The sequence below is a fragment of the Thermus sp. genome, from assembly GCF_037444525.1.
Lineage (GTDB): Bacteria > Deinococcota > Deinococci > Deinococcales > Thermaceae > Thermus.
Map to the genome: position 1 here is coordinate 1 of NZ_JBBIMD010000012.1, position 42,402 is coordinate 42,402.

At 68.0% G+C, this 42,402-nt stretch carries 43 protein-coding genes; 29 read left to right on the top strand and 14 right to left on the bottom strand.

Annotation, left to right across the window (positions count from 1 at the left end; all coding sequences use genetic code 11):
- Window positions 1-308: 308 nt before the first annotated feature.
- The 5 genes from WKI94_RS03050 to WKI94_RS03070 form a co-directional block, all read right to left on the bottom strand.
- Window positions 309-941 carry a DsbA family protein gene (locus WKI94_RS03050; protein WP_337844305.1) on the bottom strand — a complete coding sequence of 211 codons (633 nt, stop codon included), beginning with the start codon at window positions 939-941 and terminating at the stop codon, window positions 309-311.
- 33 nt (window positions 942-974) lie between these two features.
- Window positions 975-1,919, bottom strand: coding sequence for a polyamine aminopropyltransferase (gene speE, locus WKI94_RS03055; RefSeq protein ID WP_337844306.1), 945 nt, complete (start codon window positions 1,917-1,919; stop codon window positions 975-977).
- A 2-nt stretch (window positions 1,920-1,921) separates the two neighbouring features.
- A complete protein-coding gene (locus tag WKI94_RS03060) occupies window positions 1,922-2,320 on the bottom strand; it encodes an S-adenosylmethionine decarboxylase (RefSeq protein WP_337844307.1) in 399 nt (132 codons plus the stop codon).
- A 19-nt stretch (window positions 2,321-2,339) separates the two neighbouring features.
- Window positions 2,340-4,940, bottom strand: a complete 2,601-nt coding sequence (locus tag WKI94_RS03065; RefSeq protein WP_337844308.1) for a DNA translocase FtsK — start codon at window positions 4,938-4,940, stop codon at window positions 2,340-2,342.
- Between the two features lie 62 nt (window positions 4,941-5,002).
- Complete coding sequence (locus WKI94_RS03070) at window positions 5,003-5,494, bottom strand: OmpH family outer membrane protein (protein WP_337844309.1); 492 nt, start codon at window positions 5,492-5,494, stop codon at window positions 5,003-5,005.
- Window positions 5,495-5,592: 98 nt separating this feature from the next.
- Between WKI94_RS03070 and WKI94_RS03075 the strand changes: the two genes are divergently transcribed.
- Both WKI94_RS03075 and WKI94_RS03080 read left to right on the top strand, forming a co-directional pair.
- Entirely contained in the window at window positions 5,593-6,033 is a 441-nt protein-coding gene (locus tag WKI94_RS03075) for a hypothetical protein (protein WP_337844310.1), read from the top strand.
- A gap of 97 nt (window positions 6,034-6,130) precedes the next feature.
- Window positions 6,131-6,763, top strand: coding sequence for a CBS and ACT domain-containing protein (locus WKI94_RS03080; protein ID WP_337844311.1), 633 nt, complete (start codon window positions 6,131-6,133; stop codon window positions 6,761-6,763).
- Window positions 6,764-6,767: 4 nt separating this feature from the next.
- Here the strand turns inward: WKI94_RS03080 and pheA are convergent, their stop codons facing one another.
- Complete coding sequence (gene pheA, locus WKI94_RS03085; RefSeq protein ID WP_337844312.1) at window positions 6,768-7,589, bottom strand: prephenate dehydratase; 822 nt, start codon at window positions 7,587-7,589, stop codon at window positions 6,768-6,770.
- Between the two features lie 39 nt (window positions 7,590-7,628).
- Between pheA and WKI94_RS03090 the strand changes: the two genes are divergently transcribed.
- From WKI94_RS03090 to WKI94_RS03110, 5 genes are read left to right on the top strand one after another with little or no spacing between them, the layout of a single operon-like run.
- Window positions 7,629-8,369: a response regulator gene (locus tag WKI94_RS03090; RefSeq protein WP_337844313.1), complete on the top strand. Its 741-nt coding sequence runs from the start codon at window positions 7,629-7,631 to the stop codon at window positions 8,367-8,369.
- 3 nt (window positions 8,370-8,372) lie between these two features.
- Window positions 8,373-9,395, top strand: coding sequence for a peptidoglycan bridge formation glycyltransferase FemA/FemB family protein (locus tag WKI94_RS03095; RefSeq protein WP_337844314.1), 1,023 nt, complete (start codon window positions 8,373-8,375; stop codon window positions 9,393-9,395).
- Window positions 9,396-9,435: 40 nt separating this feature from the next.
- Window positions 9,436-9,987 carry a hypothetical protein gene (locus WKI94_RS03100; RefSeq protein ID WP_337844315.1) on the top strand — a complete coding sequence of 184 codons (552 nt, stop codon included), beginning with the start codon at window positions 9,436-9,438 and terminating at the stop codon, window positions 9,985-9,987.
- On the top strand, window positions 9,984-10,844 hold the full coding sequence (locus WKI94_RS03105) for an LptA/OstA family protein (protein ID WP_337844316.1): 861 nt from the start codon (window positions 9,984-9,986) through the stop codon (window positions 10,842-10,844). The genes WKI94_RS03100 and WKI94_RS03105 overlap by 4 nt, the downstream gene beginning before the upstream one ends.
- Window position 10,845: 1 nt before the next feature.
- Complete coding sequence (locus tag WKI94_RS03110) at window positions 10,846-11,766, top strand: hypothetical protein (protein ID WP_337844317.1); 921 nt, start codon at window positions 10,846-10,848, stop codon at window positions 11,764-11,766.
- On the opposite strand, the gene WKI94_RS03115 is transcribed toward WKI94_RS03110, so the two are convergent.
- Together WKI94_RS03115 and WKI94_RS03120 are read right to left on the bottom strand one after the other, a co-directional pair.
- A complete protein-coding gene (locus WKI94_RS03115; protein ID WP_337844318.1) occupies window positions 11,756-13,246 on the bottom strand; it encodes an ABC transporter ATP-binding protein in 1,491 nt (496 codons plus the stop codon). The genes WKI94_RS03110 and WKI94_RS03115 overlap by 11 nt on opposite strands.
- 126 nt (window positions 13,247-13,372) lie before the next feature.
- On the bottom strand, window positions 13,373-14,497 hold the full coding sequence (locus tag WKI94_RS03120) for a BMP family ABC transporter substrate-binding protein (protein ID WP_337844319.1): 1,125 nt from the start codon (window positions 14,495-14,497) through the stop codon (window positions 13,373-13,375).
- Window positions 14,498-14,556: 59 nt separating this feature from the next.
- Here WKI94_RS03120 and ligA point away from each other — a divergent pair, with 59 nt between their 5' ends.
- On the top strand, window positions 14,557-16,569 hold the full coding sequence (ligA, locus tag WKI94_RS03125) for an NAD-dependent DNA ligase LigA (protein ID WP_337844320.1): 2,013 nt from the start codon (window positions 14,557-14,559) through the stop codon (window positions 16,567-16,569).
- Here the strand turns inward: ligA and thyX are convergent.
- Window positions 16,566-17,363, bottom strand: a complete 798-nt coding sequence (gene thyX / locus WKI94_RS03130) for an FAD-dependent thymidylate synthase (protein ID WP_337844321.1) — start codon at window positions 17,361-17,363, stop codon at window positions 16,566-16,568. The genes ligA and thyX overlap by 4 nt on opposite strands.
- An 84-nt stretch (window positions 17,364-17,447) precedes the next feature.
- Between thyX and trpB the strand changes: the two genes are divergently transcribed.
- Together trpB and trpA are read left to right on the top strand one after the other, a co-directional pair.
- Window positions 17,448-18,665 carry a tryptophan synthase subunit beta gene (gene trpB, locus WKI94_RS03135; RefSeq protein ID WP_337844346.1) on the top strand — a complete coding sequence of 406 codons (1,218 nt, stop codon included), beginning with the start codon at window positions 17,448-17,450 and terminating at the stop codon, window positions 18,663-18,665.
- Window positions 18,662-19,441, top strand: a complete 780-nt coding sequence (gene trpA / locus WKI94_RS03140) for a tryptophan synthase subunit alpha (protein WP_337844322.1) — start codon at window positions 18,662-18,664, stop codon at window positions 19,439-19,441. The genes trpB and trpA overlap by 4 nt, the downstream gene beginning before the upstream one ends.
- Before the next feature lie 38 nt (window positions 19,442-19,479).
- Here the strand turns inward: trpA and WKI94_RS03145 are convergent, their stop codons facing one another.
- On the bottom strand, window positions 19,480-20,622 hold the full coding sequence (locus tag WKI94_RS03145; RefSeq protein WP_337844323.1) for a CofH family radical SAM protein: 1,143 nt from the start codon (window positions 20,620-20,622) through the stop codon (window positions 19,480-19,482).
- Between the two features lie 48 nt (window positions 20,623-20,670).
- On the opposite strand from WKI94_RS03145, the gene WKI94_RS03150 reads away from it, so the two are divergent.
- A complete protein-coding gene (locus tag WKI94_RS03150) occupies window positions 20,671-21,156 on the top strand; it encodes an adenosine-specific kinase (protein WP_337844324.1) in 486 nt (161 codons plus the stop codon).
- Window positions 21,157-21,213: 57 nt separating this feature from the next.
- Here WKI94_RS03150 and WKI94_RS03155 read toward each other — a convergent pair whose 3' ends face one another.
- From WKI94_RS03155 to WKI94_RS03165, 3 genes are all read right to left on the bottom strand, one after another.
- A complete protein-coding gene (locus tag WKI94_RS03155) occupies window positions 21,214-22,512 on the bottom strand; it encodes an acetyl ornithine aminotransferase family protein (protein WP_337844325.1) in 1,299 nt (432 codons plus the stop codon).
- An 86-nt stretch (window positions 22,513-22,598) separates the two neighbouring features.
- Window positions 22,599-23,147 carry an NUDIX hydrolase gene (locus WKI94_RS03160; protein WP_337844326.1) on the bottom strand — a complete coding sequence of 183 codons (549 nt, stop codon included), beginning with the start codon at window positions 23,145-23,147 and terminating at the stop codon, window positions 22,599-22,601.
- Entirely contained in the window at window positions 23,144-23,524 is a 381-nt protein-coding gene (locus tag WKI94_RS03165; RefSeq protein ID WP_337844327.1) for a GatB/YqeY domain-containing protein, read from the bottom strand. The genes WKI94_RS03160 and WKI94_RS03165 overlap by 4 nt, the downstream gene beginning before the upstream one ends.
- Before the next feature lie 77 nt (window positions 23,525-23,601).
- Between WKI94_RS03165 and WKI94_RS03170 the strand changes: the two genes are divergently transcribed.
- From WKI94_RS03170 to WKI94_RS03230, 13 genes are all read left to right on the top strand, one after another.
- Window positions 23,602-25,194 (top strand): aldehyde dehydrogenase family protein, encoded by a 1,593-nt coding sequence (locus WKI94_RS03170; protein WP_337844328.1) that lies wholly within the window; start codon window positions 23,602-23,604, stop codon window positions 25,192-25,194.
- 69 nt (window positions 25,195-25,263) lie between these two features.
- Entirely contained in the window at window positions 25,264-26,523 is a 1,260-nt protein-coding gene (locus WKI94_RS03175) for a Glu/Leu/Phe/Val dehydrogenase (protein WP_337844329.1), read from the top strand.
- Window positions 26,524-26,532: 9 nt separating this feature from the next.
- Window positions 26,533-27,807, top strand: a complete 1,275-nt coding sequence (locus tag WKI94_RS03180) for a Glu/Leu/Phe/Val dehydrogenase (RefSeq protein WP_337844330.1) — start codon at window positions 26,533-26,535, stop codon at window positions 27,805-27,807.
- Between the two features lies 1 nt (window position 27,808).
- The gene (locus WKI94_RS03185) at window positions 27,809-28,339 is read left to right on the top strand and encodes a GNAT family N-acetyltransferase (protein ID WP_337844331.1); all 531 of its coding nucleotides are present in this window, start codon (window positions 27,809-27,811) and stop codon (window positions 28,337-28,339) included.
- Complete coding sequence (locus WKI94_RS03190) at window positions 28,314-29,201, top strand: 2-hydroxyacid dehydrogenase (RefSeq protein ID WP_337844332.1); 888 nt, start codon at window positions 28,314-28,316, stop codon at window positions 29,199-29,201. The genes WKI94_RS03185 and WKI94_RS03190 overlap by 26 nt, the downstream gene beginning before the upstream one ends.
- Window positions 29,202-29,214: 13 nt before the next feature.
- Window positions 29,215-29,436: a hypothetical protein gene (locus tag WKI94_RS03195; protein ID WP_337844333.1), complete on the top strand. Its 222-nt coding sequence runs from the start codon at window positions 29,215-29,217 to the stop codon at window positions 29,434-29,436.
- 57 nt (window positions 29,437-29,493) lie between these two features.
- The gene (locus WKI94_RS03200; RefSeq protein ID WP_337844334.1) at window positions 29,494-30,516 is read left to right on the top strand and encodes a deoxyhypusine synthase; all 1,023 of its coding nucleotides are present in this window, start codon (window positions 29,494-29,496) and stop codon (window positions 30,514-30,516) included.
- Between the two features lie 60 nt (window positions 30,517-30,576).
- Entirely contained in the window at window positions 30,577-33,354 is a 2,778-nt protein-coding gene (locus WKI94_RS03205) for a tetratricopeptide repeat protein (protein ID WP_337844335.1), read from the top strand.
- Between the two features lie 4 nt (window positions 33,355-33,358).
- A complete protein-coding gene (locus tag WKI94_RS03210) occupies window positions 33,359-34,168 on the top strand; it encodes a 1,4-dihydroxy-6-naphthoate synthase (protein ID WP_337844336.1) in 810 nt (269 codons plus the stop codon).
- Between the two features lie 10 nt (window positions 34,169-34,178).
- Window positions 34,179-34,796, top strand: a complete 618-nt coding sequence (locus WKI94_RS03215; RefSeq protein WP_337844337.1) for a Crp/Fnr family transcriptional regulator — start codon at window positions 34,179-34,181, stop codon at window positions 34,794-34,796.
- A gap of 10 nt (window positions 34,797-34,806) precedes the next feature.
- Window positions 34,807-36,252, top strand: coding sequence for a bacillithiol biosynthesis cysteine-adding enzyme BshC (gene bshC, locus WKI94_RS03220; protein WP_337844338.1), 1,446 nt, complete (start codon window positions 34,807-34,809; stop codon window positions 36,250-36,252).
- A gap of 32 nt (window positions 36,253-36,284) precedes the next feature.
- Window positions 36,285-37,313, top strand: coding sequence for a SpoIID/LytB domain-containing protein (locus WKI94_RS03225; protein ID WP_337844339.1), 1,029 nt, complete (start codon window positions 36,285-36,287; stop codon window positions 37,311-37,313).
- Window positions 37,313-37,756, top strand: coding sequence for a methylated-DNA--[protein]-cysteine S-methyltransferase (locus WKI94_RS03230; RefSeq protein WP_337844340.1), 444 nt, complete (start codon window positions 37,313-37,315; stop codon window positions 37,754-37,756). Before WKI94_RS03225 ends, WKI94_RS03230 begins: the two co-directional genes overlap by 1 nt.
- On the opposite strand, the gene WKI94_RS03235 is transcribed toward WKI94_RS03230, so the two are convergent.
- A complete protein-coding gene (locus tag WKI94_RS03235; RefSeq protein ID WP_337844341.1) occupies window positions 37,753-39,180 on the bottom strand; it encodes a glycoside hydrolase family 13 protein in 1,428 nt (475 codons plus the stop codon). The genes WKI94_RS03230 and WKI94_RS03235 overlap by 4 nt on opposite strands.
- Window positions 39,181-39,272: 92 nt before the next feature.
- Between WKI94_RS03235 and gmk the strand changes: the two genes are divergently transcribed.
- The 5 genes from gmk to WKI94_RS03260 all read left to right on the top strand — a co-directional run.
- Window positions 39,273-39,935, top strand: coding sequence for a guanylate kinase (gmk, locus tag WKI94_RS03240; protein ID WP_337844342.1), 663 nt, complete (start codon window positions 39,273-39,275; stop codon window positions 39,933-39,935).
- A complete protein-coding gene (rpoZ, locus tag WKI94_RS03245; protein ID WP_337844343.1) occupies window positions 39,916-40,218 on the top strand; it encodes a DNA-directed RNA polymerase subunit omega in 303 nt (100 codons plus the stop codon). Before gmk ends, rpoZ begins: the two co-directional genes overlap by 20 nt.
- Window position 40,219: 1 nt before the next feature.
- Window positions 40,220-41,425, top strand: coding sequence for a bifunctional phosphopantothenoylcysteine decarboxylase/phosphopantothenate--cysteine ligase CoaBC (gene coaBC, locus WKI94_RS03250; protein ID WP_337844344.1), 1,206 nt, complete (start codon window positions 40,220-40,222; stop codon window positions 41,423-41,425).
- Entirely contained in the window at window positions 41,415-41,873 is a 459-nt protein-coding gene (gene argR / locus WKI94_RS03255; protein WP_337844347.1) for an arginine repressor, read from the top strand. Before coaBC ends, argR begins: the two co-directional genes overlap by 11 nt.
- Window positions 41,874-41,899: 26 nt before the next feature.
- A partial coding sequence (locus tag WKI94_RS03260; protein WP_337844345.1) for a MarC family protein occupies window positions 41,900-42,402 on the top strand: 503 nt, incomplete at its 3' end.

Sequence of the window (42,402 nt, forward strand, 5' to 3'; positions counted from 1 at the left end):
GGAGGTGGGCGGAGCGGAGGTTGAAGGGTTTTGCCGAGGTGCAGGAGGTGTTGGAAGGGATGCTTCGGGAAAGGTATGCCCCCCGTACACAGACGCTTACACATAAATCTTGACACGACCGGGGTGCTCCTCGCCCCCAGGGCGTGGAGGAGAAAGCCCGCCAGGAGGTAGCCCACCAGGGCGGGCAGGCCCAGGCGGTTGGCCAGAAGGCCCGAAAAGAAAGCTGCCCCCACCCAAAGGGCTTCCATGGCCTAAGGGTAGCAAAGCCAAACCCCGGGGGCACCCCCGGGGCCTTGGCCGTTTTTACCCTACTTCCCTTCCAGGGCCTTGTCCAAGAGGGCCTTCCACTCCTCGTAGGGGAGGAAGCCCGTCCTCTTCTCCCCGGCGATGAAGAAGGTAGGGGTGCCGGTGAGGCCCAGGTCCGTGGCCGCCTTCTGGTCCGCCAGGACCCCTTCCCGCTTCTTTCCGGAGGCCAGACAGGCTTGGAAGGCCGCCTGGTCCAGGCCCAACTGGCCCGCCAGGTCCACCAGGTAGCGGTCCAAAGCCTCCCCCTGGAGGGTGCCCCAGGAGGCGGCCGAGCGGAAGAGGACCTCGTGGTACTCGTAGTACCGCCCCTGGTCGGCGGCGCAGGCCGCGGCTTCCCCCGCCCGGATCACGTGGGCCTGGCCGGGGAAGGGGAAGTCGCGGAAGAGGTAGCGGACCTTGCCCGTGTCAATGTACTCCGCCTTGAGGCGGGGCAGGACGTTCAGGGCGTGGTTCTGGCAGTGGGGGCAGAGGTAGTTGGAGAAGTCCACCACCACCACTGGAGCGTCCTCCCGGCCCAGGGCGAACCGGGCCCCTTGGGCGGGGTCCAGCCCCTTTTGCCCCTTGGGGCCGAAGAAGATCCAGCCCAGGGCCAAGAGGGCCAAGAGGGCTACTACAAACGCTATAGCGCGTGGCATGGCCTCACTTTACCACGCCCTCCATGAGAGGGATTAACCCCGGTAAGGGGCCTGGCGGGCTTCACCCTCGGGGGTGAGGTAGAAGGGGTTTTGGTCGGTGGAGACCAGGGTCTCCCCCTGGATGGCCTCCTCGAGGTCCTTGGGCAGGACGAAGAGGGCCTCGATGTAGGGGGCGCTGAGGTGGCGCAGGGCCAGGTTCCGCTCCAGGATGCGGGCCTCGAGGGTGCCTTCGGAAAAGGCCGCGGGGTCAAAGGCATCGGAGGCCAGGAGGAAGCCGAAGTTCAGGAAGAAGCCCGGGATGTGGTTCTTGTAACTCCGCACATAGCGGAAGGCCTCCCGCACGGTGCGGTGCACCACGGGGTGGACCCGGTGATGGGTGAGCATGATCATCCCCGCCTGCATGCCCATGACCCCCCCAGGGTTCAGGTGGGCCTTCACCAGCCGGTAGAACTCCACGGTGTAGAGGAGCCGGGCCGGGTTGTCCTCCCCCACGGGGTCGGTGAGGTCAATGAGGATGACGTCGTACCGCTCCTCCGTGGCCTCCAGGTAGGCCCGGGCATCCCCGATGACCAGCACCGTCCGGGGGTCCTCAAAGGCCCCCTGGTGCCACTCGGGCATGTGGCGCTTGGCCACCTCCACCAGCTCTCCGTCGATGTCCACCATCACCGCCCGTTCCACCGTGGGGTGCTTCAGGACCTCCCTCAAGGTGGCCCCCTCCCCCCCGCCCACGATGAGGACCGTCTTGGGCTCGGGGTGGGCCAGCATGGCGGGGTGGACCAGGGTCTCGTGGTAGATATACTCGTCCCGCTCTGTGCTCTGGACATCCTTGTCCAGGATGAGGACCTTGCCGAAGCCCTTGGTCTCAAAGAGGAAGTAGTCCTGATAGGCGGTGCGGCCGGAGGCGATGACCCTTTCCATCCGCCGCACCAAGGTCTCATAGGGGGTGACGTGTTCAAAGAAGTACATGCCGTAGTCCATGCCTAACCTCCTTGGGTTCCGAAGCTCCTTCGCCGGATGGCGTGGTCCTGGCCGCGCCAGTAGCGGAAGGCCGACTCCTCCTTGGCCCCGAAGGCCCGGGAAAGCCCCTTTAGGACCTCCTCGGGGTCCACCCCGTCCCGGTAGAAGTAGAGGTCCAGGGTGGCGGAGGCGTTGTCCTCGGGCCAGGTGTGGATCATCACCGCGGCCACAGGGCTTACCACCGCCGCGGAAAGCCCCTGGGGGTGGAACTTGTACACCACGCTCTTGGCCGAGCCCTTAGGGGCCCCTAGGCGCAGCACCGCGTCCAAGAGGGCCGCTTCCACCATCTTGGGGTTTCCCAGCACGTCCAGATCGCAGCCGTAGATCTCCGCTACCCAGCGCCCGCCCGGCACCGTTTCCACAAGGCCCCATGTTAGCACACTAGCCGAAGAAGTCCTTCAGCTGGTCCTTGGTGATGAGGACCTCCCGGGGCTTGGACCCCCGGGCGGGCCCCACGATGCCCATGGCCTCGAGGGCATCCATGAGCTTCCCCGCCCGGGCATGGCCGATGGAAAGCCGCCGCTGCAGACGGCTTACGGACCCGTACCCTTCCTCCACCACGATCTCCGCCGCCTTCTTCAGGAGGGGGTCGGAGAAGTCCACCTCCCCCGGCCCCGCCCCCTCGGGGGTCTTTGGGGGTTCAAAATCGCCGGCGTAGGCCTCGGCGAAGCGGTCCTCAAAGCTCTGCCCCCGGAGGAAGCCGGAAAGCCTTGCCACCTCTTCCTCGGAGATGTAGGGCACCTGCAGGCGCACGGGCTTCACCAGCCCCGGCTGGTGGAAGAGGGCATCCCCTTGGCCGATGAGCTTCTCGGCCCCTTGGGTGTCCAGGATGGTGCGGGAGTCAAAGCCGCTGGCCACGGCGAAGGCCAGGCGGGCGGGGATGTTCACCTTGATGAGGGAGGTGAGGATGTCCACGCTGGGGCGCTGGGTGGCCAGGACGAGGTGCATCCCCGTGGCCCGGCTCATCTGGGCCAGGCGCAGGATGGCCCCCTCCACCTCCTTGGGGGCGGTCATCATGAGGTCGGCCAGCTCGTCCACCACGATGACCAGGTAGGGTAGGGCCTCCCCTGGACCCACCTTGGCGTTGTACTGCTCGAGGTTTCTAGCCCCCACCCCGCTCATCATCCGGTAGCGGCGCTCCATATGGGCCACCGCCCCCTGCAGGACCCCGGCCGCCTCCTCGGGGCTGGTGACCACGGGGCGCACCAGGTGAGGGATGCCCTCGTAGGGGGTGAGCTCCACCATCTTGGGGTCTATGAGGAGGAGGCGCAGGGTGGTGGGGAGGTGGCGGTAGAGGAGGCTCGCGATGAGGGTGTTGATGGCCACGCTCTTGCCGCTTCCCGTGGAGCCCGCGATGAGGAGGTGGGGCATCTTGGCCAGGTCCCGCACCCAGATTTCCCCCTCGATGCTCTTTCCCAGAATGAGGGGCAGAAGGGCCTTGGCGTTTTGGAAGGCGGGGGAGAGGACAGCCTCGGAGAAGCGCACCAGCTCCCGTTTGGGGTTGGGCACCTCCAGGCCCACGGTGTGTTTCCCGGGGATGGGGGCTTCAATCCGCACCGCCCCCACCGCCAGGGCCCGGGCCAGGTCGTTTTGGAGGCTTTGGATGCGGCTGATCTTCTCCCCCGGCGCGGGCAAAAGCTCAAACCGGGTCACGGAAGGCCCCCGGGCGTAGCCCACCACCTCCGCCTGAAGCCCAAAGGTCTTGAGGGTTTCCGCGATGGCCCGGGCGGTCCGCTGGGCCTCCTCCTCCAGGGCGCGGTTTTTCTCCTTGGGCTCCGGGGGGTCCAGGAGGTCTGGGGTGGGGAGGGTGAGGGCGGTGCTCTGGGGGTTGGCGGGGGTGGGGGGCTGGGCCGGCGGGGGTGGCTTGGGGATGGGCTCGGGTTCGGGGAAGACCAGATCCAGGTCCAGGGGCGCCTCTTCCGCCCCTTGGGGGCTTTCGGGCAGGGTGGGGGGAGCCTGCCCCGTGAGCAGGGCCTTAAGGCCCTCCCGCTCCGCCTCGGGGTGGGCTTCCAGGAAGCGGAGCCACTCCGAGAGGGTCTGGAAACGCCCCTTGAGGTCCTCCAAAAGCCCTGCCGCCTCCTCCCAGGCCCCCTTCCTTGCCTCCCGGAGCCTCAGGCCCTGGAGGAGGCCCTTCAGGGTGGGGGTGAGCTTGGGGAGCCGGGTTAGGCTTTCCAGCCGGGCCTTCAGGGCGCGGGCCTCGAGGAAAAGGGCTGCCCGCCTTTCCTCCAGGGCATCCCTCAAGGGCCCCTGGCCGGGTAGGGGGGTCTTTAGGCCCTCCAGGAGGGAGAGGAGCTCGGGCAGGAGGGGCCTTTGGTCCTCCTCCAGCCTCTTCCTAAGCTCCGCCACCCGGGCTTCCAAAAACTCCCGCAGGGCCCTTTCCACCTGGGGAAGCTCCGCGGGGCTTAGGCTTTGGGCCAGGGTCTTGAGGGCGGTGTGCTCCGGGTAGAGCCGGGCCAGGCCAAGGAGCGTTCGCCGGAGGAGAAAGGCCTTCAGGCGGTGGCGCAGGGCCCTTACCCCCTCCACCCCCTTCCGCACCCCTTGGCTTAGGAGGAAAAAGGGGGGGTGGCCCAGGAAGAGGTCCAGGAGGAGGCCCGCCAGAAGGAGGGGAAGGAGGAGGCCGAACCCCCCCGCCCAGGCGAAAAGCCAGGCCCTTGCCCCTTCCCCCATTTGGCCCGACCAAGGGGGGGGCAGGAGGGGAAGGAGGGCCAGGGCGAAGAGGAGGAGGAAGCCTGCCCCCCTTAGGAAGGGCCTAAGGGGTTTTTCCAGATAGAGAAGGGCGGCCAGGGCGAAGAGGAGGGGGGGGAGCAGGTAGGCGGAAAGCCCCAAGACTCGGTAGAGGCGTTCGTCCAGGAAGGCCCCGATGGCCCCCGTGGGGACCGGCCAAAGGGGGGCGGTGAGGAAGAACCCCAGGGCCCCCACCCCTAGGGCCAGGGCCTCGAGGTCCCGGTTCTTTTTGGCCTTGGTGGAGCCCCGCTTGGCCATCAGGGGGATTATAAAGGGAAAAGCCCCCGCCCTTAAGCGGGGGCTTGCCCCATGGGGCTGGTTTAGCGCTTCAGTTCCCGGATGACCGCCTGGGTGAGGTCGGTGTCCTCGTCGGCGTAGACCACCAGGCCCGACTGGGCGGCCACCTGCCGGCTCATGACCACGGCGAAGCCCTGGGCCTTGGCCACCTTGGCGATGGCCTGGTCCACGTCCTCCAGGATGGGCTTCAGGACCGCGTCCTGCCGGTCTTGCCACTTCTTCAGGGTGTCCTGGTAGCTCTTGGCCAGGGTCTCGTAGTCCTGCCGCTCCTTGGCCGTGGCCTGGCCCGCGCGCACCTTCTGGTCCAGGGGCTTAAGCTTCTCCTCTAGGGGGGCGAGCTCCTTTTTGGCCTGGGCCTGCACGTCCTGGACCTTCTTGTAGTCCGGGTGGGCCTGGACCAGGGCGTTGGCGTCCACGAAGCCAATGCGGGTGGCCACGGTCTTGTTCTGGGCCAGCTGGGGGGTAAGCAGGGTGAGCCCTGCAGCCAGGAGGGCGAAGAGGGAAAACCGCTTCATGGGAAGGAGGTTACCCCGGAGGCGTGAAGGAGAGGTGAGAGGAGGGCCCCTTGTGGCTTAGGGGTGGGGCGGGTAGGGTGGGAGATGGGAGGTGTGGTATGCGCAAAGCGTGGATTCTTTTCCTGGTATTGGCCTTGGGAAGCGCGGTGCAAGCCCAGCGGGCGGTGTCCTTGCGGCTTTCCTTGCCCCTTGCGGGCTTCGGCCTTGGCCTCGAGGCCCCCTTGGAGCGGAACACGGCTTTTAGGGTCTACGGTGACCTTTTCCCGGGGGGTCCGAGCGTCCTTCTCGCCGGGGACTTCCTCTTCAAGCCCGACCTAGGCCAGGTGGATCGGGACCTTAGGGGCATCCGGCCCTACTTCGGCGGGGGGCTAGGGGTGAGGGTGCCCAGCGGGGGTAGCCCGGATCTGGGCTTGGGCTTGGCCCTAGGGGTGGAGTTCCTCCTGGAGCCCCGCACCGGGGTTTTCCTGGAGGGGGCCTACTTCTACCCCTTTGGGGGCGGGCAGGGGAGCCGCCTGGTCCTGGGGGCGAACCTCCGCTAAGGCTTAGGCCCCTTGGGCCCCGTTCCTTCATGGGGAACGGGGCCAGGACATTTTTCTCTCCCCTTCGGTTTAGACTGGAAGCGGAGGTGAATAAGGCATGCTTGTGCGGGAATGGATGACCCCCAACCCCCTTACCGTGGACCCCGACACCCCTGTATTGGAAGCCATCAACCTGTTGAAGCAAAAGGGGTTCCGCCGCCTCCCCGTGGTGAAGGATGGGAAGCTTCTGGGGTTGGTGACCGACAAGGACCTCAAGGACGCCATGCCCTCCAAGGCCACCACCCTTTCCGTGTGGGAGATGAACTACCTCCTCTCCAAGCTCACGGTGAAGGAGGTCATGGCCAAGCCCGTGATCACCGTGGGGGGGGACGAGCCCTTGGAGAAGGCGGCCCTCATTATGGAGGAGAAGAAGATCGGGGGCTTGCCGGTGATGGAAGGGGAGAGGCTTGTGGGCATCATCACCGTGACCGATGTGCTTAGGGCCTTCATTGAGGTCCTGGGCCTTAGGCTTGGGGGCCTCCGCATCACCGTGGACATCCCCGACGTGCCTGGAGCCCTGGCCCAGATGGCCCAGGCCGTCCCCCCGGCCAACATCGTCTCCATCGCCACCGCCAAGCACCTCCCGGGCTACCAGCGCCTGGTCCTAAGGGTGGTGGGGGAAGGGGTGGAAGGGGTGCCCGACCGGCTTAGGACCGCGGGGGAGAAGGTGGTGGACGTCCGCCCCGGCTAGGCCCTCAGGCCCCGTTCCGGTAAGCGGGGTAGGAGCCTAGCACCTTGAGGAAGGCAGCCCGGCGCAGGAGGGCGAGGAGGGCCTGGGCCGGGCCTGGGTCCTCCACGTGGCCCTCGAGGTCCAGGTAGAAGAGGTAGCTGAAGGGCTTGTCCCGGCGGGGGCGGGACTCCAGCTTGGTGAGGTTCACCCCGGCCTCGGCGAAGACGGAAAGGGCCTCCAGAAGCCCCCCGGGCCGGTGGCGCACTGCGAAGACGATGCTGGTCTTGTGGGGGCCCTCCCCTTTGGGGGGTTCCTGGCGGCCGATGATGAAGAAGCGGGTGTAGTTGTGGGGGTAGTCCTCTATGTTCTCCGCCAGGACCTCCAGGCCGTAAAGCTCCGCCGCCCGCCTCGAGGCGATGGCCCCCACCCCAGGCTCTGGGGCTTCGGCCAGGGCCTTGGCCGCCCCCGCGGTGTCAAAGACGGGGATGGGGGCAAGGCCCATGCGGGCCAGGAAGCCGTCGCACTGGGCCAGGGCCTGGGGGTGGCTTTTCACCGCTTTGAGCTCTCGCAGGTCCATGCCCTTGGGGGCTAGGAGGCAGTGCTCCACCCGGTGCACGATCTCCCCCACCACGTGCAGGTCGCTTTCCAGGAGGAGGTCGTAGGTCTGGTTGATGCTCCCCGCGGTGGTGTTCTCCACCGGCACCACCCCAAGCTCCGCCTCCCCCTCCTCCACCGCGGCGAAGACCTGGTGAAAGGTGGGGAAACCCAAGGGCGTGGCCCCGGGGAAGGTTTTGAGAAGAGCCTCCTCGCTGTAGGCCCCCTCGGTGCCCTGGAAGGCGATCCTCATGTCCCTTATGGTAAACCCGCCCGGGGGTAGGATAGGAGCGTGGCGCGGCTTCTCGTGGTGGACGACGACCCCAGTGTTCGCTACCTCCTGGAGGTGGTCCTCTCCGCGGACGGCCACCAGGTGGTCCTGGCGGACTCCGCCCGGAAGGCCCTAGAGGTCTTGAAGCGGGAAACCCCCGACCTCATCCTCCTGGACATCATGATGCCGGAGATGGACGGTCTCACCCTCCTGGGGCGGATCCGGGCCGTCCGGAGGCTTGCCAAGGTGCCCGTGATCATGCTCACCGGGGGTGGGGAGGAGCTTGCGGGGCCCAGCCGGGCCTTGGGGGCGGACCTCTTTCTGGAAAAGCCCGTGAGCGGCAAGAGGCTGAGGGAGGCGGTGCGGGCCCTCCTGGACCGGGAGGGTTACCTCCTGCCCGGAGGGGAGCGGGTAAAAAGCCTCGAGGCGGTGCGGGCCCACCTCCGGCCCCTCCTCCCCGAGGAGGAGCGCTTCAAGGCCCTTTGGCTCAAGACTCCAAGCCGCCGGGCCCTCCTTTCCAACCTGGTGGCCAAGGGCTGGACGGAAAGCCTCCTAAGGCGCCTCCTCCCGGGCCCCTACGACCTCTATGACCTCCTGGGCCACCTGGCCTACGGCTGGCCCCTTATCCCCCTGGAGGAGCGGGTCCAGCGGGTGGAGGCGCCCAGGTTCGCCCCCCTCCTTTCCCGGTATCGCCAGCTGGGCCGCCTCCCCCTGGAGGGAGACGGGGAGGTGGAAGCTCTGGCCGCCCTCCTGTACGCTTGAGGGGTGCTCGAGGTCCGGGAGTTCACCGAAGCCCAAGCCTGGAACGCGCTCCTTTCGGGCTTCCCCATCACCAGCGCCCTCCAGTCCTGGGGCTGGGGGGAGGTTAAGAGGCTTTCCGGGTGGGAGCCCCTACGGCTTGGGGTCTACGAGGGAGGGCGCCCCTTGGGGGCGGCCCAGGTTCTCCTAAAGCCCCTTCCTGGCGGGCTCAGGTTGGCCTATGCCCCCAGGGGGCCTGCCCTTTGGGACCTTAAGGACCTCCCCTGGGTGGTCCAGGCCCTAGCCCAAAGGGTCCGGGGGGCCTACCTCCACCTGGAGCCCGAGGCCGGCCTTCCCGCCCACCTCCCCCCGCCCGCCTTTCCTGGCCTTCACCCCATAGAGCCCATCCAGCCCGCCTACTCCCTCTGGCTGGACCTCACCCAAGGGGAGGAGGCCCTCCTCAAGGGCATGAAGGAGATGCACCGCAGGAACGCCCGCCTGGCCCTAAAGCGGGTGGAGCTTTCCGTGGAGGGGGAGGAGGCTTTCCCTGAGTTCTTCCACCTCTTTGAGGAAACCAACCGCCGCGCCCGGCTCCTCCAGCACAGCGAGGCCTACTACCGCGCCGTTTTGAAGGAGATGAACCAGCCCTTGGGGGAGGCCTTCATCGCCCTGGCCCGGAAGGAGGGGGAAGCCCTGGCCGCGGGGCTTTTCGTGGCCTTCGCCGGCAGGGTGGACTACCTCTATGGGGGAAGCAGCCGCAAGCACCCCGAGGCCAAGGCCCCCATGGGGATGCACCTGGCCGCCATCCGCCACGGCTTGGCCCGGGGGTACAAGGTCTACGACCTCTGGGGGGTGCCCCGCACCCCGGAGGGGAGCCACGCGGAGGGGATCCACCGCTTCAAGGAGGGGTTTGGGGGCAGGCGGGTCCAGTTCCCCGCCTACGCCTACCCCCTTTCCCCCCTCTACCGCCCCCTCCTCCTCCTCCTCCGCCTGCGCAAGACCTGGATCAACCTCCGGGTGCGGGGGAATCCCCGGGACGTGTTGGCCTAGGCGTCATCTTTCTCAAGGGCCATGGGCTAAGGTGGAAGGCGTGTGGCGCTACCTCCTCCTTCTCCTGCCCTTGGCCCTCCTTCCCCTCCTCCTCCGGGGCGCGCCTCCTGAGGGGAAAGGGGAGGCGAGGGTTCGGCTTTACGGAGTGGAGTTTTTCCTCTTCCCTGAGGAAGAGGGGGTGGAGTGGCGCTTCCAGGCGGAGGAGATGCGGGAGGAGGGCGGGGCCTTCCGCATCCTGGGGGGGCTTAAGGGGGAGCGGTACGTGGAGGGGCGGCTGGACCTCAGGCTCTTTGCCCCGGAGGTGGTGGTGGACCCGGGGGACAACCTCCGGGCCCCCTATGCCCGGGTGGAGATCCTGAAGGGGTGCTACCGCCTGGAGCTTTCCCGCCCGGGGCTTGGGGAGGTCCTCATCCGCCAGGAGGAGGGCTTTTTCGCCCCTTGGGTGCGTATAGAAGCCCCCAACCTCCGGGGGGAGGCCCTGGGCTTTCGCTCGGACTTCGGGCTGAACCGCCTCGAGGCCCAAAACCCCCGCTTTGAGTTCCCCGCCGGGGGGGCCTTTGGCCCCTGCACCGTGGAAGGAGGCGAAGGATGAAGCGAACCCTTTTGGTTCTCGGCGTCTTGGGCTTGGCCCTGGCGGCCAGCAACGTGCGGGTGATCCAGGTGGAGGGGGGAAGGCTTTCGGGGGACCTGCGGTATGGCCCCTGGACCTTTGAGGGGGGGGTGAAAGGGCGGGTGAAGGACCTGGAGATCCAGGCCCCCCGGGCCACCCTCACCGCTCCCAAGGGCAAGACCATGCAGGAGGCGGAAGGGGAACGGGAGGCCCGCTTTGAAGGGGGTGTGACCGTTCGCCGGGGCCGGGTGGAGGCCAAGGGCCCCGCCCTGGTCTACCGGGAACGCACCGGGGAAGGGGAGCTTTTGGGCCCCGCAGAGATGCGCCAAGCCCCGAAGCCAGGGGAGGACCCGGTGGAGGTCTCGGCGAGCCGCATGACCTTCCAGGTGGACACGGACACCTCCACGAGCGAGGATGCCCTCCTCAAAAGCGGCAACCAGGAGGGGCGGGCGGGCTTGGTCTACTACGAGGAGGAAAGGGGCCTTGCGGTCTTCACCGACCCCAAGGAGGTGGTCCTCACTCGCAAGCGCCGGGACGGGGACCTGGTCATCCGGGCCAAGGAGGTGCGGAGCCTCACCGGTCCCAAGCAGCTCATCGCCACCGGGGGGGTGCGCCTGGTGGACGGGGATTTGGTGACCGTGGGGGATAGCCTCTACTACGACGACACCACCGGGGAGGCCATCGTCTTGGGCCGCCCCGCGGTGAGCGAGAACAAGAAGGAGGGCTTCAAACTTTCCGGGGCCACCCTTCTCCACAATGTGAACCGCCACCAGGTCCGGGTCTACGGCCGGCCCTTCCAGCTCCCCCTGGCCCAGTTCAAGAAGCTCGGGGAGAAGTAGGGTGCGCGGGGCGGGCCTCCTCCTCCTCCTGGCCTTCCTGGCCCTGGCCCAGGAGGTCTTCCGCCCGGAGGTGGAGCTCCTCCGCAAGGAGAAGCGGGTGGTGGCCTCGGTGAGCGGGGAGGAGGAGAGCCTCTTCTATGCGGAGTACGGGGACCTCCACCGGGGGCCCTTGGTGCTCCTGGAGGAGGGGAGGGTCCAGGTGGGGGAAAGGGCCTTCTTCCGCGACGCGGGGAGCCTCCTGGAGGAGGGCCTAAGGGTGGGGGAGGAGGTGGAGGCCGCCTACAACCCCGACCTGGAGCGGGAGGGCCTCCCCTACCTCATGCGCCTTCGGCGGGTCTTGGGGGAGGGGGAAGGGCGTTACCTCCGCCTCGTCCTCTTTGACCCCAAGGGGGTGGAGGTGCGGATCGGGGAGGACCTAAGGGCCGAAGGCCCTGTGGGGGTGGTGGAGCGGGGTGGGGTGGAGGAGCTTTACCTCACCGGGGGGGAGGCCCGCTACCTGGAGGCCGAGGGGCGCCTGGACCTTCGCCCTGGCCCGGGGCAGGTCCTGGTCCGGCAGGGGGCGGTGCAGGTGGAGGGGAAGGCCCTCCGCTACCGGAACGACACGGGGGAGGCCCTCCTCGAGGGCCCCTTAGCCTTAAGCCGGGAGGGGGAAAAGCCCCTAAAGGGCCAGGCGGGAAGCCTCCTCTACCTCCTGGACGAGGACCGGCTCTGGCTCCTAGGGGGGGTGGAGTTCCGCCAGGGGGGAAGGACCACCAAGGCCGAGCGGGCCCTCCTCCGGGAGAAGGAGGGCTACGCCTACCTCTATGGGGGCGTGGAGAGCCGGGATGAGAAGGGCTTTCTAAAGGGCGAACGGGTCCTCTACACCCTGAGGACAGGGGAGGCCATCGTCCTTGGGGGGGTGGCGGGGGAGTTCAGGGAGTGACCCCGGCCATGAGGAGGCCCAGGCGCTCCTCCGTGGCCTCCTCGGGGGCCACCTCCCCCACCACCCGCCCCTCGTACATGACCAGGATGCGGTCGGAGAGGGCCAGGACCTCGTTGAGGTCCGCGGAGACCAGAAGGACTGCAAGGCCCTGGTCCCGGGCCTCCACCAGGGCCCGGTGGATGAACTCAATGGCCCCCACGTCCACCCCCCGGGTGGGCTGGGCGGCGATGAGGAGCTTTGGGCCCCTTAGGAGCTCCCGCCCCACCACGATCTTCTGCTGGTTGCCCCCGGAGAAGCGCCGGGCGGAAAGCGCTGTGGAGCGGGGGCGCACGTCAAAGGCCTCCACCAGATGCTGGGCGTGGGCCTCCGTGGCCTCGTCGTCCAGAAAGCCCAGGAAGCCCCGGAAGGGCTTCTGGTGCTGGTCCCCCAGGATGGCGTTTTCCCTCACGGCGAAGTCCAGGACCAGGCCCCGGGCCAAGCGGTCCTCGGGAATATGGCTCACTCCTAAGGCCCTGACCCGCCGGGCGGAGGGGGGAAGGGGCTGGCCCAGGAGGCGCACCGTCCCCTGGTGGGGCCTTAGCCCGGCCAGGGCTTCCACCAGCTCCGTCTGCCCGTTCCCCTCCACCCCGGCGATGCCCACGATCTCCCCGGCCCGCACCTGGAAGCTCACCCCCTTGAGCCTGGGGGGGGCAGAGAGGCTCTCCACCTCCAGGACCGTTTCGCCGGGGCGCGCGGGGGTCTTTTCCACCCGTAGCACCACCTCCCGGCCCACCATCATCCGGGCCAGGGCCTCGAGGCCGGTCCCCTCCTTGGGCACCGTGCCCACCACCCGCCCGTCCCGGATGACGGTGATGCGGTCGGCCACCTCCAGCACCTCCTTGAGCTTGTGGCTGATGAAGATGGCCGCGTTTCCTTGGGCCACGTAGGCCCTTAGGAACCGGAAAAGCTCCTCCGCCTCCTGGGGCGTGAGGACCGCGGTGGGCTCGTCCAGGATGAGGATCCGGGCCTCGCGGTAAAGGGCCTTTAGGATCTCCACCCGCTGCTGCACCCCCACGGGGAGGTTCTCTACCCGCTCGTCCAGGGGCACGTGGAAGCCAAGCCTTTCCATAAGGGCCTGGGCCTTCCTACGGGCCTGGTCTAGGTCCAGGTAAAGGGGGCTTCCCGGTTCCAGGCCCAGGACCAGGTTCTCCAGCACGGTGAAGGGTTCCACCAGCATGAAGTGTTGGTGGACCATGCCGATCCCCGCCCGGATGGCGTCCAGGGGGCTTTTGGGCCGGTAGGGCTTACCGTCCACCCACATCTCCCCGTCGTCTGCGGGTTGGAGGCCGTAGACGATCTTCATCAGGGTGGACTTCCCTGCCCCGTTTTCCCCCACCAGGGCTAAGACCTCCCCCCAGTCCAGGTCCAGGCTGATGCGGTCGTTGGCCAGGACCAAGGGGAAGCGCTTGGTGATGTCCTTCAGGACCAGGGCCTTCGCCACCCCAAAAGTATATCCTCCCTGTGGCCCTCACGGGGGGCAGGGGGGTAAAAGGAAGCACCCCGCCGAGGGAAGCCTCGGCGGGGACCCCAAAAGGGGGGTTCAACAAGCGTTTACCGTGGGGCGTTTTTAGCGGCTTTCGGGCACCTTGATCTGCCCGGCGATGATCTGCCGCTTCAGGGTCTCCAGCTTGGTTACCAGGGTCTGGGGCAGGAGGGCCTTGTTGTACTCGTCCAGGGCGTAGCCCACCCCGTTGTTGCTGAGGCCGAACTCCCGCACCCCGCCCTTGAAGGTCTTCTGCACCACGCTCTTGATGACCTCGTAGGTGGCCACGTCCACCCGCTTCATCATGGAGGTGAGGCCGTGGTTCAGGGTGGCGGGGTTGTTGTCCGTGTCGCCCAGGTAGTTCTGGTTGGCGTCCACACCGATGAAGAAGAGGGGGGTGGCCTTGGCGCCGTCCGTGCCGCAGGTCCGGGTGTAATCCGCGTACTTGGGCACCTTGGCGTAGGGGTCGGCCTTGCGCACGAAGCGAACGTTGCCCCCTTCCTTCAGGCACTTGGTCTGCTTAACGAAGTCAATGAGCCCGAGGCCGGAGCCGCCGGCTGCGGCGTAGATGATGTCCGCCCCCTGGCGGGCCTGGGCCGCGGCGATCTCCTTGGCCTTGGCGGGGTCGTTCCAGGCGGCGGGGGTGTTGCCCACGTACTGGGCCAGGACCTTGCCCTGGATCCCGTCCTCCTTGAAGGCGTACTCCGCCCCGGCCCGGAAGCCCGCCTCAAACTTGTGGATGAGGGGGATGTCCATGCCGCCGATGAAGCCCACCACCCCGGTGCGGGTCATCTTCCCGGCGATGTAGCCCACCAGGAAGCTCCCCTCGTGCTCGCGGAAGACCAGGCCCACCGCGTTGGGGAGCTTGCCCTCCCCGGGCACCGCGTCAATCACCGCGAACCTCACCTTGGGGAACTCCTTGGCTGTGGCGGTGATGGCGGGCTCGTTGGCAAAGCCCACGCCGATGACCAGGTCAAAGCCTTCCTGGGCGAAGGTGCGGATGCCCTGGCCCACCTGGGAGGGGTCTGCGGGTTCAAAGTCAAAGATCTTCACCCCAAGGTCCTTGGCGGCCTTCTGCGCCCCTTCCCAGGCGGACTGGTTGAAGGAGCGGTCAAACTTTCCGCCCGCGTCAAAGGCGATGCCCACCCGCACCTGGGCAAGCCCTAGGCCGAGGGCTAAAACCGCGCTTAGAGCCAGAATCCTCTTCATGTTCACCTCCATACGGCAGTCTGCCGCCATGCATTATACCGGGGCCGTAGACTAGGGGCATGACCCTGGAAGAGGCGAGGCGGCGGGTGAACGAGCTAAGGGACCTCATCCGCTACCACAACTACCGCTACTACGTCCTGAACGACCCCGAGATCTCCGACGCGGAGTACGACCGGCTTCTTAGGGAACTCCAGGATTTGGAGGCGCGCTTCCCCGAGCTCCAAAGCCCTGACTCCCCCACAGCCCAGGTGGGGGCGAAGCCCCTCGAGGCCACCTTCCGCCCCATCCGCCATCCCACCCGCATGTACTCCCTGGACAACGCCTTTACCCCTGAGGAGCTCAAGGCTTTTGAGGAGCGGATAGAGCGGGCCTTGGGGGAGAAGGGCCCCTTCGCCTACACCGTGGAGCACAAGGTGGACGGGCTTTCCGTGAACCTCTACTACGAGGAGGGGGTCCTGGTCTTTGGCGCCACCCGGGGGGACGGGGAGGTGGGGGAGGAGGTCACCCAGAACCTCCTCACCATCCCCACCATTCCCAGGCGCCTTAAGGGGGTGCCGAAGCGCCTCGAGGTCCGGGGGGAGGTCTACATGCCCATAGAGGCCTTCCTCCGCCTGAACGAGGAGCTGGAGGAGAAGGGGGAGAGGATCTTCAAGAACCCAAGGAACGCCGCCGCAGGCTCCCTACGGCAGAAAGACCCCCGGATCACCGCCAAGAGGGGCCTTAGGGCCACCTTTTACGCCTTGGGCCTGGGCCTAGAGGAGACGGGGCTTAGGACCCAGTACGAGCTTCTCCACTGGTTAAAGGAGAAAGGCTTTCCCGTGGAGCACGGCTTTGCCCGGGCCAAGGGCGTGGAGGAGGTGGAGGGGGTTTACCAGAGATGGCTTTCTGAACGGCGCCGGCTCCCCTTTGAGGCCGACGGGGTGGTGGTGAAGCTGGACGAGCTCAGGCTTTGGCGGGACCTGGGCTACACCGCCCGTGCACCCCGCTTCGCCATCGCCTACAAGTTCCCCGCGGAGGAGAAGGAAACCCGCCTTCTGGACGTGGTCTTCCAGGTGGGGCGCACGGGCCGGGTCACCCCGGTGGGGATCCTAGAGCCCGTGTTCTTGGGGGGAAGCGAGGTGGCCCGGGTTACCCTGCACAACGAGAGCTACATTGAGGAGCTGGACATCCGCATCGGGGACTGGGTTTTGGTCCACAAGGCGGGGGGGGTGATCCCGGAGATCCTAAGGGTCCTGAAGGAAAAGCGCATGGGGGAGGAAAGGCTCATCCGCTGGCCCGAAACCTGCCCCGAGTGCGGCCACGCCCTGGTTAAGGAAGGGAAAGTCCACCGTTGCCCGAACCCCCTCTGCCCCGCCAAGCGCTTTGAGGCCATCCGCCACTACGCCTCCCGCAAGGCCATGGATATCGGGGGCCTGGGGGAGAAGCTCATAGAAAAGCTTTTGGAAAAGGGCCTGGTGCGGGACGTGGCCGACCTCTACCGCTTGAGGAAAGAGGACCTGGTGGAGTTGGAGCGCATGGGGGAGAAGAGCGCAGGAAACCTCCTCCGCCAGATTGAGGAGAGCAAGGGGCGGGGTCTGGAGCGCCTCCTCTTCGCCCTGGGCCTTCCTGGGGTGGGGGAGGTCCTGGCCCGGAACCTGGCCCGGCGCTTCCGCACCATGGACCGGCTCCTCGAGGCCTCCCTGGAGGAGCTTTTGGAGGTGGAGGAGGTGGGGGAGCTCACCGCCAAGAACCTCCTCGCCACCCTACGGGACCCCGCCTTCCGGGACCTCGTCCGGCGCCTTAAAGCCCTGGGGGTGGAGATGGAGGCCAAGGAGGCGGGGGAGGGTCCCCTTTCCGGACTCACCTTCGTCCTCACGGGGGAGCTTTCCCGCCCCCGGGAGGAGGTGAAGGCCCTCTTGAGGCGCCTTGGGGCCAAGGTCACGGACTCCGTGAGCCGCAAGACGAGCTATGTGGTGGTGGGGGAGGCCCCGGGGAGCAAGCTGGAAAAGGCCCAGGCCCTGGGGGTGCCCACTTTGGACGAGGAGGCCTTTTTGCGCTTCCTGGAGGAGAAGGCGGGGGTGGGGAGGCCCTAGGCCTCCTCGGGGAAGACCTTCTCCAGGGCCTCCTTTAGGCGGCTTCCGGAGAGGTCGAGGGCGGTGAGGGCCTTCTCGTAGGCCTCAGGGGTGAGGAGCCCCCTTAGGGCAAGGAGTTCCGTCCGGGAAAGGACCCTGGCGTGGAGGACGTGCTCCTCAAAGGCGGCGTAAGCCATGGGCACGTGGGCCTTCACCATCTCCGCCATGGCCTTGGCGTACTGCCGGATCTCCCATTGCGCCTCGGGGGCAAGCCTTAGGGCCAGGAAGTGGAAGAGGTTGTGCAGGTCCTGCTTCCAGTAGAACTCCGTGTAGAGGTTTAGGGGCAAGACCATGCGGGCCATCTCCCGGGCCACGCCCTTCTCCAGGAGGGCCTGGTAGGCCCGGTAGGCCTCCTCCTCCACCCCCTTGAGGATGGCGCTCAAGGCCTCTTTCTCCTCCACCTCTCCCTCCGAGGCCTGTTTGTTGCGCTTGGCTTGCTTCCGCCAGGTGGCGGGCTCGTAGAACTCCTCCTTGAGGATGGAGTAGCGCCCCGAGATCTCGTTCACGCTGGCCGTGCGGTGGCGGAACCACTGCCTCACCACAAAGATGGGGGCCTTCACGTGGAACTTGAAGACCACCATCTCAAAGGGGCTGGTGTGGCGGTGGCGCATGAGGTAGTCGATGAGGGCCCCGTCCTCCCGCACCGTCTTGGTGCCCTCCCCGTAGGACACCCGGGCCGCCTGGACGATGGAGTGGTCGCTCCCCATGACCTCCACCAGGCGCACGAACCCTTTGTCCAGAACCTTCCGTTCCATCCCCTAGAGTCTACGCCCTTGGCCTCCTCCCTCAAAAGGCGTAGGATGGAAAGGCTAGGCGCCCTGCGCCCTTTTGGAGTCCTTATGCGGAGCCTGCCGGATTTTCCCCTGCCCGATGCCCGGGGGCGTTTTGGCCCCTACGGGGGCCGGTACGTCCCCGAGACCCTCATCCCCGCCCTGGATGAGCTCTTGGAAGCCTACCTCGAGGCCAAGCACGACCCCGCCTTCCTGGCGGAGCTGGACCACTACCTGAGGACGTTTGCCGGCCGCCCCACGCCCCTCTTCCACGCCAAGCGGCTTTCGGAGTACTGGGGCGGGGCCCAGGTGTACCTGAAGCGGGAGGACCTCCTCCACACCGGGGCCCACAAGATCAACAACACCTTAGGCCAGGCCCTCCTCGCCCGGCGCATGGGCAAGAAGCGGGTCATCGCGGAGACGGGGGCGGGCCAGCACGGGGTGTCCGTGGCCACGGTGGCCGCGCTTTTCGGCTTGGAGTGCGTGGTCTACATGGGCGAGGAGGACGTGCGCCGCCAGGCCCTAAACGTCTTCCGCATGAAGCTCCTCGGGGCCGAGGTCCGGCCCGTGGCCGCGGGAAGCCGCACCCTAAAGGACGCCACCAACGAGGCCATCCGGGACTGGATCACGAATGTGCGCACCACCTTCTACATCCTGGGCTCCGTGGTGGGCCCCCACCCCTACCCCATGATGGTCCGGGACTTCCAGAGCGTCATCGGCGAGGAGGTAAAGCGGCAGAGCCTGGAGCTTTTCGGCCGCTACCCCGATGCCCTCATGGCCTCCGTGGGGGGTGGGTCCAACGCCATCGGCCTCTTCGCCCCCTTCGCTTACCTTCCGGAAGGGGAAAGGCCGAGGCTCATTGGGGTGGAGGCCGGGGGGGAAGGCCTTTCCAGCGGGCGGCACGCCGCCAGCATCGGGGCCGGGAAACGGGGCGTGCTCCACGGGAGCTACATGTACCTTCTTTACGACCATGACGGGCAGATCACCCCCGCCCATTCCGTCTCCGCGGGGCTGGACTACCCGGGGGTGGGGCCGGAGCACAGCTACTTCGCGGACCAGGGCATTGTGGAGTACGCCAGCGTCACCGACGAGGAGGCCCTAGAGGGCTTTAAGCTTCTTGCGCGCCTCGAGGGCATCATCCCGGCCTTGGAGTCCGCCCATGCCATCGCCCATGCGGCCAAGGTGGTGCCCGAGATGGACAAAGACCAGATGGTGGTCATCAACCTCTCAGGCCGGGGGGACAAGGACGTGACCGAGGCCATGCGCCTTTTGGGGGGAGAGCTATGACCACAAGGGAGGCGTTCCAAAAGGCCAAGGCGGAGGGCCGCTCGGCCCTCATCCCCTACCTCACCGCGGGCTTCCCCAGCCGGGAGGGGTTCTTGGAGGCGGTGCGGGAGGCCCTGCCCTATGCGGACCTCCTGGAGATCGGCCTGCCCTACTCCGACCCCCTAGGGGACGGCCCCGTGATCCAAAGGGCCAGCGAGGTGGCCTTGAGGAAGGGGATGAGCGTCCAGGGGGTGCTGGAGCTCTTAAGGGAGGTGCGGGCCCTTACGGAGAAGCCCCTTTTCCTCATGACCTACCTGAACCCCATCCTGGCCTGGGGGCCCGAGCGGTTCTTCAGCGCCTTTAAGGCCGCGGGGGCCAGGGGCCTTATCCTCCCCGACCTGCCGCCGGACGAGGACCCGGCCCTGGTGCGGCTCGCTCAGGAGATCGGGCTGGAGACGGTCTTCCTCCTTGCCCCCACCTCCACCCCTCGGCGCATGGCTACCGTTCTTCCCTACACCACCGGCTTCGTCTACGCGGTCTCCGTTACCGGGGTCACGGGGGCCCGGGAGCGCCTGCCCGAGGAGGTGAAGGACCTGGTGGCCCGCATCAAGGCCCAAACGGACCTCCCCGTGGCCGTGGGGTTTGGGGTCTCGGGGCGGGCCACCGCCCAGCAGGCCGCGGTGGCCGATGGGGTGGTGGTGGGGAGTGCCCTGGTACGGGCCCTTGAGGAGGGCCGCCCCTTGGCGCCCTTGTTGGAGGAGATTCGGGAGGGGCTTAGGGCCCGGGAAGCGGTATAAGGCCCAGCCCGCCCAGGGGTTTTTGACCGAGAGGGCGCCTAGGCCAAGGGGAGCTCCACCGGCTCGGGCTCGTTCAGGATGGCCTCCGGGTCGGGGTAGCGGAGGATGCGGTAAAGGGGGTCCCGCTCTGCGGGGCAGAAACCCGCGTCCACGATGTGCCGCACGATCTCCTTCACCGTGGCGTGGGTGCGCCCGTGCCCCCCAGCGGCCGAGACCACGTTTTCCTCCAGCATGGTGCTCCCGAAATCATCCGCCCCGTAGAAGAGGGCGGCCTGGGCCACCTTGAAGCCCAGGGTGGGCCAGGAGGCCTGGAAGTGGGCGAAGTTGTCCAGGGCAAGGCGGGCGATGCTTAAGGTCTTGAGGTACTCGTGGGCCGTGGCCCCGGGGGCCTTCCCCTTGAGGCGGGTGTGCTCCACCTGGAGGGTCCAGAGGGCGAAGGCGGCGAAGCCGTTTCCGTAGCGCTCCAGGGCCCTATCCTGCTGGGCGCGGAGGCCCAGGAGGTGGGCGGTGCGCTCCTTTGGGCCTTCCCCGAAGCCGATGACCATGCTGGCCAGGGTGTAGAGCCCCAGGGCTTGGGCGGCGTCCATGATACGGTACCAGTCCGCGGTGCGGATGCGGGCCGGGGCCGCCTTTAGGCGCACCTCGTCCACCAGGATCTCCGCCCCCGCCCCGGGCAGGCCGTCCAGGCCCGCTTCCTTCAGATTTTCCAGGATGGCTTCCGCCCTAAGGCCCGTAAGCCTTTCCAGGCCTAGGATCTCCTCCGGGCTGAAGGCATCTATGCGCAGGTCGGGGAAGCGCGCTTTGAGGGAGCGGAGGAGGTCCAGGTACCAGTCCAGGGGGAGCTCGGGGTTTACCCCGCCCTGCATGAGGATGCGCCGCCCCCCCACCTGGTAGAGCTCCTCTATCTTCCTGGCGATCTCCTCAAAGGTGAGGGTGTAGGCGTCCTTCTGCCTTCGCGTGCGGTAGAAGGCGCAGAAGGCGCAGGCCACGGTGCAGACGTTGGTGTAGTTGATGTTGCGGTCTATGAGGAAGGTGACCACCTGGGGGTCCGTCTTCTTGATCCGCACCGCGTGGGCGGCGGCGGCAAGCTCAGGCAGGGGGAGGTCATAGAGGCTTAGCACTTCCCCTTCGGAAAGCCTCTCCCCAGCCACGGCCTTCTCCAGGACATCCATGCCTCCCATGCTACACCCCTTTTTCCAGCGGAGGGTGGCCTTCGGTAAAATCGGGGTATGGAACTCAAGCTGATTCCCATTGAGAAGCCGGAGAACCTGAACGTCATCCTGGGGCAGGCCCACTTCATCAAGACCGTGGAGGACCTGCACGAGGCCTTGGTGACCGCGGTGCCGGGGATTCGCTTCGGCCTCGCCTTCTCCGAGGCCAGCGGCAAGCGCCTCATCCGCCGCTCGGGCACGGACGAGGCCCTCACCGAACTTGCGGTGAGGAACCTCCTGAACCTGGCTGCAGGACACACCTTTCTCATCGTGCTGGGGGAGGGGTTTTACCCCATCAACGTCCTGCATGCGGTCAAGGCCTGCCCCGAGGTGGTGCGCATCTTCGCCGCCACCGCCAACCCCCTGAAGGTGGTGGTGGCGGAGGAGGGGGAGCAGCGGGCCATCCTTGGGGTGATGGACGGCTTTGGGCCCCTCGGGGTGGAGGACGAGGCCGAGGTGGCCTGGCGGAAGGACCTCCTAAGGCGCTTTGGGTACAAGCTCTAAATACCCCGCCCAAGCCTTCCTGGGCGGGGTTTGGCGCAAAAGCTTCGGTGGGGGTACTTAAAGGGCGCGGAAGACGGCCTCGAGGATCTCCAGCCCCATGGCCGCCTCCTCCTCGGTGAGGACCAGGGGCGGGGCGATGCGGAGGGCGGAAGGCCCTGCGGGGAGGAGGAGGAGGCCCTTTCTAAAGGCGAGCTCCACCGCCTTGTCCCTAAGGTCGGGCCGCTCCTCTTCCGGGCCGCCGAAGTCCAGCCCGATCATGAGCCCCCGGCCCCGCACGTCCCCAAGGAAGGGGAAGCGGGCCTGCATGGCCCTAAGCTCCCCTAGGAGGAAGGCCCCCACCCGGGTGGCGTTTTCCATGAGGCCCCCCTCCAGGAGGTCCAGGGTGGCAAGGGCCGCGGCTGCAGAGACTGCCTGGCCTCCGAAGGTGGTGCCGTGGGCCCCGGGGCGCCAGCTCCCGAGTTCCTCCCGGAAGAGGACGGCGCTTAGGGGGTAGCCCGAGGCCAGGCCCTTGGCCAGGACATAGACGTCCGCCTCCACCCCCTCGTGCTCCAGGGCGAAGAAGCGCCCCGTGCGCCCGGCCCCGGTCTGGACCTCGTCCGCCACCAGGAGGATGCCGTGCCTTTCCAAGAGGGCCTTCAGCTTGGGGATGAAGCCCGGGGGCGGGACCACGTACCCCCCTTCCCCCTGGATGGGCTCGAGGAAAAGCGCGGCCACCTCCTCCGGGGGCAGCACGGTGCGGAAGAGGTGCTCCAGGTAGGCCAAGACCGCCTTCCCCACCGCCTCGCCCCTCGCCCCCAGGGGTGGGCGGAAGGGGTTCGGGAAGGGGAGGTGGACCACCCCGGGGAGGAGGGGGGCGAAGCCTTGGCGGTACTTGGACTGGCTCGCGGTGAGGGAAAGCGCCCCCATGCTCCTTCCGTGGAAGGCCCCGGTGAAGGCCAAAAGGTAGGGGCGGCCCGTGTGGTGGCGCACCAGCTTGATGGCGGCCTCTATGCCCTCGGTCCCCGAGTTGCCGAAAAAGACCCTATACCGCCCGCCCAGCCTTTCCACGAGCCGCTCCGCCAGGGTGAGGGTGGGGTCGTGGGTGAAGTCGGAGAAGCACACGTGGGCGAAGCGCTCCGCCTGGGCCCGCACCGCCTCCAGGACCTTGGGGTGGGCGTAGCCCGTGGTGTTCACCGCGATGCCGGCCATGAAGTCCAGGAACAGGTTCCCGTCCACGTCCTCCAGGAAGGCCCCCTGCCCCCGGGCGGGGACGAAGGGGTAGGGGCGGACGTAGGAGGGGGAGAGGACCCGTTCCCCCCGCTCCAGCATGGCCTTGGCCTTGGGACCCGGTAGGGGGGCTTTCACTTCCGGTCGCATGGGAGGAGTCTACCAGGGAAAGAAGGCCCCATGCACGGGATTTTTATGCACGGGGAGTGGGGTTTAATCCCGGCTTTCCGGTGTGCTCAGATGAGATCCAAACTCAGCAGGTGGGGCCGGGCGTAAAAGAGGGTGAGGGCGGTGGAGGCGTCCTGGATCTCGCCCCGCTCCAAAAGGGCGTAGGCCTCTTTAAGGGGAAGCTCCACCACCTCTAGAAGCTCCCCATCCTCCAGCTTGGGCTCCGCCACCACCCGGGCCTCGAGGGCCAAAAAGGGGTGGAAGACCACCGCGGTGAAGGAGGGCTGGGGGTGGAAGGAGGGGAGGGGGATGAGGCTTTTGGCCCTTGCCCCCACCTCCTCCAGAAGCTCCCTGTGGGCCGCCTCCTCGGGGGTTTCCCCCGGGTCCACCTTCCCCGCGGGCACCTCGAGGAGGAATTTCCCCGTGGGGTGGCGGTACTGGCGGATGAAAAGCCCCGTCCCCTCCGGGGTCACCGGCAGGACGAAGCTCGCCGCCACCGGCCCCGGGCGGTAGATGTAGGTAAGCTCCCGGCCCGTGTGGGTCCTAAGCCTTTCCCGCACCAGGCGCACGGGCTCGGAGAGGAGCTCTTCCAGTTCCAGCCGTTCCCAGGGGCTCATCGCATCTTCTCTATGACCCGCCGCACCTTGTCCCCCGGGGCCTTAGGCCCCAAGGCCTTGGTCACCACCCCGATGGCCGCCAGGGGGTTTTTGAACTGGGAGAGGTCCAGGTTCTCCCGGATCCAGGCCTCGATCTCCTCCTCCGTCATCTCCTTGGGCAGGAAGCGGTCCAGAAACTCCACCTCAAAGGCGTTCCCCTGCTCCAGGGCGATCTCCTTGAGGGCCTTTAGCACCTTCACCGCCTCCTCGTCGGGGAGGGGCTTGCCGTCCCCCTTTCGGTCCAGCTCCGCCTTCACCACCCGGGCGAAGTCCAAGGTCTTCTGGTCCCGGGCCTTCATGGCCTCCTTGATGGCGTCCTTGATGGCCTCGTAGATCATCCCCTCCAGTCTACTCCTCGGGGCTTGGGGGGTGGGGTGCTTGGCTTGAGGGGGTAGAATCCTTCCTGGAGGTCAGGATGAAAGCCTTTTCCAGCAAGTACGGCAACGCCCTGGAGCTTGGGCACCTCATCGCCGGGGAGGAGGTCTTTGAGGGCCAGGTCCTGGAAAGGAGGAACCCCTCGGACCGGGAAGATCTCATCGCCCGCTTCCCCGAGGGCACCAAGGACACCCTAAGGCGGGCCGCCCGGGCGGCGCGGGAGGCCTTTGAGGCCTGGTCCCGCACCCCTGCGCCCGTCCGGGGCCAGGTCCTCTTCAACCTGGCCAAGATCCTGGAGCGGGAAAAGCCCACCCTCACCCGGCTCATGGTGCGGGAGGTGGGGAAGACCTTTAAGGAAGCCGCGGGGGACGTGCAGGAGGCCATAGACACAGCGGTCTTCTTCGCCTCGGAGGGGCGCAGGCTCTACGGCCAGACCGTGCCCAGCGAGATGCGGGACAAGGAGCTTTTCACCTTCCGCCGGCCCCTGGGGGTGGTGGGGATGATCACCGCGGGCAACTTCCCCATCGCCGTGCCCAGCTGGAAGCTCATCCCTGCGGTGCTCACCGGGAACACGGTGGTGTGGAAGCCCTCCGACGACGCCCCCACCCTTTCTTACCTCTTTGTGAAGCTCTTTGAGGAGGCGGGCCTACCCCCTGGGGTCATCAACCTGGTCTTCGGGGGCGGGAAGGATTCCACGGGCCAGTGGCTGGTGGAGCTCATGGACGAGGGGTTTTTCCAGAAGTTCGCCTTCACGGGGAGCACCAAGGTGGGCCGCTGGATCGGGGAGGTGGCGGGGCGGAACCTCGTCAGGCCCACCCTGGAGCTTGGGGGGAAGAACCCCCTGGTGGTCATGCGGGACGCCGATTTCGACCTGGCGGTGGAGGGGGCTTGGTGGAGCGCCTTCGCCACCGGGGGGCAGCGGTGCACCTCCGCGGGGAACATCCTGGTGGACGCCCCCATCTACGAGGAGTTCAAGCGCCGCTTTTTGGAAAGGGTGGAGGCCACCCAGGTGGGCAATCCCCTTCTCCACCCCGGGGTGACCTATGGCCCCTTCATCAACGAAAGGCTTTACCAGCGCTGGCAGGAGCACTACGCCTGGGGGGAGAAGGAGGGGGCGGTCCTCCTCTATGGCCGGGGGCGGATCACCCGGGAAAACCCCTACCCCCGTTTCCTCGGGGACCCCGAGGCGGGGCTTTTCGGCTGGCCCACGGTCTGGGAGGCCCGGCCGGGCATGCGCCAGTTTGAGGAGGAGATCTTCGGCCCCACCATCAACCTGGTGAAGGTGGACGGGATTGAGGAGGCCATAAAGGTGGCCAACAGCACCCCTTACGGGCTTTCCAGCGCCATCTACACCAACCACCGTCACTGGGCCTACCTCTTCAAGGTAGGCATCCGGGCGGGGATGACCAGCGTCAACAACACCACCGTGGGGGCGGAGGCCCACCTGCCCTTCGGTGGGGTCAAGGCCAGCGGCAACGGGGCGCGGGAGTCGGGGATCTGGGTCATAGAGGAGTACACCTACTGGCACGCGGTGAACGAGGAGTACTCGGGCCGGTTGCAGCTCGCCCAGATGGACACCGGCTACATCAGCCCCAAGGCCCCCACCCCCTGGGGGGAGGTGCTGGGGTTTTAAGCACCCCGCCGAAGCGAGCGCTTCGGCGGGGGCACCTTTTAGGGGGCGTATAATCTTAGCGGTGATGCTATGGGAATCCCCGCCTACCGGCCCCCGGAGGACCCGGGGCTATGGGATGTGTACCTGGAGTGGCTGGAGCGGGCCCTCAAGGTAGGCCAGGTCCACCCCACCACCCTCGAGTACCTGGCCCACCCCAAAAGGCTCGTCACCGTCTCCCTGCCCGTGGTGATGGACGACGGCAAGGTGCGCTTCTTCCAGGGCTTTAGGGTGGTGCACGACATCGCCCGGGGGCCCGCCAAGGGCGGGGTGCGCTACCATCCCCAGGTGACCCTAGGCCAGACCGCGGGCCTTGCCGCCTGGATGACCCTGAAGGCTGCGGTGTGGGACCTGCCCTTTGGGGGGGCTGCGGGGGGCGTGGCCGTGGACCCCAAGGCCCTCTCCGGGCGGGAGCTGGAGCGCTTAACCCGCCGCTACACCGCGGAGCTCATCGGCCTCATCGGGCCGGACGTGGACATCCTGGGCCCGGACCTGGGCACGGACCAGCAGGTCATGGCCTGGATCATGGACACCTACTCCATGACCGTGGGCTCCACCGTGCCCGGGGTGGTCACGGGGAAGCCCCACGCCCTGGGGGGTTCGGAGGGGCGGGACGAGGCCGCGGGGCTGGGAGTGGCCCTGGTGCTCAAGGAGGTGGCCGAGCGGAGGGGCCTGCCCCTAAGGGGGGCCCGGGTGGCCCTCCAGGGTTTCGGCCAGGTGGGGGCGGGCTTCGCCCGGAAGGCGGAGGCTTTGGGGCTTAGGGTGGTGGCCGTCTCCACCCGGCGGGGAGCCATGTACCGGGAGGAGGGCCTTCCCGTGGAGGAGCTTCTCGCCCACTACGAGGCCACGGGGGAGCTTCCCCACTACGACCTGGCCCCGGAGGAGCTTTTCGCCCTGCCCGTGGACTACCTGGTCCTGGCGGCCCAGGAGGGGGCCTTGGATGGGGAAGGGGCGCGGGGGGTGCGGGCGAGGGCGGTCCTCGAGGCCGCCAACTTCGGCCTCACCCTGGAGGCCGAGGCCCACCTTCTGGGGCGGGGGGTGGTGGTGGTGCCCGACCTCCTCACGGGGGGCGGGGGGCTTCTGGCGAGCTATCTGGAATGGGTCCAAGACCTTAACATGTTCTTCTGGACCCGGGAAGAGGTGGAGTCGCACTTTGCCCGCAAGGTGGCCTCCACGGTGGCCGAGGTGCTCTCCGAGGCAGAAGGCGGGGGCCTGGACCTGCGCATGGCCGCGCTGGGCCTGGCCCTGAGGCGTCTGGACGAGGCCACCAGGCTTCGCGGCGTTTACCCCTAAAGGAGCGATATGAAGAGTGAACCGCTTTCCTACTTGGGTAAGGACGACGGACCTTGGCGCATCTTCACGGAGCAGGTGGACCGGGTGGTCCCCTACCTGGGGCGGCTTGCCCCCTTGGCGGAAAGCCTCAAAAGGCCCAAGCGCATCCTGGTGGTGGACGTGCCCATCCACCTAGACGATGGCACCGTGGCCTACTTTGAGGGCTACCGGGTGCACCACAACACCGCCCGGGGCCCTGCCAAGGGCGGGGTGCGCTACCATCCCCAGGTCACCCTTTCCGAGGTCATGGCCCTGGCGGCCTGGATGACCATCAAAAACGCCGCGGTGGGCCTGCCCTACGGGGGGGGCAAGGGGGGGATCCGGGTGGACCCCAAGAAGCTCTCTGTAAGGGAGCTTGAGCGCCTGACCCGCCGCTACACCTCCGAGATCGGCATCCTCCTGGGCCCAGACCGGGACATCCCTGCCCCCGACGTGAACACGGGGGAGCGGGAAATGGCCTGGATGATGGACACCTTCTCCATGAACGTGGGCCGCACCGTGCCCGGGGTGGTCACGGGGAAGCCCATCGCCTTAGGGGGTTCCCTAGGCCGGAAGGATGCCACCGGCCGGGGGGTTTTCGTCACCGCCGCCGCGGCCGCGGCCAAGATCGGCCTCTCCATTGAGGGGAGCCGGGTGGCCATCCAGGGCTTCGGCAACGTGGGCAACGCCGCGGCCCGCGTCTTCCACGACCATGGGGCCAAGGTGGTGGCCGTCCAGGACGCCACGGGCACGGTCTACCGTGAGGAGGGGATAGACCCCTATGACCTCCTCCGCCACGTGGCCGAGACCGGGGGGGTGCGGGGCTACCCCAAGGCCGAGCCCCTCCCCAACCCGGAGTTTTGGGCCCTGCCTGTGGAGTTCCTCGTCCCCGCGGCCCTCGAGGCCCAGATCACCGAGCAGAACGCCTGGCGCATCCAGGCCAAGATCATCGCGGAAGGGGCCAACGGCCCCACCACCCCCGCCGCGGACGACATCCTCCAGGAAAAAGGGGTGCTGGTGGTGCCCGACGTCATCGCCAACGCGGGTGGGGTCACGGTGAGCTACTTTGAGTGGGTGCAGGACTTCAACTCCTACTTCTGGACGGAGGAGGAGATCAACGCCCGGCTGGAAAAGGTCCTGCGGAATGCCTTTGAGGCGGTGTGGCAGGTGGCGGAGGAGAAGAAGATCCCCTTGCGCACCGCCGCCTACGTGGTGGCCGCCACCCGGGTCCTGGAGGCCCGGGCCCTTCGGGGGCTTTACCCTTAAGATGCGCCCGGACTGGCCCCGCTTTGGCCGCGTGACCCTGAAGCCCATGGCCGAGGGGCTTTCGGAGGAGGAGTGGCGGGGCCTTTACGAGACCTTCCGCGACCCCGAGGTGGCGGAGTGGAACGGCGCAAGCCCTTTGCGGAGCCCCTTTTGGCTCTTCAAGCGCTTTGTCCTGGCGGAAAACCGCCGCCAGGACCGCCGGGCCTTCGTCATCCTGGACGAGGGGGGGGCCTACGTGGGCACCCTCGAGCTCTACAACCTCACCCCGGAGGAGGCCACCTTGGGCATCCTCCTCAGGCGGGACCGGTGGGGCCAGGGCTACGGCACGGAGGCGGTGCGGGCGGCCTTGGCCTACGCCTTTGGCCCTTTGGGGCTTAAGCGGGTGCGCCTCCGCACCTTTGCCCACAACCTGCGGGCCCGTCGGGCTTTTGAGAAGGCGGGCTTCCGGGAGGTGGGGGAAAGCCCCGGGCCCCGGGGCCACCGGGACGTGCACATGGAGGTGCGGCGTGAGGATTTTAGCCCCGAGGCTTAGGGAAGAGGTTTTCGCCCTCCTCCCTGAAGGGGTGGAGGTGCACTTCCTGGACGAGCCCTGGCCTAGGGGGGCGGACCTCTTCATCCCCCCCTTTGGCCAGGCGGAGACCGTGCGGCGGGTGCTGGAGGGGGTGGAGGTGCGGGTGGTCCAGACCCTCTCCGCGGGGGTGGACTGGATCCTGCCCCTTCTCCCTCCGGGGGTGACCCTCTGCGATGGCTCAGGGATCCACGACGTTCCCGTGGCCGAGTGGGTGGTCATGGCCCTGCTCGCCCTCCTCAAGGACCTCCCGGGCTTTTTGGAAGCCCAAAGGCAAAAGCGCTGGGCCCCGAGGCGGCTTTCCGACCTCGAGGGCAAGACCGTCCTCCTTCTGGGCTACGGCGCCATTGGCCGGGCGGTGGAGGAGAGGCTTCGGCCCTTCGGGGTGGAGGTCCTCCCCGTGGCCAAGCACGCCCGGCCCGGGGTCTACACCCCCAAGGACCTCCCCCACCTCCTCCCCCAGGCGGACGCGGTGGTCCTCCTCCTCCCCCTCACCCCCGAGACGCGGAAGGTGGTGGACCGGGCTTTCCTGGAGAGGATGAAGCCGGGGGCCCTCCTGGTGAACGCGGGCCGGGGCGGGCTGGTGGACACCGAGGCCCTTTTGGAAGCCCTGGAAGCGGGCCGGGTGCGGGCCGCCCTGGACGTCACGGACCCCGAGCCCCTCCCCGAGGGCCACCCCCTTTGGGCCAAGGCCCACCTCCTCACCCCCCACGTGGCCGGGTTTTCCGAGGGCTTTACCCGCCGGGCGGCCCGGTTTTTGGCCGAGCAGGTGGGGCGCTACCTCCGGGGGGAGCCCCTTCTCAACGTGGTGCGGGAGGGGTACTGATGGTGGTGATCCTGTGGTGGTGATCCTGCACGGGGACCTGCGGCGGTTTGGGGAGCGCCTCGAGGTGGAGGCCAAAACCCCCAAGGAGGCCCTGGAGAGGCTCGGCATCCCCCTGGAGGAGGTTTGGCTACTGGCGGTGGGGGATAGGCCCGTGGAGCTTTTAGAGGAGGTGGAAGGCCCCCTCGAGGTCTACCCCCCGGTGGCGGGGGGTGGTATACTTTTCTTCCTGCCCTGAGGCAGGCGGCGCACAAGGGGGGAGCCGGACGCCCACCCCGCGTAGAAAGGAGCGAAGATGGACAAGAAAACCCTCCTCTCTACGCCCGTGGAGCCCATTGACATCAAGGCCTTTGACGCTGGGCCCATCCTCGAGGCCATGGGCAAGACGGCCTTCCAGGCCAGGAACCTCCACCGCGCGGCGGAGATCTACCTCAAGATGCTCCAGGACGACTGCGCGGTCATCCTCACCCTGGCGGGGAGCCTGGTCTCGGCGGGCCAGGGCCTCATCGTCCACGACCTCATCCGCAAGGGGCTGGTGGATGCCATCGTGGCCACAGGGGCCAACATCGTGGACCAGGACTTCTTTGAGGCCCTGGGCCACCGCCACTACCAGGGGGACCCCAAGGCCGACGACGAGACCCTAAGAAGGCTCTGGGTTGACCGCATCTACGACACCTACATTGACGAGGCCGAGCTCCGCCACACGGACTACACCATCGCCGAGATCGCCGACACCCTCCCGCCCCGCCCCTACTCCAGCCGCGAGTTCATCTGGCACATGGGCCGCTATCTGGCCGAGCGGGGCCTGGGGGAAAGGAGCATCGTCCGGGCGGCCTACGAGGAGGGGGTGCCCATCTTCGTCCCCGCCTTCTCCGACTCCTCCGCGGGCTTCGGCCTGGTCTACCACCAGGTGAGAAACCCGGGGGCCCACGTGACCATAGACTCCGTGGCCGACTTCCGCGAGCTCACGGAGATCAAGCTCAAGGCGGGCACCACCGGCCTGGTGATGCTGGGGGGCGGGGTGCCCAAGAACTTCGCCCAGGACATCGTGGTGGCGGCGGAGGTCCTAGGCCACCAGGTGGAGATGCACAAGTACGCCATCCAGATCACCGTGGCTGACGAGCGGGACGGGGGGCTTTCCGGCTCCACCCTCTCCGAGGCCCAAAGCTGGGGCAAGGTGGACGCGGCCCTTTCCCAGATGGTCTTCGCCGAGGCCACCCTGGCCTTCCCCCTTCTCGCCTCCTACGTCTACCACCGGGCCCCGGCGCGGGCCAAGCGGCGCTACGCCGACCTCTTTTCCCTAGAAGTTCCCGCTTAAGGTCCTAAGGCCCCCGGGGGGTGGCGGCCCCCCCGGGGAGTTTGCTAGACTCTTCGGCAAATGCCCGAGGAATTGCGCGCGTACCTAAGGGAGCGTTTTTTCGTCCAGGGGCCCCTTTCCCCCGGGCGGTTTGAAGCGGAGCTTGCCAAGCGGGTGGGAAGCCCGGCCAAACGGGCCCCCCTGCTTAAGGCCTGGCGGGCCTACCTGGCCGGGGGCGGGCGGGAGGCGGTGCGAAGTTTTTACCAAGAGGTTCTAAAGGTCCCCAAGGGAGAGGCCCTGGTCTACGGGATGCACCTCCCCTTTCTGGAGTTTTACGCCCAGGCGGTGCCGGAAAGGGTGGAAGGGCGGGTTTTGGAGGTGGGGCCCTTCACCGGGGCCCTGGTGGGCTACCTGGAGCGGAAGCGGCCCGACCTCTCCTGGCACGTCCTCGAGGGGGTGGAGGAGGCCTACCGCCTGGGGCGGGAGCGGGTGCCGGAGGTGGTCTGGCATTTGGGCTGGGCCGAGGAGGCGGAGCTTCCCCCCTTTGACACCCTACTTCTCCTTTCCGTCTTCCCAGAGGGGTACCTGGGGGAAATAGAGGGCCGGCTGGAGCCCCAAGCGTTTTGGGAGCGCTTCCGGTTCTTCCCCCGCATGGCTGCCCTGGCCCGCCTCCTCCGCCCCGGAGGGCTTCTCGTGTACGGGCACGGGCCCTTCCTGGGCAAGTGCCCCGAGGGGGTAGAGGAGGGCCTTAAGCGGTTGGGCTTTTACGGGGTGGAGCGGGTGGGGGAGGGGGAGTACGTCTTGGTGCTGGCCCGCAGGCCCGAAGCCCTAACCCTCCAGGCGGAGGAGGCGGTGCGCCCCCAGGTGGCGGAGGAGGGGGTGCCCGTCCTGGCCTCCGGCCCTTACCCCGTGGAGGAGGCCCGGGCCCTTTTGGAGGCGGGCCGGTACGCGGAGGTCCTGACCCTCCTCCCCGAGGACCCTCCTCCGGGGGACCCCAAGGGCCGGGAGGCCCTTTACCTCCGGGGCCGGGCCCTCTTCGCCCTCTCCCGCTTTGCGGAGGCGGAGGAGGCCCTCCGCGAGGCCCTTTCCGAGGAGGCGGAGGACTACAGGGCCTTGGCCTTGGTGGAGCTTGGGGACTACCAGAAGGCCCTTCCCCGCCTCGAGGCCCTGGCGGCGCGGGGGGGACGGTACCGGCTCTACTTGGGCCGGGCCTATCTGGGCCTGGGGCGCTACGCGGACGCCCTAAGGCAGTTCGTGGAGTCCGGCCTCCCCGAAGCGGAACTCTACATCCAAGACACCCTGGAGCGCATCGCCGAGAGGATGCGCCGCTTTGCCCGGGAAGGGGAGTGGAGCGAGGTGAGCCGCCGGGCGGAGTTCGTGGAAGACCTGGCCCCTAGGCTCCTCACCCGGGAGATCCTACGCCTGGGGCTTAAGGCGGCCCTCCTCCAGGGGCTTTTCGCCCGGGCGGAGCGCTACGCCCGCCGCCTGGCCGACCTGGACGAGCCCGAGGGCTTCCTGGGCCTGGCCCTCGCCGCCCTCCGGGTGAGGAGCCCCGTGGAGCTTCGGGGCCAGGAGGACCTTAAGGGGGTGGAGCCCTACCTCACGGAGGCCCTGGCCCGGGCGGAGACCCCGGAGGCCCTCCTTCTCCTCGGGATGCTGCGGGAGCGGGAAGGGCGCTACCGGGAGGCCCTCTATCTCCTGGAAAAGGCCGCGAGCCGGGGGGAGGGGGAGGTGGCGGGCCTGGCCTACCACCACCTGGCCCAGGTGAAAAGGGCCCTGAGGCGCCCCCTGAAGGAGGTCCTGGGGGACCATAAGCGGGCCCATGCCCTAAGGGCCTACCCTGCCCCCTTTCTCTTCCGCCTGGCCCAGGAGGCCCTGGAAGGAGGGGAGGAGGTGTTGGCGCGGGAGCTCCTCTCCCGGGCCCGGGACGCGGGGCTTGGGGAGGTGGAGGCGGAAGACCTTTTGGGGCTTTTGGACCTGTTGGAGCGCCTCGAGGGCCCTTGGGCCGCCTTCAGCGTCCTCTACGGGGCCCTGGCCAAGACCCCTCACCCCCCCTTGGCGCTTCTCGCCCTGGCCTACCGGCTTTCCCGCTCCTTCCGGGAAAGCCTCGAGGCCGAGGCGGTGCGGGGCCAGTACCTGGCCGCCCTCTATGGGGAGGGGCGGCTTGGGGAGGCGGAGGCTTTGCTCCTCTCCGAGCTCCAAAGCCGCCCCCAGGCCCTGGAGGTCCTCTTTGACCTGGCGGAGCTTTACGAGCGCAAAGGGGCCTGGGCCAAGGCGGCGGAGGCCTGGCAGAAGGCCCTGGAGGTGGCCTTCTACCGGGAGAAGGACCTGGAGCTTGCCCGGGAGATCCTGAAAAACCTCCTTTTCCTAAAGCCCCAGGACGAGAGCCTGGCCCTCTATCTGGAGGAGCTTAAGGCGGTGGGGGAAGGCCTGAAGGCCCTAGGGGAGGAGGCCCGCCCCCTGCCCGAGACCCCGGGGGAGCTTCTGGAGGAGGACCTTCCCCGCTTCCACGGGGAGCACCTCCTGGTGGTGGGGGGGCACACCCAGCTCCGAAGCCGCCTCCTTCCCTTTTTGGAGGGGCGGGGGCTAAGGGTGGACTGGTTTGACGCAGACAGCGTGGGGGTGGGGCGGGAGGCCTTAAGGCGCATCCAAAGCCGCCTGGAAAGGGCCCACGGCCTCATGATCGTCTCCAGCTACGTGGGCCACGACCTCTCCGAGCCGGTGCGGGCCCAGGCGGAGGCCTTGGGGGTGCCGGTCTACATTATCCCCGGGCGGGCCCGGGGGGTAACGGGGTTCTTACGGGCCCTCAAGGACTTCGCCCCCGAGATCTTCAAGCGGGCCCTTAAGGGGGTACAGTAGGGGCATGGAGCTCGGTTTTTCTCCCTGCCCCAACGACACCTTCATCTTCTACGCCCTGGTGCATGGCCGGGTCCCAAGCCCCGTGCCGGTGGAGCCCGTTTTGGAGGACGTGGAGACCCTAAACCGCTGGGCCTTTGAGGGGCGGCTTCCCCTCACCAAGCTCTCCTACGCGGCCTTCGGCCGGGTGCGGGACCGGTACGTGGCCTTGAGGAGCGGGGGGGCTTTGGGCCGGGGGGTGGGGCCCCTTTTGGTGGCCAAGGGGCCCCTGCGGGGCCTAAGGGGGGTGCGGGTGGCCATCCCCGGGCGGAACACCACCGCCTTCCTGCTCCTTTCCCTGTATGGAGAGGGGTTTGAGCCGGTGGAGGTCCGCTACGACCGTATCCTTCCCCTAGTGGCGGAAGGGTCGGTGGAGGCGGGGCTCATCATCCACGAAAGCCGCTTCACCTACCCCCAGTACGGCCTCACCCAGGTGGTGGACCTGGGGGCCTGGTGGGAAGGGGAGACGGGCCTGCCCCTTCCCTTGGGCGCCATCCTGGCCCGGCGGGACCTGGGGGAGGACCTCATCCGGGCCCTGGACCTCGCGGTGCGGGCCAGCCTGGAGTACGCCTGGGCCCACCGGGAGGAAACCCTTCCCTACCTCAGGGCCCACGCCCAGGAGCTTTCCGAGGAGGTCATCTGGGCCCACGTGGACACCTACGTGAACCCCTTCAGCCTAGACGTGGGGGGGGAAGGGGAGGAGGCGGTGCGGCGCTTCTTCCAGGAGGCGGAGGCCCGGGGGCTTCTCCCCTCCTCCCCCCACCCCCCCTTCCTATAGAAGATCGGATATGTTCCAGGGTTTGGGCCTCGAGGCCAGGCGGGAGGCGGCCCGGGTCTTCCAGCCCCTTCGGGTGCGCCGGGGGGAGGTCCTCTACCGGGAGGGGGACCTTGCGGACGGGGTCTACCTGGTGCGCCAAGGCCTGGTCTGGCTCCACGCCGAGGCGGAGGGGGAGGGCCTCACCCTGGCCCTGCTGGGCCCGGGGGATCTCTTCGGGGAGGAGGCCCTGGTGGGGGGGCTGCGCCGGGGGCTTTCCGCCCAGGCCCTGGCCTACACCGAGCTCCTCTTCGGGGAGAGGAGGGCGGTGGAGGCCCTAAGGGCCCGCTTCCCCGAGGTGGGGGCTTTCCTCCTGGAGGGCCTCTACCGGCGCCTTAAGGCCGCGGAGGGCCGGCTTTTGGAGCGCCGCTTCCCCGTGGCCCAGCGCCTCGCCCGCCTCCTCCTGCAGCTTGGGGGAGAAGGAGAGGTCTTCTTCTCCCACCAGGACCTGGCCCGCATGGTGGGGGCCACGCGGGAGACGGTGACCAAGCTCCTGGGGGAGTGGGCCTTGGCGGGGATTCTGGACCTGGGCTACCGCCGGCTGGAGATCAAGGACCGGGAGGCCCTTGCCCGGATGGCGGAAGCGCTATAAGGTTTGTAGCATGCAGGACCTCGCCGCCCGCCTCGGCCTGCCCTCGGGGGAGGAGGCCCTCCGGGCCCGCCTGGGGCGGAAGGGCCACCCCGATCTCCTCCCCGCCCTTTCCGCCTACCTCCGCCGCCTGGGGGCGCCCCCTCCGGTCCTCGAGGCCCTGGAGGGGCTAAAGCAGGGCGCGGTGGTGGCGGGCCAGCAGGCGGGGCTTTTGGGGGGGCCTGCCCTCACCTTCTACAAGGCCCACACCGCCCTACGCCTGGCCGAGGGAGCGGGGGGCGCCGCGGTCTTCTGGATCGCCTCCCAGGACCACGATGTGGAGGAGGTGCGCCACCTCCATCTCCTAAGGGAGGAGCGTCTGGAGACCCTCTCCCTCCCCCTGCCCCCTCTCCCTGCGGGGCGCATCCCCCTAGGTCCTTACCGGGAGGACCTTAGGGCCTTCCTGGGCCCTTGGGCGGGGGAGGAACGGGTGGCCTGGGCCCTGGAGGCCGGGACCCTTTCCGAGTTCTTTGCCCGGGTCCTTTTGGCCTTTCTAGGGGAGCGGGGCCTCATCCCCTTTGACCCCATGGCCCCGGAGCTCGCCCCCCTTTTCCTCCCCGCCCTGGAGCGGGAGCTGGAGGACCCCTTGGGGAGCGCCCTGGCCATCAACCGGGAGGCGGAGCGCCTCAAGGCCCTTGGAGAAAAGCCCGCCCTCATGCGCAAGCCCGGGGCCACCAACCTCTTCCTGGAGACCGACGCCCGCCGCCTCCTCTTCTACCAGGGGGGCCTCTTCACCGATGGGGTGCGCACCTACACCCCAAAGGCCCTCCTGGAGATGGCCCGCCAGGACCCCACCCGCCTTACCCCCGCCGCGGGGCTTAGGCCCATTTTCCAGGACCTGGTCCTTCCCACTGCGGGGTTCGTGGTGGGGCCCAACGAGCTCCGCTACGTGGCCGAGCTTTCTGGGGTGTACGCCCTCCATGGCCTTCCCATGCCCGCCCTTTTCCTAAGGCTCAAGGCCCTGGTGCTGGAGCCCCCAGTGGCCCGCATCCTGGGAAAGTACGGCCTGGACCCTTGGGTCTTTTTGGAGGAGGGGGAGGAAGCCTTCTTGAGGGCGGTGGGGGGGCGCCTTCAGGCCTTTGCCCGCTTTGAGGAGCACCTCCGCCACCTCCTCCAGGAGGCCGAGGCCCTGGCGGGGGAGGCGGAGGGGCTGGACCCCAGCCTAAGGCGCCCCCTCCTCCGCTTCCGGGCCCGCCTTGGGGGGGAGGGGGAGCGGCTTCTCCGGAAGGCCCTCAGGGCCAGGCTCCAAGGGGACGGGGTGCTTTGGCGGCACCTGGAGCGGCTTAAGCTCCACCTTCTCCCCCTAGGCCTTCCCCAGGAGCGGGTTTTTCCCTTTGTTCAGTACGCCCTCCGCCACCCCGTGGCCCTAAAGCGCCTGAAGGAGGCCCCGGCCCTGGGGCGGGCCCTCCTTTACCTCTAGGGCCTGGGCGGGGTAGGCTAAACCCAAGGTCTATGAAGCGCCTCCTCCCCCTTCTCCTTCTCCTATCCTGGGCCTTGGCCCAGGGCCTTCCCTTGAGGGTCCTCCTCCGGGAATTCCCCTTGGGGCAGGCCTTCCGCCTGGACCTACCCGAGGGGCGGGCCTTCGCCCGGGGGACGGAGGAGGGCGTGGTGGTGGACGGAAGGCATTACGCCACCTTTGCCCACCCTGGCCCCACCTTTGCCCTGGAGGGCGTGCCCTATCGGGGAGGGGTTCTTCTCCTGATCCAGGGGGCAAGGGTCCTGGCGGTGAACGTGGTGGACCTGGAGGACTACCTCCTCGGGGTCCTCCCCGCGGAGATGCCCCCCTCCTTTCCCCTCGAGGCCCTGAAGGCCCAGGCGGTCCTGGCGCGCACCTTCGCGGTGAACCGCCTAAGCCCCTCCGCCCCCTACGACCTCTGCGCCACCGAGGCCTGCCAGGTCTACCGGGGCCTTGCCGTGGAAACCCCCAGGCACAAGGAGGCGGTCTTCGCCACCCGGGGCCTGGTGGTGAGCTATGGGGGGAAGGCCATCTCCGCCCTGTACCATGCGGACTCCGGGGGCATGACCGCGGGGAGCGAGGAGGTCTTCCAAAAGGCCCTCCCCTACCTCCGCCCGCGACAAGACCCCTTTTCCGAGGGGCCAAGGAGCCGCTGGACGGTGGATCTCACCCCGGAGAGGGTGGCGGCCGCCCTGCGGGCCTATGGCTTTTCCCCCCGTTCCGAGGAGCCCCCGGAGGTGCTGGCCCGCACCCCCTCGGGGCGGGTGGGGGGCCTCTCCGCCATGGGGGTGGTGGTGGAAGGCCCCCTGGCCCAGAAGGTGGTGCGGGCCATGGGCCTCCCCTCGGCCATGGTGGCTTTTGAGGGGTGGCGCGCTGTCGGCCGCGGGGCGGGCCACGGGGTGGGGCTGAGCCAGTGGGGGGCCAAGGGCATGGCCGAGCGGGGCTTTGAGTTTCGGGAGATCTTAGGCCACTACTTCCCCGGGACCTTCCTCTCCGACCTGGTGGTCCGGGCCGCCCTCCCCTGATGCTCCTCCCTTCCCCCCTAGGCCCCCTTTGGTTGGAGACCACCCCCTTGGGGGTGCGCCGTCTGGCGCCCGCCATTTTCCCCGAGGGCCGGGAAGCGGAAGGCCCTCTGGCGGAAAAGGTGGCGGAGGTGGTGGCTCGCTACTTTGGGGGAGAGCGGCCCGATTTCCTGGACCTCCCCCTGGACTACACCGGCTTTAGCCCGGCTCGGGTGGCGGTGTACGAGTGGACCCGGCGCATCCCCTACGGCAAGACGGAAAGCTACGGGGCCGTGGCCCGGGCCCTGGGCCTTGCCCCCAGGGCCGTGGGGGCGGCCCTTTGGGCCTCGCCCTTTTTCCTCTTGGTCCCCGCCCACCGGGTGATCCACGCGGACGGAAGGCTTGGGGGCTTTGCCGGGCAGGAAGGGCTTAAGGCCTGGCTCCTCCGCTTTGAGGGTGCCCTTTAGGCTTCCTGCCAGACCGCCAAGGAAAAGGGGGGAAGCTCGGGGCCGCAAAGCCTTCCCCCTTGGGGAAAGCAGACCGCCTCCGAGAGGAGGTCCACCGCCTTCCCGCCCCGGGGGAAGTGGCCGTGGAGGGGGAAGTCTTGGAGGAAAGGCCTTTCCGTGGCGTTCACCACCACCAGATAGGGCCCCCGGGCGAAGGCCAGGTGGCCGTCCTGGGCGTAGATCCGGGCGTAGGGGGTGGTTTTCAGGAGGGGGTGGGCCTTCCTGAGGGCGGCTATGCGCCGCACCGTCTCCCGGATCTCCCCCTTCCACCGGGCCTCGTCCCACACCATCCCCGCCCGGTTCTCGGGGTCTGGGCCCCCTTCCATGCCGATCTCCTCCCCGTAGTAGACCGTGGGGTTTCCGGGGAGGAGAAAGAGGAGGGCGAGGGCCAGCCTGGCCCGGGCCACATCCCCCCGGAGGAGGGTGAGGAGGCGGGGGGTATCGTGGGAGGTGAGAAGGTTCATCTGGGCGGTGACCGCCTCCCAGGGGTAGCGGCGGAAGAGGTCCTCGAGGCGGCGGCTGAAGGAAAGGGCCTGGAGGGGCTCTATCCGCCCAAGCCCCGAGCGGGCGGCAAGCTCCTGGTCCAGGGCCTCCCCCCCCACGAAGCCCAACACCGCCCGGGCCAAGGGGTAGTTCATGGTGGCGTCAAAGAGGTCCCCCTTTAGCCAAAGGTCGGCCTCCTCCCAGATCTCCCCCACCAGGTAGGCCTCGGGGTTCGCCCCCTTGACCCGCCTGCGGAAGGCCCGCCAAAACTCCAGGTCGCCGATCTCGTTGGGCACGTCCAGCCGCCAGCCGTCCACCCCAAAGCGGATCCAGTGCTCGGCCACCCTGAGGAGGTAGGCCCGCACCTCGGGGGTTTCCACCTTGAGCTTGGGGAGTTCCGGGTTCCCCCACCAGGCCTCGTAGTTGGGGTGGGGGGTATAGGCGTTTAGGGGAAAGCCCTTCACGTGGTACCAATCCCGGTAGGGGCTTTCTGGCCCGTTTTCCAGGAGGTGCTGGAAGGCGAAGAAGCCCCGGCCCGTGTGGTTGAAGACCCCGTCCAGGATGACCCGGACCCCGTGGGCGTGGGCCACCTCCAGGAGGTGCCTTAGGGCGGCGTTTCCCCCCAGGAGGGGGTCTACCTGGAAGTAGTCCACGGTGTGGTAGCGGTGGTTGGCGGTGGAGAGGAAGATGGGGTTCAGGTAGATGGCCTCCACGCCCAGGTCTAAGAGGTAGGGGAGCTTCTCCGCCACCCCATAGAGCGTCCCCCCCTTGAATCCCCTCAAGGTGGGGGGCGCTTCCCAAGGCTCCAGGGGCCCCGCGGGGGCGGGTTGCCCAGGGGGCCCCGAGCGGAAGAAGCGGTCGGGGAAGATCTGGTAGAAAAACGCGCCCTGATACCAGCTCACGCCCCCAAGCCTACCACGGGAAGAGGGTGCCCAGATCACAAAAATCCTTGCCCCCAAAGAGGGGGGTCTGGTATCCTCCCGGGGTGAAGGGTATGCGGGGCCGCCTCTTTGTCATGACCGGGGCCAGTGGGGTGGGTAAGGGGACGGTGCGGGCCAAGGTGCTGGAGCGCACCCGCCTCTTCTACTCCATCTCCATGACCACCCGCCTCCCCCGCCCAGGGGAGCGGCACGGGGTGGACTACTACTTCGTGGACCGGCCCACCTTTGAGCGCCTCATCGCCGAGGACGGCTTCCTGGAGTACGCGGAGTACGTGGGCCACCTCTACGGCACCCCCAAGGCCCCCGTGGAGCGGGCCCTTGCTCGAGGGGAGGATGTCCTCCTGGAGATTGAGGTCCAGGGGGCCTTGCAGGTGAAGGAGAGGGTACCGGAGGCCATCCTCATCTTCCTCCTCCCCCCCTCTCTCTCCGAGCTCAAAAGGCGCCTGGTCCTAAGGGGTCAGGACGCCCCGGAGAAGATCGCCCAGCGCCTGGCCCGGGCGGAGGAGGAGATCCGGAATGCCCACCGCTTTGACTACGTGGTGGTGAACGACGTGCTGGAAAACGCGGTGGGGGAGTTTTTGGCCATCCTCACCGCGGAGAGGCGCAAGACCCCCAGGATGGGGGCCTACCTGGAACAGGCCCTGAGCAAAGACCCCTTGTTGGAAGAGGAACTGGACGAGATCCTAAGGAGGAACCATGGCGGAACCGGGCATTGACCAGCTTTTTGGCATGGTGGATTCCAAGTACCGGCTCACGGTGGTGGTGGCCAAAAGGGCCCAGCAGCTTCTGCGCTACCGCTTCAAGAACACCGTGCTCCCCCCTGAGGAAAGGCCCAAGATGCGCACCCTGGAAGGGGTCTTTGACGATCCCAACCCCGTGACCTGGGCCATGAAGGAGCTCCTCACGGGCCGGCTGGTCTTCGGGGAGGGCCTTGTGGACGAGGACCGGCTCCAGAAGGAGCTGGACAAGCTCTACCCCCTGGAGGCGGAAGGGGCCTAGCATGGCCCGGGTCCTGGTGGCCGTCACCGGGGGGGTGGCCGCCATAAAGGTCCCCCACCTCCTCCGCCTCCTGAAGCGGGCGGGGCACGAGGTGCGGGTTCTCGCCACCCCTAGGGCCCTGGAGTTCGTTACCCCCCTTTCCCTGGCGGTGGCCGCGGGGGGGGAGGTGGCCACGGAGGAGGCCTGGTTCCGCCCCGACGGGCGGGCCCTCCACATTGAGCTGGCCCGCTTCGCCGACCTTCTCCTGGTGGCCCCGGCCACCGCGGATGCCATGGCCAAGGCCGCGCTAGGCATGGCGGACGACCTCCTCTCCGCTACCCTCCTCGCGGGGGCCAGGCGGGTGGCCTGGGCCCCGGCCATGAACGAGGCCATGTGGCTTGCCCCCCAGACCCAGGGGCACGTGGAGCGGCTTAAGGCCCTGGGGCACGCCTTCTTCGGCCCGGCCCACGGGCCTTTGGCTGCGGAAGGGGAGGGGGAGGGGTGGGGGCGGATGCTGGAGCCCGAGGAGATCTTGGAAAGGGTCCATGCTATCCTTACCCCCAAGGACCTCGAGGGCCTCCGGCTTCTGGTCTCCGCCGGCCCCACCCGGGAGTACCTGGACCCGGTGCGCTTCATCTCCAACCCTTCCTCCGGCCGCATGGGCTACGCCCTCGCCGAGGCCGCCCGGGACCGGGGGGCGGAGGTGGTCCTGGTCTCGGGGCCCACCTGCCTTCCCGATCCTTGGGGGGTGGAGGTGGTGCGGGTGGAAAGCGCCTTGGAGATGCGCGCGGCCATCCTGGAGCGCTACCCCCGCTTTCAGGCGGTGGTCATGGCCGCGGCGGTGGCCGACTACCGCCCGGCGGAGGTCCACCGGGACAAAGAGCCCAAGACGGGAGAGGAGAAGACCCTTCGCCTTCTCCCCAACCCCGACATCCTGAAGGAGCTCGGCCAGCGCAAGGAAAACCGGGTGCTGGTGGGCTTCGCCATGGAGACCCGGGAGGGGCTGCAGCGGGCCAAGGAAAAGCTTCTGCGTAAGAACCTGGACCTCATCGCCCTGAACTACGTGGGGCGGGAGGGGGTGGGGTTCGGCGCGGAGGAGAACGAGGTGGTCCTCCTGAGCCGGAAGGGCGAAGTGGAGGAGCTTCCCCGCCTGCCCAAGCGGGAGGTGGCCCACCGCATTCTGGACCGGATTAAACTCTTCTGGAAGGAATATGGCCATGCGCAGTAGGGCAGAGCGGCTTCGCGCCATCCAGGAAATCGTCAGCAAAGAGGAGATCAGCACCCAAAAGGAGCTGGTGGAAAAGCTCCGCCAACGGGGGTTTGAGGTGACCCAGGCCACGGTGAGCCGGGACATCGCCCGGCTCCACCTGGTGCGGGTGGCCCTGGGGAAGGGGCGGCACAAGTACGCCCTGGCCCCCTTGGAGTTGCAGGAGGATGTGTACGAGGAGCTCAAGCGCCGCTTCAAGGAGTTTGTGCGGGACGTGGACCGAGGGGGGAACATCCTGGTGGTGAAGACCCTCGAGGGCCACGCCTCCGGCGTCGCCTTCCTCCTGGACCGCCTGCGCCGGGACGACCTGGTGGGCACCCTGGCGGGGGACGACACCATCCTGGTGGTGGCCCGGGACGAGAAGGCGGCGGAGGCGCTGGAAGAGGAGCTCGGGGGGCTTTTGGTCTAACCCGGCGGACCCTTTCCCGAGGAGGCATGGAGTTTCTGGTCAAGTCCTTTGTAACCCTCTTTGTGGTCATGGACCCCGTGGGGCTGGTGCCCGTCTTCCTGGCCCTGGCGGGGCACTACCCCCCGGAAAGGCAGGCCCGGATTGCCCGCAAGGCGGTGCTGGTGGCGGGGGGGCTTCTGGTCTTCTTCTTTTTCTTCGGGCGGGGGCTTCTCGGGTATTTGGGCATCAGCTTTGACGCCCTCAAGGTGGCGGGTGGGCTTCTCCTCTTCAAGATCGCCACGGAGATGGTCTTTGGCCACCACGAGCGGGAGACGGAGGAGGAGGCCCGGGAGGCCCTCTCCCGGGCGGACATCTCCGTCTTTCCCCTGGCCATCCCCCTCATCGCCGGCCCTGGGGCCCTGGCCAGCCTCCTCATCCTGGGGGCGGAGGCCAGGGGGGTGCCCTTTGGGGCCTTTTCTGTCCTCCTCACCGCTTTTTTCGTCCTTCTCCTGGCCTACCTTTTCCTCCGGGGGGCATTGGTGGTGCGCCG

Excerpts from the sequence above, each read along its gene's own strand:
- WKI94_RS03050 (WP_337844305.1), bottom strand. The coding sequence starts at position 941 with ATGCCACGCGCTATAGCGTTTGTAGTAGCCCTCTTGGCCCTCTTGGCC.
- speE (WP_337844306.1), bottom strand. The coding sequence starts at position 1,919 with ATGGACTACGGCATGTACTTCTTTGAACACGTCACCCCCTATGAGACC.
- WKI94_RS03065 (WP_337844308.1), bottom strand. The coding sequence starts at position 4,940 with ATGGCCAAGCGGGGCTCCACCAAGGCCAAAAAGAACCGGGACCTCGAG.
- WKI94_RS03070 (WP_337844309.1), bottom strand. The coding sequence starts at position 5,494 with ATGAAGCGGTTTTCCCTCTTCGCCCTCCTGGCTGCAGGGCTCACCCTG.
- WKI94_RS03075 (WP_337844310.1), top strand. The coding sequence starts at position 5,593 with ATGCGCAAAGCGTGGATTCTTTTCCTGGTATTGGCCTTGGGAAGCGCG.
- WKI94_RS03080 (WP_337844311.1), top strand. The coding sequence starts at position 6,131 with ATGCTTGTGCGGGAATGGATGACCCCCAACCCCCTTACCGTGGACCCC.
- pheA (WP_337844312.1), bottom strand. The coding sequence starts at position 7,589 with ATGAGGATCGCCTTCCAGGGCACCGAGGGGGCCTACAGCGAGGAGGCT.
- WKI94_RS03105 (WP_337844316.1), top strand. The coding sequence starts at position 9,984 with ATGAAGCGAACCCTTTTGGTTCTCGGCGTCTTGGGCTTGGCCCTGGCG.
- WKI94_RS03120 (WP_337844319.1), bottom strand. The coding sequence starts at position 14,497 with ATGAAGAGGATTCTGGCTCTAAGCGCGGTTTTAGCCCTCGGCCTAGGG.
- ligA (WP_337844320.1), top strand. The coding sequence starts at position 14,557 with ATGACCCTGGAAGAGGCGAGGCGGCGGGTGAACGAGCTAAGGGACCTC.
- thyX (WP_337844321.1), bottom strand. The coding sequence starts at position 17,363 with ATGGAACGGAAGGTTCTGGACAAAGGGTTCGTGCGCCTGGTGGAGGTC.
- trpB (WP_337844346.1), top strand. The coding sequence starts at position 17,448 with ATGCGGAGCCTGCCGGATTTTCCCCTGCCCGATGCCCGGGGGCGTTTT.
- trpA (WP_337844322.1), top strand. The coding sequence starts at position 18,662 with ATGACCACAAGGGAGGCGTTCCAAAAGGCCAAGGCGGAGGGCCGCTCG.
- WKI94_RS03145 (WP_337844323.1), bottom strand. The coding sequence starts at position 20,622 with ATGGGAGGCATGGATGTCCTGGAGAAGGCCGTGGCTGGGGAGAGGCTT.
- WKI94_RS03150 (WP_337844324.1), top strand. The coding sequence starts at position 20,671 with ATGGAACTCAAGCTGATTCCCATTGAGAAGCCGGAGAACCTGAACGTC.
- WKI94_RS03155 (WP_337844325.1), bottom strand. The coding sequence starts at position 22,512 with ATGCGACCGGAAGTGAAAGCCCCCCTACCGGGTCCCAAGGCCAAGGCC.
- WKI94_RS03160 (WP_337844326.1), bottom strand. The coding sequence starts at position 23,147 with ATGAGCCCCTGGGAACGGCTGGAACTGGAAGAGCTCCTCTCCGAGCCC.
- WKI94_RS03165 (WP_337844327.1), bottom strand. The coding sequence starts at position 23,524 with ATGATCTACGAGGCCATCAAGGACGCCATCAAGGAGGCCATGAAGGCC.
- WKI94_RS03170 (WP_337844328.1), top strand. The coding sequence starts at position 23,602 with ATGAAAGCCTTTTCCAGCAAGTACGGCAACGCCCTGGAGCTTGGGCAC.
- WKI94_RS03175 (WP_337844329.1), top strand. The coding sequence starts at position 25,264 with ATGGGAATCCCCGCCTACCGGCCCCCGGAGGACCCGGGGCTATGGGAT.
- WKI94_RS03180 (WP_337844330.1), top strand. The coding sequence starts at position 26,533 with ATGAAGAGTGAACCGCTTTCCTACTTGGGTAAGGACGACGGACCTTGG.
- WKI94_RS03185 (WP_337844331.1), top strand. The coding sequence starts at position 27,809 with ATGCGCCCGGACTGGCCCCGCTTTGGCCGCGTGACCCTGAAGCCCATG.
- WKI94_RS03200 (WP_337844334.1), top strand. The coding sequence starts at position 29,494 with ATGGACAAGAAAACCCTCCTCTCTACGCCCGTGGAGCCCATTGACATC.
- WKI94_RS03205 (WP_337844335.1), top strand. The coding sequence starts at position 30,577 with ATGCCCGAGGAATTGCGCGCGTACCTAAGGGAGCGTTTTTTCGTCCAG.
- WKI94_RS03210 (WP_337844336.1), top strand. The coding sequence starts at position 33,359 with ATGGAGCTCGGTTTTTCTCCCTGCCCCAACGACACCTTCATCTTCTAC.
- WKI94_RS03215 (WP_337844337.1), top strand. The coding sequence starts at position 34,179 with ATGTTCCAGGGTTTGGGCCTCGAGGCCAGGCGGGAGGCGGCCCGGGTC.
- bshC (WP_337844338.1), top strand. The coding sequence starts at position 34,807 with ATGCAGGACCTCGCCGCCCGCCTCGGCCTGCCCTCGGGGGAGGAGGCC.
- WKI94_RS03225 (WP_337844339.1), top strand. The coding sequence starts at position 36,285 with ATGAAGCGCCTCCTCCCCCTTCTCCTTCTCCTATCCTGGGCCTTGGCC.
- WKI94_RS03230 (WP_337844340.1), top strand. The coding sequence starts at position 37,313 with ATGCTCCTCCCTTCCCCCCTAGGCCCCCTTTGGTTGGAGACCACCCCC.
- gmk (WP_337844342.1), top strand. The coding sequence starts at position 39,273 with ATGCGGGGCCGCCTCTTTGTCATGACCGGGGCCAGTGGGGTGGGTAAG.
- rpoZ (WP_337844343.1), top strand. The coding sequence starts at position 39,916 with ATGGCGGAACCGGGCATTGACCAGCTTTTTGGCATGGTGGATTCCAAG.
- coaBC (WP_337844344.1), top strand. The coding sequence starts at position 40,220 with ATGGCCCGGGTCCTGGTGGCCGTCACCGGGGGGGTGGCCGCCATAAAG.
- argR (WP_337844347.1), top strand. The coding sequence starts at position 41,415 with ATGCGCAGTAGGGCAGAGCGGCTTCGCGCCATCCAGGAAATCGTCAGC.